We start from the raw sequence: 56,783 nt of genomic DNA on the forward strand, positions 1-56,783 counted from the left end.
ACCACCCACACCGCCGGGCGCCCGCCCCAGGGTGACGACGGCGCCCGAAGGGTGGGCGCCGTCGACAGTTCTGGACGCTGTGTGCGGGAGCTGTGTGCCCGCTCACGCGGCCCGCCGGCCGAGCCGGCCGCCGCGGCGGCGCGCTGGGAGCTGATGGACGCCCGGGTCCGGGAGGCCCCGGCCCGACCCGGCAGGCAGCACCTGGGCACGCCGGCGAATGGCTCGTCGCCGCCGCAGCCGAGCGCATCGGTGCACCGGTTCGGCGACCGCTGACACGACCAGGTCATCCAGTCCTCGGGCGGGCCCGAGTGGTCAGGCCGCCACCGCAGGCCGTGCTCCTCGGCCGGGGCGGGGCCGGCCGGCGTCCGGCAGGGCAACAGTCGGCACCCTCCTCCCGGCCCGTACGCAAGACGGCAGCGCAATGTCAGCTTCCAGGGGAGCTACCGCAACCCACCCGGTCCCTTCGTATGCCGGCCGGGCAGGCCGCCTCGTGCCGAAGCCTCAAGACACTGGAAGGCCGAAGCCAAGGGCCGGCTGCTCTGCAGGGCATCCCTCTCCCCGCTCCGCACGACCCACGTCACTTGGTGCGCAGCCCGGGGCGCAGCACGATGCGTAGCCGGTGAGGTCGTCGGGTGCCAGGCCGGGGCCGGAGGTGAGGATGTCCAGCGGAGCGATTGTGGAAACGTCGGCGATCCCGGCCGTCCACCGGAGCAGGACCCGCCCGGGCCCTGGCCGCCTTCCGTCTGTCCTGGCCGGCCGGGGCCGGCACGCCTATGCCGGTCACCGCTGCGCCGCAAGCGGGCTGGGGGGCGTGCACGAGGGTGCGCTCTGGTCACTTGGGGCAGCCTGACGCATCTCGCCCGAGCCTGTTGTCAGTGGCCTATGCAACAGTATGACGATCGTTCGGATATGTAATCGAAAGGACCCTTCGTGCACGCTCATCCTCGCCGGGTTGCGCTCGCAGCGCTGGCCGCCTCGTCGCTGCTGCTCCTGTCCGCCTGCAACAGCGACGCCAGTTCCGGCTCCGGCTCTGAGGCCAAGAAGGGCAAGGCCACCGCTGGCCCGCCGGTCCCCGCCTATATCACCGCCGCGCAGGCCGAGCAGGCCCTCGTCGCCGTCGAGGATCTGCCTGCCGGCTGGAAGGTCGAGGCCAACGTGAGCATGGACAAGTCGCAGGGCGCGGAAGAGGACGCCGTCACCGGCGCCAAGCCCGAGTGCGCTCCGATCACCAGCGTCCTCAACAGCGGGCGCCTGGAAGAGGATTACAAGGCTAACCACGAGCGGATCTTCACCAAGCAAGGGAGCGATCAGAACCTGCTCGCCCAGGACGTCAGCGGCTACCCACGTGCTCAGGCGGAGAAAGCCATGGCCGGGCTGCGCAACGCCGTCGAGAAGTGCGCGGCCTTCACCGGCAAGCAGAACGGCAAGAAGGCGACGGTCACCGTGAAGAAGACCGCGGAACAGCAGAAGCACGGCGATGAATCCATCACCTACACCGTGAGGATCGTCGCCGGCGACACGCAGATGGACTTCGATATGGGCACCATCCGCAGTCACGGAGCCGTCACCACGGTCCTGAACAACTACGGTGCCCATGGCGACCGAGGCAAAGAAGCCTTCTCCAAGGCCCTGGCCAAGGCCGCTGAGAAGCTGACCGCGGCCGCCGCGCACACCGCCTGATCCCATCATCACGATCACCAGGCACTCCTGCCGGGCGCCCGGCGCGGTGCAGCGCGGGGCCCAGGAGGACTGCCTGGCGACCGCTCTCGCCGGCCGAGGCGGCCTCCCCCGGGATCAGGCCGCCGCTCGCCGGGCCCCGCCCAGTTCGACAGCGGTTTCGAGGCGTACCGCGCCCGTTGTGCCCCTCACTGGCGGCATGGTGCAGGGTGGACCCCATGCTGAGCGATCATCAGGAGTGCGATGTGGTCGTCACGGCGGTGGCGGCCCGGCCCGTCGCGGAATGGTGCCCCAGGCCGTCTCGTGACGCAGCGACCTGGACAACGGCACCGGGGGCACACGGTGTGGATCCTTTGGAGGGACGAGCGTACCCAGATGCGTTCCGCTGGTGGCGGGCTCCGCCCTGGGCCCGGCGGTCAGCGATAGTAGGGCTCGACCGCCGCCCGTACCTCGTCGAGCAGCGCGGGGCCGTCCTGCGGCACGGGCGGTCGGCTGCTGCCCGGCCTGATGGCCAGGAGCTGTTCGTTGGACAGGGCGAACACCACTCGCCGCAACCCTGCCCATTGGATGACGGCCTCGCACATCCCGCACGGCTGGCAGCTGGTGTACATCGTGGTGCCTGCCGCCGTCTGCGCGTCGAGTTCTCTTGCGGCCCACCTCGCCAATTTGAGTTCCGGGTGCGCGGTGATGTCGTTGTCGGTGACGGTGGTGTTGTGCTCCTCGGCCAGGATCGTCCCGTCCGGTCCCGCCAGCAGAGATCCAAAGGGCGGGTTGCCGCTCGCGCGCGCCTCGGCCGCGAGAGAGATGGCCTGTCGGAGGAGGGTGTGGTCGTCGGATGTGGTCATGACTGCTCCATCACGGTGCGGGGTGGGGTGGGGTGCCGGGCGGGAGAAGGTGCGCGGCCACGGTGGCGAGGGCCTGCCAGGCCGCCTGCGGGTGACATGTCGCGCGGGGGTCGCCCGGGTAGGTGTCGAGGACGACGGACTTGGCGCCCAGCTGCCGCAGTTGGTCGAGGTCGTCCATGATCTGGTCGATGGTGCCCTCACCGGCGAGCCGTCCCGCTCCGTCGACCGGTTCCTTGGTGAGTCGCAGGGCGATGCGGGGAGCCAGGGCGGGCACGGGCAAGTGTTGCTCCTCCGCGTACGTCTCCAGCCTGCCTGCGGCTTCGCGCAGCCACGGCACGGTGGGGCGCAGCGGATGCCATGCGTCTCCGAACCGTACGGCCCGGCGCAGCCCCGCGTCGCTGTTGCCGCCGACCCACACCGGGATCCGGCGGATTCCGTACGAGGCGGTGTCCTTCCAGGCGGCTCGGATGTCCCGCAGATGGCCGTCGGTCAGCTGTCCGCGCTGTGAGAACGGGATGCCGAGGGCAGTGAACTCCTGCCGCGCCCAGCCCACTCCCACGCCGAGGACCAGCCGGCCGCCGCTCAGCTCATTCAGATTGGCCGCCATTCGGGCGGTGAGCAGCGGGTGCCGGTAGGGAGCGATGAGGACCGTCGTGCCGAGCTGGATACGGGTGGTGAGGCCGGCCAGCCAGGACAAGGTGGTGAAGGGCTCGTAGAAGGGTGCCGGATAGCGCTCGGCGACATCCGGTGTCATGGCTATGTGGTCCGAGAGCATCAGTAGGTCGAAGCCCAGGCCCTCCACGGTCCGAGCCCAGCTTCGCAGCACTCCGGGGTCAGTGCCCGGGCCGAAATTGGGGACGTTCACTCCGATCTTCATAGGGCCCAACCCTAGGCAGGACGTATGGGTCGTCAGAAGGGATTCCCGCCTGTTCAGAGGCGGTTCAGCCGTGGATCCGCCCGTAGAATGGGCGTATGACCGAGAGTCTCGACGTGACGGACTGGGCGATCCTGACGGAAGTCCAACGGGAGGGCCGGATCCCGTTCACCGAGCTGGCGCGGCGGGTGAACCTGAGCGCGTCGGCGACCAAGGAGCGGGTGCGCCGGCTCGAGGAGGCCGAGGTGATCACGGGGTACCGCGCGGAGGTGAATCCGGAGCGGACCGGTTACCCCGTCATGGCGGTGGTCCGGCTCAAGTACCCGGGACCGGGAACCCGGCACGAGCCGCTGCGTCGGCTGCTGGAGGAGCGCCCGGAGATCCTGGAGTGCCTGCGCACCACCGGAGACGACTGCTACGTCATGAAGGTGGCAGCCACGTCGACGGCCCACTTGGAGGAGATCGTCGACGAGCTGGCCGAGTTCGGGAGCACCACCACCAACCTCGTTCTCAGCCGGACGCTCCCGTTGCGCGGCCCGGGGGTACCTCGGGTGAACACCGTCAGGTAGGCGCTGACGTGGCGCGGACGCCACTCCATCGGCGGGACCCGGCCCGGCGCCCAGCAGCGGCGATCGCCCCAAGTACCCGGGAGGATCGGGGCGGCGACGAAGAACAGGAACGGGTCAGCCGGTTCCCGAGGCGGTTCGACTGAGACCAACCCATTACGCCAGGAGGGCTCGCCAGCGGTCGGTCGACTCCACCATGTCCAGGGTGACCCGCTCCAGGAACGTCCCCACCTTGGCCAGCCGCTGTCCCACGGGAGTGTCCAGCCCGGATGTCCGCGCCGCCGCCATCGCGACCTGCGCCGCCTCCAGCGTCTGCCGTGAGCTGATCACGATCGATCGGTACCAGGCGTCGTCGTCGACCACGTAGATGTCGCGACGCCGTTGCGGATCGTGCTCGCGCCGGACATACCCGTGCTGGACCAGGTAGTTCACGGCCACGGAGACGGAGGCCGGGCTGACCTTCAGTCTGCGGGTCAGCTCGGCTGCGGTGCGCTTGCCGTCTTCGGACAGCAACAGGTCGAGGTGCACGCGCGCCATCATCCTCGGCAGCCCCGACCTGACCGCCATCTCGACGATCTCCTCTTCCCTCGCTCCGCCCGGCACTCCGGTCGCGCGTGGGGGTGACGGCGTGCCACGCCGCGCCCGCTGGGCTGTCGCCCGGTGGGCGTGCTGGGGCCGGTAGCCGCTGGGGCCGCCGTTGCGTCCGACCTCCCGGCTGATCGTCGAGGTCGGCCGTTCGAGCCGTCTGGCGATCTCGGCGTAGGGGAGCCCGTCGGCGAGTCCGGCCGCTATGCGCTGGCGTTCCTGCTGGGTCAAACGTCCTCCTGGCATGCCGTCAGTATTGCCTTCGCCGCCATCCATTGCAACGCACCATTGCGTTCGACCTCAGCGTCATTGCATCAAATTCCCGCCATTGACCTGCAGATACGCCCTCACATCGATTGACGCTTCCATGAATGCAACGTAGCTTTCGAGTTGAGCCAAACACGCACTATCGCGATATCGCGTACCGTCACGGAAATGAGGAATGGTCATGGGTGAGTCCCTGCACACCGTTACGACGATGCCGACGGCTCGTCAGCCCGGCTGTCCCTTCGACCCGCCGGCAGAGCTGATAGACGCCCGCCGGCACGGCCCCATCAGCAGCTACACCTTCCCCGGCGGAAAGCCCGGCTGGCTGATCACCGGATATGACTTGGTCCGCTCGGTCCTGGCCGACTCGCGGTTCAGCTCACGCAGGGAACTCATGCTCCACCCGACCATCGACTACGGCGACATGGAGGCCCCTCCGGCACCGCCCGGCGAGTTCCTCCTCATGGACGAGCCCCAGCACAGCCGCTACCGGAAGCCGCTGGTGGGCAAGTTCACCGCACGGCGGATGCGACTGCTCACCGAGCGCGTCGAGCAGATCACCACCGAGCACCTGGACGCCATGGAGAAGGCCGGCCCGCCGGCCGACCTGGTGACCGCGTTCGCCAAGCCCATCCCCGCCATCATGATCTGCGAGCTGCTGGGGGTGCCGTACGAGGACCGCGGCTCCTTCCAGGAACAGGTCGAGTCGTTCATGAACGGCGAGACGAACGACGAGGACCTGATGGCGGCCTACACCGCGACCCAGGACTACCTCGCGGAGCTGGTGGCCGCCAAGCGCGCGCATCCCACCGACGACGTGCTCAGCGACCTCACCGACACCGATCTGACCGATGAGGAGCTGAAGGGGATCAGCCTGATTCTGCTCGCGGCCGGGTTCGACACCACCGCGAACACGCTGGCTCTCGGCACCTTCGCACTGCTGCAGCACCCCGAACAACTCGCCGCGCTGCGCGCCGATCCCGCGCTCACCGATCAGGCCGTGGAGGAACTGCTGCGGTATCTGAGTGTCGCCAAGACGTTCATGAGGACGGCGCTGGAGGACGTCGAGCTGGGTGGCCGGATCATCAAGGCCGGCTCGCCGGTGATCCTGTCGTACAACACCGCCAACCGCGATCCCGAGCGCTTCACCGATCCTCACGTGCTCGACCTCCGCAGGCAGGACGGCGGGCACCTGGCCTTCGGTCACGGCATCCACCAGTGCCTGGGGCAGCAACTGGCCCGCGTCGAGATGCGGGTCGCCTTCCCCGCGCTGCTCAACCGCTTCCCCACGCTGCGCCTGGCGGTACCGGCCGAGCAGATTGCCCTGCGCCCGGAGACCGCGGACATCTACGGGGTGAAGAGCCTTCCGGTCACCTGGGACGTGTGACCGCGAGCCGGTATCGGGTCCGGGCCGGCTGCGGTTCCAGGCCGGCTACGGTCGCCCGCCACCACTGTGGTTACGCACCTGCGGTTGCTCACCTGTGGTTGCTCACCTGCGGCGATCGCACCCGCCTCGCGCCCTCCGCCGACGGTCCGCCCCCAAGCCGGCGTCGGGCGCAGGGCTCCCGGGCTCGCGCCACGGCCACCGCAACCGTCGGCGGACCGCGGCCCCGGCTAAACGCGGGGGCCGGATACGGCCGGTTCCCGGGTGAAGGCAAGGGCAACCTTCCGCAGCGCCGCCTCCAGATCCCGGCCCAGCCGCCGCATCCGCGCCCGGCCGTGCACAGCGGTGTCGTACTCGACCTGTACGGTCAGCCTCCCGTCGTAGGTGAACGCGGTCAGCTTCGGCGGCATCCCCTCCGCCATCGCGTACACCTCGTCGCGGACGACGCTCAGCCCTGCGGGCGTCGGGTGACGGGGTATCCGGCCGACGTTGGAGACGGCGATCGTCGGCTGAGCGCGAAGGGCGGCCGCCTCCTGCGCGCTGCGGACCCGCTGCGCAGCGAGAAGGAAGCGCGCGGGGTCGCGCCGGGCGAGGGCACCACGGACATCGGCGCAGACCTCGCGGCCGAGGGCGACGGGATCCGCGCCGGCGTCCACCGCCAGCATCGTGCCGAGTCCGGAGGCGCAGTTGAGCACGGTGCTCGCAGGCAGCTCGGGCCGGAGCGAGGAGCGCAGGTCCGCGGCGTTGCCGCAGATCATCGGCAGCGCGCCCGCCTCGGGTGCCAGCCGTGCCCGGACCGCGGCGAGCACGGCCCCGCAGAGCAGGCCGTTGACGGTCAGCCCGTGCGCGCGAGCGGTGGCGACGAGCGCCTCGGTGGTCGCGGTGTCGAGCTCGATGCGGTCCAGCGCGAAGCGGCCCAGCGAGTCGTCGGCCGTCCCGTCGCCGTCCGGTCTCAGCGTGGCGGGCTCCGGTCCGCCGGCGGCGGCCCGGGCCAGCAGGTCGAGGAACTCGGTGACCTCGGCGTCGGTCACGACGGAGGCGAGCCGGGTGTCCACCGCGTCCGGCAGCCGGCACTCGACCGGGGCAGGCAGAGCGGTGCCGGAAGCCAGCGCGGTGTAGCGCCGCCACATCTCGTCGAGCAGCGCGAAGGCGGACCGGCCGTCGGCGATCCCGTGGTGGACCACGAGCACCACCCGGCTCGACCATCCGTCGCGCAGCAGATGTCCCCGGAACAGCCCGGATGCCCAGTCCTGCGGGGAGTTGATCAGCCGGAAGTACGCCTCCTCGCCGCCCTCGGTGACGCCAGTGACGTCGGTGACGTCGAGCTCCGGGCGGAAGTCCTCCTGCAGCCGGAACGCCAGAGCCCCTCCGCCCATGCTGCCTCCCTCCGCGACCACCCGGCAGCGCAGTAGCGGATGCACGGCCGCGAGTCCGGCCAGGGCGCGCCGCAGCAAGCCGGCGTCCACGGTGCCGCGCACGGCCGACCCGATGAACAGGGGCATGCCGGCAACCGGAACGCTCCCGAACCGCGCCGACGCGCTGAAGTAGCTGGTCTCGAAGGGGGAAAGGGCACGCTGCGCGGTCATCTCGGACTCCGTGGCTGAGGTCTCGCCGCCCGGCTGCGGCGACGCCCACCACCCTTCCGGCCCGTGCCGGGCGGGAGAATGGGGCCAGGTACCGCTCCAGGGTGGACCTGGCACCCCTGGGGTGAGGGGGGCAACGGGTGCACGCCCGAGGACCACCTCGGCGAGAGTGACGACGTGCTCATGGGCACTGCCCGCGCCTGGATGCTGATCAAACCCGTACTACGGTCCGCACCCACGTCACGCCCACGGACCGTCGCCGAACACCTCGCCCTCGACGCGGGCGACACACACGATCAGCCTTCGTGGTCACCGCCTCGTGACCGACCAGCCGCCCGGCGACGTCAGGTGCGACGAAAGCCCCACGCCGACCGAACTGTTCGCCGCCTTCCTGGCGTCCTGCACGGCTCACACCTCCTGCACGGCGTTGCCGATGCCGACCCCGGGCGCAGGTGCGGTACCTGCCGCGGAACGACGCCGGGCCGGCGCCTTCCGTCCGGCGTCGCAACGGCGACCGGTCTCATGGGCTACCCGACCCGAGCATCGTGCGCATCTGCGCGATCTCGGCGGTCTGGGAGGTGATGATGCTGTCGGCCAGCCGTTCGGCCGGACCGTACTGCCCTTCTTTCTTCTCGGTGCCGGCCATGTCGATCGCGCCCTGGTGGTGAGCGATCATCATGGTCAGGAACATCCGGTCGAAGGCCGAGCCGGTGGTTCCGCGCAGGTCGTCCATCTGCCGGTCGGTCATCATGCCGGGCATGCCGGCAGGGCTGCCGTGACCCGTGCCGCTCATGCCCCGAGGCACCGGCTCGCCCCAGGCGTTCAGCCAGGCCGTCATGGTGTCGATCTCAGGAGCCTGCGCCTTCTTGATCTTCTCGGCCAGGGCTTTCACATCGCCGGAGGAAGCGTGGGCCTCGGCCATCTCCGACATCACGATCGCCTGCCGGTGATGCGGGATCATGCCCTGGGCGAAGGCGACGTCGGCCTGGTTGTGCTGCCCGGCCGGAACGGACGGCGAGGCCGAGGTTGCGGCCGGGCCGGTCACCGAAGCCTGCGCGGTGGACGGCGGACGGCCGGAGCCGCTTTTGCCTCCGCAGCCGACCAGCACGAGTGCCATGACCGGTACGGCCGCCGTCATCAGGACGCGCCGCCGCAGGCCCCGAGCCATGCTCATCCGGCCGTCCTCCTGGAGGGAATACCGCGTACGTTCAGGACATACCTAACGGATGTGGCAGCGGAAAGCCGGGCACCGCGCCGCTCCGGGACCGGACATCCGCCTTCGGAGGCCGCGGCTGCACCGCCGGCACGGGCGGACACCGCCACACGCGCATCGAGGCCACAGCGCGGCCTCGCCCACGGTGGCCTGCTGGTCACCGCGAGGCGCGGCGCGGTGACCAGCTGCGGCCCAAAGGGCCGGTCGGCCCCGGAGCAGGGGTGTCCGGCCCTGCAGGGCGCCCGAGTACGTGGTGTGATGGAGATGGCGGATGGGACCCCGTGGGGGCCGGGGGAACTGTTGACGGCGGGAACTGCTGACGGCCGTGCACCGCGTGATCAGGATCCGCGGGAATCGGATGGAGCCTCTCCGGACCATGCAGCCGCCCGCCCGGGGCCGCCCGGCGCACCAGGCCCATCGGATCCCTCCGGCGCACAGCAGGGAGGCAGCGGTGTCCCCGATCCGACGCGTCATTCCGTTCGCCGAGCTGGGCCGGGCCGACGTGGGTCTGGTGGGCGGCAAGAACGCCTCGCTCGGCGAGCTGATCGCCCATCTGGCTCCGGCCGGCGTCAAGGTGCCCGACGGGTTCGCCACCACCGCCGACGCCTTCCGCGAACTGCTGGGCACGGAGGGACTGGGCGACCGGATCGCCCGCCACGTGTCCGCATTGCACGACGGTGCCCCACTCGCTCAGGTGGGGGCCGCGATCCGTGCCGACGTCATCGCGACACCTCTGCCGGCCGCGCTGGAGAACGAGATCACCAAGGCGTACGCCCGGCTCGCTCACGAGGCCGGGCGTACCCGTCCCGACGTGGCCGTGCGCAGCAGTGCGACGGCCGAGGACCTTCCGGAGGCGAGTTTCGCCGGCCAGCAGGAAACGTTCCTCAACGTACGCGGGCCAAAGGCGCTGCTGGACGCCTGCCATCGCTGTTACGCGTCGCTGTTCACCGACCGGGCGATCGACTACCGGGAACGGATGCGCTTCGACCAGCTCTCGGTGGCCTTGTCGGTCGGCGTGCAGCTGATGGTCCGCTCCGATCTCGGCGGAGCCGGGGTGGTGTTCACCCTCGACACCGAGACGGGCTTCCCGGACGCCGTCGTCATCAGCGCCGCCTGGGGTCTGGGCGAGAGCGTGGTGAGCGGGCAGGTGGACCCCGACGAGTACGTGGTCTTCAAACCGCTGCTCGGCGATCCGGCGCTCAACCCGGTGATCCGGGTGGCCGTCGGTGCCAAGCGGGGCAAGGTCGTCTACGCGGAGGGCGGGCTCACGCACACCGTCGGGACCACCGAGGCCGAGCGGGCGTCACGCGTGCTCGCAGACGGCGAGGTGCGAGCCCTCGCCGGGTGGGCCGTAGCCGTCGAGGAGCACTACGGGACACCGATGGACCTGGAGTGGGCCAAGGACGGCCGCACCGGGGAGATCTTCGTGGTCCAGGCCCGGCCGGAGACCGTACGCTCCCGCAGCAGCAACACCGTCCTGCGACGGTACCGTCTCACCGGATCCGGCGAACGGCTCGCCACCGGCATCGCGGTCGGGGACGCGGTGGGTGCCGGTCCCGTGTGCGCACTGGGGAGCCCGGTGGAGCTGGAGCGTTTCCCCGCCGGGTCGGTGCTCGTCACGACGGTCACCGACCCGGACTGGGAGCCGCTGATGAAACGGGCCGCCGCGATCGTCACCGACCACGGCGGGCGCACCTCTCACGCCGCCATCGTCAGCCGCGAGCTGGGCGTGCCGGCGGTGGTCGGCACCGGCGACGCCACGACCGTGCTGACCGACGGCCGGTCCGTCACGGTCTCGTGCGCCGAAGGGTCGCAAGGGCACGTCTACGCCGGCCGGGTCGGCTTCGAGGAGTCGGAAGTCGATCTGGCGGGACTGCCACGGACCAGGACCAAGGTCATGCTGAACCTCGCCGACCCCGATGCCGCCTTCCGCTGGTGGCAACTGCCCGCGGACGGCGTGGGCCTGGCCCGTATGGAGTTCATGGTGGCCCACCAGGTCAAGGTGCACCCGATGGCGCTGGTCCACCCCGAGCGGCTGACGCACGAGGACCGCCGCGCCGTCGACCGGCTCACCGAGGGGTATCCCGATCCCGCCGAGTACTTCGTCGACCGGCTGGCCCGGGGAGTGGCCACGATCGCCGCCTCGCGCCGGCCGGCGCCGGTGATCCTGCGCACCAGCGACTTCAAGACCAACGAGTACGCCAAGCTCGTCGGCGGCACACCGTTCGAGCCGGCCGAAGCCAACCCGATGATCGGATGGCGCGGCGCCAGCCGTTACTACAGCGACGGTTACCGCGACGGCTTCGCCCTCGAGTGCCGCGCCGTCCGGCGCGTGCGCGAGGAGTTCGGGCTCACGAACACCGTGGTGATGATCCCGTTCTGCCGCAGCACGAACGAGGCCGACCGGGTCCTGGAGGTCATGGCGCAGGAGGGCCTCGAACGAGACCGGTACGGCCTGCGGGTCTACGTGATGGCGGAGATCCCGGCCAACGTCATCCTGGCCCGGGAGTTCGCCGAACGCTTCGACGGCTTCTCCATCGGCAGCAATGACCTCACACAGCTCACGCTCGGAATCGACCGCGACTCGACGGAACTGGCCGCCCTGTTCGACGAGACGAACCCGGCGGTGACCCGCAGCATCGAGAACCTCGTCACCGCCGCCCACGACGCGGGCCGGCCGGTCGGGCTGTGCGGCCAGCGCCCGAGTGACGACCCCTCGTTCGCCGCGTTCCTCGTCGGCGCCGGCATCGATTCCATCTCTGTGGCTCCGGACAGCTTCGTCACCGTCAAGCAGCACGTGGCAGCGGCCGAACAGCAGTGATGCCGGTCGTCGCCGACAACCCGCCGGGGAAGCGTCGCGGCTGCCACCGAGGCACTGGGAGGTACGGATCGACGACGTGACGAAGGAGGTCGACCGCCTCACGCCCGTCTGACACGCCGGAGACGCAGCCCGCCGGCCGGCGGGCATCGAATCCGCCCGCCGGAACGACCCGGGTGATCAAGAGGATGGAGTCGTCATGGGTACCCCGCAAGAGGGAGCCTCCAGCACCGGTCCCGCACACCCTGGTGACATCGGGCGGCGTGTGGCTCAACGCCGCCGGGAGCTGGGGCTCACACGGGAGGAGGCGGCCGCCCGGGGCGGGCTGGCACCCGGATACTTCGAGTACGTGGAAACGCGTCCTGCCGTCCTTCAGGCGGACGCGCTCACCCGGCTGGCCGACACGCTCCGGACCTCCGTTGCCTACCTGCTGGGTGCCGATGCCGGTCTGCCGCCCGGAAATGCCGGGGCGAACGCCGCTCCTCCCACTCTGGAAGAGCTTCCGGCCGGGGAGTGCTGGGAGCGGCTCTCCGCCGCCGGCGTCGGACGCGTGGTGTTCTCCACCCCCGTGGGACCCGAGGCGGTTCCCGTCAATTTCCAGACCGTCGAGAACGAGGTCGTCTACCGCACGGCCGCCGGCAGCGTCCTCGCCAAAGTCGGTGGTGAGCCGGTGGCACTGGAAGTGGACAGCATCGACTACGCCCTCGGAGAAGGATGGAGTGTCCTTCTCAGCGGCACCGCCGAGCTGATCGACGATCCCGGGACCGTGCGGCGCCTGGAGGAAGAGGCGAACCCTCTCCCATGGGCGGGCGGTTCCCGGAACGTGTGGGTGCGCATTCACATCACCCGGATCTCGGGGCGGGCCACCCACGCTCGCGGGGCTCCACCGTCCCGGTGACCGCGCGTCGGGCACGTGCCGGACGGACCTCGGCAGGTCGGAGCGCGGGAACTCCGGGCGGCGTGTGCCCGCCCGCGCACCGCCGGATGGCGGACTGCAGGATCGTCCTGCGCCGAAGCCGCCTGCGAGTCCGGGCCGCCCGATACGTCCACGACGTGGATCCCGGAGCAACCGGCGGCCGCCCGTGTGTGCCGCCCCGTGCGGCCGCAGGCTCACCGGCAGTGACCCGCCCGCCGGCCCCGCCATGTCGCAGCGGCGGACCGTCCCGGTACCCGGGCGGGCAGCGATCCCGGGCGACGGCCCAGGATCCTGTCCTGCCCCTTCCCGGACGTCTCAGGCAATCGGATCAGGCAGCAATCGGATCAGGCGCCGCCATCCGTTCCCGGGAGAGACATCCGGACATCCCGAGTGGCATGTCGAGCCGTGTTCTCCCAAGGTGGTAGGCGTCTGCAAGCGGACGTCCCGCGCGCCCCGCGGTGGGCTCCGGTTGTTTCCGCAGGAAGACGAGGATCGGGCATGGAGATCAAGTACGCCATGAGCTCGCCGCCCGCCTGTGTGCCCCCGGACGCCTCTTTGGCGGAGACGGCCCGGCACATGGCCGATGCCGGGGTCGGAGCGCTGCCTGTGGTGCAGGACGACGGCGTCATCGGGGTGATCACCGATCGGGACCTGGTCGTACGGGCGATGGCCCACGGGCTGTCGCCCGCGCTGAGAGTCGAGGACGTCATGTCGGGCGACCCGGTCACCGTGGAACTCGACACTCCTGTCGCGGCCGCGCTGCACGCCATGCGGTCGATCAAGGCCCGCCATCTGCCCGTGGTGGACAAGGGAAGGCTCGTGGGCATGGTCTCCTTCGACGATCTGTTCTCGTACCTGTCCGTCGAGCTGGGGGCACTGGCCGAGGTGGTCAACGCGGTCCGCAAGACGCCGAACCCCTTCGGCACCCGGTGATCGCCCCCAGGACTTCTCCTTGAGCGGTGCGCCGAAACTGAGAGGCCGGCCACCAGGAGCAGCGCCGCAGGATGCGGGAAGGCCCGGCCGTCACGGTGGCTCTCCGCTGCCGGACGGGCTGTAGAGGTCGAGCAGGCAGGTGCGGGCGGACCTCAGCCTGCGGCCGATGACCTCGACGACATAGACGAGCAGCGCGTGGTCGAGCGCCGGGTCCTTCGCCGCAGAGTTCGATGACGGCCTCGGCGCCGAACTCCCGGGCACGCACGGGGCTGGTGGCCTCGGCACCCAGGTGCCACGTGTGGGGCGGCACAGCCACGACCAGCCCAGGAGTTCTCCGGGACCCACCACGTCCACGACAGCGGGCCGACGGCCGGGGACATGAAGGTCGAGGTCGACCGAGCCGGCGCGGACGACCACGGACGACCCAGAAGCGGCCGGCGCCTGTGCCCTCCTCGAAGAGGCGCGCGCCCAGGGGGAACGACACCTCGCGGGCGAGGGACATCATTTCGGTCGGGGCGGAACGGCCCGTCGGAGAAGACCCCACGCCATGGGCCCGCGGCCCGTCGGCGGACGAAAAGTCCAGGTGGGACTGTTCGGCCTATGCCTGTCGCGAGCGATGGAGTCACTCTGGAGGTGAGTAGGTGGTCACCGCCTGAGGAGGTCGCATGGCCACTCCGGACCGGCCGCCCGGCGCACAGCCCGGTCCACCGGGCCCGAGCCCCGGCCGCTTCACCCGACGACGGCTGCCCCTGCCGTTCGGCGGGACGCACGCCTGGCTCGACGCCGTGCTGACACTCATGGTGATCATCGGCCTTGCGACGGTCCCGCTCGTGGTGGGCACCGCCGTCTACTCCTCCCAGACGCGTATCGCACACGCTCAGTCCGCGGAACGGCACCAGGTGACCGCCCGGCTCGTCACGGACGCCCGGGAAATCCCGCAACGCGCCAGGAACGGTGGACCCGACCTTCAGGACGCACGGGTGAGCTGGACGAACGAAAGGGGCGATACCGCCACGGGCACCGCCCGTGTGCCGACGGGCACACGCGAGGGCTCCGAGGTGCGCATCTGGGTGAACCGGTCGGGCTCCGTCACCGATCCTCCCCTGAGTCGGCCGTCGGCCATGGCCACGGCCTGGCTCACCGGTGGTCTCATGGCCTCACTGGTGATCGGAGCGGCTCTGGGCACACGGCGGGTGCTCGTCGTCCTGCTCGACCGCAGGCGGTACAGGCACTGGGAGGCGGAGTGGGAACAAGTCGAGCCCGAGTGGTCCGGACGGGCCCGCGGATGAGGCACCTCGGCGTGCCGCCCTCGCCCGGCCGCATGCCGGCGGGGGACTGAGACACCACCCCGGAGACCGGGCCGAGGTCCCGGAAAGGAACCCGTTGAACGACAGGAAGCTCCCCCTGGTCGCCGGCGTCTCCCGCGCGGAGACCATGGTCCGGACCGTCGCCTGGGCAGCCGGGGAAGCGGCCCTGCGGGGTCTCCCGCTGCATCTGGTGCACGCGGTGCAGTGGCCGCCGGCGCCGCGTCACGGGGCCGTCCGGCCCCAAGGCCGGACCCGGGGTCCCCGTGCACGCGCAACGGATCGGAGGCACGGTGGAAGGGCGGGCGGGACGGCGCTCCGGGGCCGCTCCCCTGGCACCCCGGAGGTGAGGATGACCGGCGCTTCGCCAGCGGCAATGAGGCTCCGCCCGGGACTGCTGTCCTTCCTCGGCGGCGTCGGCACCGTGACCGGCAGCAAGTTCATGATCGAGACCGATCACGTACGGATCCTGGTGGACTGCGGTCTCTTCCAAGGCCTGGCCGACCTCCGCCGCCTGAACTGGCGGCGCTTCCCGGTCGACGCCTCGGCCGTCCACGCCGTCGTCCTCACCCACGCTCACCTCGACCACTGCGGATACCTGCCCAGACTGGTCAGGCAGGGCTTTCACGGGGACGTGTTCTGCAGCGCGAACACGGCCCGGCTCGCCGAGATCGTGTTGCGCGACAGCGCCCGGCTGCAGGTGGAGCAGGCCGACCACTGCAATCGCTACGGCCACTCGAAGCACCACCCCGCGGAGCCCCTCTACGACGAAATGGACGTCGATCGCACGATGCGGCTGTTCCGGACCGTCGAGCACGGCGTGCGGACGGAGGTCGCCCGGGACACCTCTCTGGTCCTCCACAACGCCGGGCACATCCTGGGCTCCACCTGGGCGCTGCTCACCCTGGAGGACGGGCACACCCTGGCCTCCAGCGGTGACCTCGGCAGGCCGGTGCACCCCCTGTTGCGCCCGCCGGAGCCCTTCACCGGCGCCGACGTACTGCTGCTGGAGTCCACGTACGGCAACCGGCGTCACGACACCGACAGCAGCCGGGCGGTGTTCAGAGAGGCGCTGAGCAGGACGTTCGCGCGGGGCGGGACCGTAGTGATCCCCGCCTTCGCCGTCGACCGCACCGAGGTCGTGCTGCACGAGCTGGCCGGTCTCAGGCGGGCCGGCGAGCTCCCGCCGGCGGTGCCCGTGTACGTGGACAGCCCCATGGCGCTGGCCGCACTGCACGTCTACGAGGACGCCCTGGCCGCACGAGCACCGGAGATACGGCCGGAGGTGGTGGAAGCCGGAGCGCCCGTCCTGGACCCGGCGCCCTTCTCCGCCGCCCGTTCGGTGGAGGAGTCGACGGCCGTCCAGGAGGTGGCAGGGCCGGCCGTGATCGTCTCCGCGTCGGGGATGGCGACCGGCGGCCGCGTCCTGCGCCACCTGGCTCGGTGCCTACCCGATGCGCGGAACACGGTCGTCGTCGTCGGATTCGCCGCCCGGGGCACCCGGGCCCGTGACCTGGTCGACGGCGCGCGCACGCTCAAGATGCTCGGCGGCTACGTGCCCGTACGCGCGGAAGTCGTGAGCGTGCCGGGGCTGTCGGCCCACGCGGACGCGGCCGAGCTCCTGGGCTGGCTCCGCGGCGCCCCCGCGCCGAGCGCGACGTATCTCGTGCACGGCGAGCCGGAGTCGGCCGCGGTGTTGCGGACCCGCATCGAGCGGAGCCTGCGGTGGACCGCGGTGGTGCCCCGGTCCGGCGAGCGGGTCCTGGTCCGCTGAGTCTCTCCTGCCAAGGCATCGAGAAGGAGGCATCACGTGGTCGATACGGCGCACCGAGGCCCCTGCTGCCGCCCGGGCGGTCTGTGATGCCGGCCGGCACCGGTCTTCTGCGACCGGGTGACGCCCCGGGCCCCGGCGCCCCTTCCCCGGCGGACCGGTCCGAAGTGCAGACGCTGCCGCCGCCGGCCGTCTTCGCCGCCCTGGACAGCAGCCCCAGCGGTCTGCCGGACGCGGAGGCGGCGTCGCGCACCGTACGCTTCGGGGCGAACGAGCTGCCGCGTACGGCCCGCAGGGCACCTTGGCGGCAGCTGGCCGCCCAGTTCACCGACCTCTTCGCCGTCGTGCTGATCGTCGCCTCGGCGATCACCTTCCTCGCCTGGGGACTCCAGCACCCGAGGGACATGGGGACGCTGCAACTGGCCATCGCCATCCTCGGCGTGGTGCTGCTCAACGCGGTCATCGGCTTCGTACAGGAGTACTCGGCGGAGCGTACGGCGGAGACGCTGCAGGCGATGGTCCCGCACGCCTGCCGTGTGCTGCGTGCCGGGGAGCGGCGGGAAGTGCCGGTGCGTGACCTGGTCCCCGGGGACGTGCTGCTGCTGGAGGCGGGGGACGCGGTCCCCGCGGACTGCCGTCTGGTGGAGGCGTACGACCTGTCGGTGAACAACGCGGCGCTGACCGGGGAGAGCGACGCCGTGGGGCGCACGGCCGAAGCCGTGGCGCCCGGGCCCGTGCTGCAAGCGCGCAATTTCGTGTTCATGGGCACCGACGTGGTCGTCGGCTCGGCGAAGGCGGTCGTCTCCGCGACGGGCGGCGCGACGGAGTTCGGGCGCATCTTCCGTCTCGCCGCCGCTGCCCCGCGCCAGCGCACTCCGCTGCAACGACAGGTGGCCGTCATGGCGCGCCGGGTGGCGGTGGCGGCTCTGGCGACCGGTGCCGTGCTGTTCGCCGTGCGGCTTCCCACCGGGCAGTCGCTGGTGTCGTCGTTCGTGTTCGCGCTCGGGGTGATGGTGGCCCTGGTCCCCGAGGGGTTGCCGGCGACCTTGTCGGTGTCGCTCGCCGTCGGGGTGCGGCGCATGGCCCGCCGGCACGCCCTCGTGAAGAAGCTGCTGGCCGTGGAAGCCCTCGGCTCCACCACGGTCGTGTGCACGGACAAGACCGGCACGCTCACTCAGGCCGAGATGACCGTGGTGCAGGCCTGGGCGGGTGGCGTCACGCACACCGTGTCCGGTGTCGGATACGTGCCCGAGGGCGAGGTGTCGGGCGACGGGGAGGTGCGCGGCCTGCTCCGGGCGGCGGCGCTCTGCTGCGACGCCCGGCTGGTGCCGCCGTCCGGCCGTCGCGGGTGGCACGTGCTGGGCGACACGACCGAGGGCGCCCTTCTGGTGGCGGCGGCCAAGGCGGGTCTCGACGTGTCCTCGGACAACGCCGCCGCACCCCGTACGGCCACGTACCCGTTCGACCCGGTGCGCAAGATGATGAGCGTGGTGTGCGCAGAGCCCGGTGGTGACGGCCACCGGTCGTACGTCAAAGGGGCTCCGCAGGAACTGCTGGGGCGCTGTGCCGACATCGACTGGCAGGGATCGCGCAGGCCCCTGACGGGTGAAATGCGGGCCGCAGTCACCACAGCCGTCGACGGACTCGCCGCGCAGGGGCTGCGAACGCTCGGCGTGGCGGCCCGTGCGGTCTCCGGTGCCCGGCCGGCTCAGGACGAGGCCGAGAACGGGCTGACGCTGCTGGGGTTCGTGGGCATGCTCGACCCTCCCCGCCCGGAGGTCAGTGCCGCGGTGGCCGCCTGCCGCTCCGCCGGCATCCGCATCGCCATGGTGACGGGCGACCATCCGCTGACGGCCGAGGCCGTGGCCCGGAGGGTCGGCATCGTCCGTGGGGCACGCCCCACCGTGGTGACGGGCAGCCGCCTGGACGCCATGGACGACGAGGAGTTGGGCCGGCTGCTCGCCTCGTCCGGCGAGCTCTTGCTGTGCCGGGTCAGTCCCGAGCACAAGATGCGGGTGGTCACCGCCTTCCAGCGGCGCGGCGAAGTGGTCGCGGTGACCGGCGACGGGGCCAACGACGCGCCGGCCCTCAAGCACGCGGACATCGGGGTAGCCATGGGCGCCTCCGGTACGGACGTGGCCCGGGAAGCGGCCGTCATGGTCCTGCTGGACGACTCGTTCGCCTCGATCGCGGTGGCGGTGCGGCTGGGGCGCTCGGTCTACCAGAACATCCGCAAGTTCCTGGTCTACCTCTTCAGTCACAACGTCGCCGAGCTCGTGCCCATCCTCGCCGCGACTTTCGTGGGCTTCCCGCTGGTGCCCATCAGCGCCGTGCAGATCCTGGCGATCGACCTGGGCTCCGACGTCCTGCCGGCACTCGCCCTGGGCACCGAGCCGCCGGAGCCCGACGTCATGGAGCGCCCGCCGCGCTCGCGGGACGAGCGGCTCTTCTCCACCGACGTCGTCCGGCGCTTCCTCTTTCTGGGCACCATCCAGGCGCTCGGCGTGTGTGCCGTGTTCTTCTGGCGGGTGAACTCCGCCGGCATCCCCTATTCCGCGTTCACCGCGGACAACCCCGTCTACCGGGAGGCCGTCACCATGACCCAGGCCGGCATCGTGGTCAGCCAGTTCTTCAACGCCCTGGCGGTACGCACGGAGCGGCAGAGCGTCCTGCGCGCCGGCCTGTTCTCGAACCCCGCGCTGCTGGCCGCCGGGCTCCTGGGCATCGGTTTCATGGCCGCCATCAGCTACGCACCTGCACTGCAGGCCGTCTTCCACACCGCGCCGCTGAGCGCGGCCGACTGGGCGCTGCTGGTGTGCCTCGGGCTCCTCCTGCTGGCCGCCGAGGAAACACGGAAGTGGTGGCTACGGCGCGGGGAACCGGCCGCCGGAGAGGAGGCACACCGATGAGGCTGATCATCGTCGGCTGCGGCAGAGTGGGTTCCGCCTTGGCGGCCCGGCTCGTCGCCGAGGGACACGACGTCGACGTCATCGACCGGGTCGCCCGGGCCCGCCGGCTGCTTCCGGAGAACTTCGGCGGCCGGTTCCGTACGGGCAACGGCTACAGCCGGACGGCCCTGGAGTCGGCCGGTATCGAACACGCCGACGCCTTCGTCGCCGTCACCTCCCGCGACGACAGCAACATCGTCTGCGCCCGTACGGCGAAGGAGACCTACCGGGTGCCGATGGTCTTCGCCCGGGTCTACGATCCGCGGCGCGCCGGCCTCTACCGCGAGCTGGGCATCCCGACGATCGCCGGCGTGAGCTGGACCGTCGACCGCATCCACCGGATGCTGCTGCACCGCCATCTGGAGCCGGAGCTCACCTTCGGCAACGGCGAGACGCTCCTGGTGCGTTCGGTCCTCCCCCGCTACTTGACGGGCCGGCCGGTCACCGACTTCGACGTGGACGGGGAGATCCGCGTCGTGGAAGTCACCCGCGCCGGGCACTCCCTCATCCCGGTCCACGGCACCCCGGCCGAGCCGCACGACGTCGTGACCTTCGCCGTCGCCGCCAAGTCCCTCGGCCGGCTGCGCGCCTTTCTCGACAAGGAGCTGGGAACATGAAGGTCGTGGTCGCCGGGGCCGGCCGGCTCGGGACGAAGATCGCCCAGGTCCTGGCCGCCACCGGCCATCAGGTGACGCTCGTCGACACCGACGAGGAGCGTGTCGACGAGCTGAGGGGACAGGCGGCCGCCGACCTGGTCGGCGGGAACGCCTGCGAGCCCGCAGTCCTCGAACACGCCGGCGCGCGGACGGCCGACCTGGTGGTCGCAGCGACGGGACAGGACGACACCAACCTCGTCATCGCCCTGCTGGCCAAGCGGCACTTCTCGGTCCCTCGCGTGGCCGCACGCATCAACGACGACGAGAACGCCTGGTTGTTCGACCGGCACTGGGGCGTCGACATCGCGCTTCCGGTCGCCTCGCCCCTGGTCTCGCTGATCGAGGAGGCCACGGCGGCGACCGACACCGTGGCCCTGCTGCGCCTGAGCAAAGCCGGGGTCGACGTGATCGAGACGGCCATCACCGAACAGTCCCGGGCGTCGGGCCGAGCGCTGGACGACGTCCCGCTCCCCGCCGGTACGGTCGTCGCGACCGTCATCCGCGACGGCCAACCGACCGCTCCCGCTCCCGGCTTGCTGCTCCGGCCGGGCGACGAGGTCCTGCTCGTCTCGCACGAGGCGTCGGAACGAGAAATCCACGCCGCCTTCCAATGACGACGGAGAGCGAAGCAGCGGTTCGTGCCCGTCCTGGTCTCCACCCGGTGCCCGTTCCCCGTGCACACCGCGGCTGTGTGTCACCGTGTCCGCGCCCACCGGCCCCCGTCGCCCTCCGGCACGAGCCGCGCCTGCAGGCGCATCGCCGCGTACCCGAGCACGAATCCGGCGCAGGCAACGCCCGTGTCGGACAGGGCCGGAGGCTGCGTGCCGAGCAGTTCGCGAAGGAGCGGCACGTACGCCCCTGCGATCTGCAAGGTCAGAGCGGCCGCCAGCGCCAGGAGGAGGAAGGGGTTGGCCAGGGTCCCGGGCCGGGCCCGCGAGCCCAGGCCGACACCGAGCTGGGTCGCGCCGAGCACCAGGAAGAGCAGCGTCTGCCAGGGGCGGCCGGTGCTGTGCGCCCAGGACCCGACGGCCAAGGTGACCGTCGCGATGAGGGCGCCCAGGACGAGGATGCGTGCCCACAGGCCGGCCCCCAGCACGCTTTCCTCCGGCGGTCTGGGCAGCCGGTGCATGGAGTCGCCGGCCGTGGGTTCGGCTCCGAGTGCCACGCCCGGCAGGCCGTGGGTGAGGAGGTTGATCCACAGGATCTGGGCCGGGAGCAGCGGCAGGGGCATGTCCAGGGCGGGGCCGGTGAGCATGACCAGGATCTCCGCGCTGCCGCCCGCCAAGGCGTAGAGCAGGAAGCGCCGTACGTTGGCGTAGACCCGGCGCCCCTCTTCGACGGCCGCCACGACCGTGCCGATGTCGTCGTCGGCCAGGACCAGATCGGCGGCCTGCCGGGCGACCTCCGTCCCACGCCGCCCCATCGCCACGCCGATGTCGGCCCGGCGCAGCGCCGGCCCGTCATTGACTCCGTCACCCGTCATCGCCACCACGTGCCCGGCCGCACGCCACGACTCGACGATGCCGACCTTCTGCTCCGGCGTCGTACGGGCGAACACCCGGACGGCCGTGGGGTCCCCCGCCCTGCCGCTGCTGATCTCCTCCCCGGTGAGGGCTTCCTCCTCTGCGGAGGCGATGCCCAGCCGCCGGGCGAGGGCTTCGGCGGTCAGCGGGTGGTCCCCCGTGACGAGCACGGGGGTGATGCCCGCCGCCCGGCACGCCGCGACCGTGCCGGCAGCGGCTTCCCTCGGCGGGTCGAAGATCGCGACGAGCCCGAGCAGGGTCAGGCCGCTCTCCCAGCCGTCCGGGGCGGAATCCGGCCTGTCGGCCGCGGCCACGGCCAGCACCCGGTACCCCTCGCGCGCCCACTCGCCCGCCCGCGCCAGCGCCCGGCTCCGGACCTGCTGGTCGCCGTGGGCGAGGACGTCACCGCGCAGGACGGTTTCGGGCGCGCCCTTGCAGACGACGCGCAGTCGCCCTTCGGGGCGGCGGTGCACCGTGGTCATGCGCTTGCGCTCGCTGCTGAACGGGATCTCGTCCACCCGGGGCATGGTCTCGCGCAACTCGGCGGCTCGCAGGCCGAGCCGGTCCGCAGCGGTCAGCAGGGCGGCTTCCGTGGGATCGCCGAGCGCGGTCCAGGCACCATCACCGGCGCCGGGAGGCTGGAGCTCGGCGTCGTTGCACAACAGTGCGGCGGTCAGCAACCCGGCCAGGTCCGGGGCCTGCTCGGCGCGGAGCGCCTGTCCGTTCCGCTCGACGTGCCCGTGCGGCGCGTAGCCGGCTCCGGAGACGGTGGCCTCGCCGCCCGCCGGTGTCCACAGCCGCTGGGCGGCCATCCGTCCCTCGGTGAGAGTGCCGGTCTTGTCCGTCGCCAATACGGTGATCGATCCCAGGGTCTCGACGGCGGGCAGCCTGCGGACGATGGCGTGCCGGCCGGCCATCCGGTGAGCGCCCAGGGCCAGGGCGAGCGTCACCACCGCCGGCAGCGACTCGGGGACGGCCGCGACGACCAGGCTGATCGCCGCCACCACCATGAGTTCCACCGGTTGCCCGCGCCCGATGCCGACGAGCAGCATGACGGCGGACAACCCGACGGCGACCAGAGCCAGGAGACGACCGAAGCGCGCGAGACGGTGCTGAAGCGGGGTGAGGCCGGGCGGTGCGGCCATCAGGACGGCGATCCGGCCCATGGCACTGGCCGTGCCGGTCGCCGTCACCTCGACGCGGCCTCGGCCCCGTAGGACCACCGTCCCCGCCGACACCACCCCGGCGGAGGAATCGTTCGAAGGTTCCTTGGCCACCGGCAAGGACTCACCGGTCAGCGAGGACTCGTCCACCAGCAGCAGGGCCGCCTCGGCGACACGGCCGTCGGCGGGCACGATGTCGCCCTCACCCAGCAGGACCACATCGCCGGGTACGACATCCGCGGCGTTCACTTCCCGCTCGGCACCGTCGCGCACCACGCGCACCACCGGGGCGCTGAGGGCCCGGAGAGCCGCCACGGCCTTCTCGGCACGAACCTCCTGCGCCACGCCGACCGCGCTGTTGGCCACGATGACGATCCCGATGATGGCCGTGTCGACGAGGTCGCCGGTGGCGGTGGTGAGCACCACAGCGGCCAGCAGCACCAGAATCAACGGGTCGCGCAGCTGGGCGAGGACCCGCCGCCACACCGGCGTGGGACGCACGGAGACGATCACGTTGGGGCCGTGACGGGCCAGACGGCACCTGGCCTCGGCCTCGGTCAGCCCCGGGGGGTTCTGCGGTGCCGTCGTCACCGGTGCACCACCTCCCCGGGCCGGCGGGGGCTGCAGGCCGCTGCGGGTGCGGCGTCCCGTCACCGTGCCGCGGGGGCTGCACACCCCGTCCTTGTGGCAGCACCGCCTTCCGCCCCATCTTCCCCAGCCGGACCGCTGTCCGCATTCCGGAGCCCGGGCGCGCCCTGAGCCACTCGACGTGCCGCACCGGTGCGCATGCCGCACTGTGGGAGGGCGAGCCCGTGCGCCGCGACGGCTCGGGCAGTACGTCGGCCGTGCGCAGAGAAGGGAACGGCATGCTCGAGAGAGCCACGGACACGCCCGCGGGCATCGACGCCGTCAAGGCGGTCGGAACCGTGTCGAAGGACGACTACCAGAAGGTGGTCGAGCCGCTCATCGACGACGCGCGGCGGAACGGCCGCCGTATTCGGATCCTGTGCGAGATCGGCCCTGACTTCAAATCCTTCACTCCCGGGGCCGCCTGGGAGGATCTCAAGGTCGGTATGGGTTCCCTGAGCCTGTTCGAGGGCTGCGCGGTCGTCACCGACGTGGGCTGGATCCGTGAGTCCACTCGCTTGACGAGCTTTCTGATGCCCTGCCCGGTGCGCACGTTCGACGGCCGGGAGCGCGACGAGGCCCTGCGCTGGCTGGCGTCGCTTCCCGAGGGCCCTGGCATTTCCCACCGGCTGACCGATTCCGGCGTACTCGTGGTGGAGGTCGGGCGCCCCCTGCGTGTCCAGGACTTCGACGCCCTCGCACTGACCGTGGACAACTGGCTCGCAACACACGCCGAACTGGCCGGTGTCGTGATCCATGTTCGCGAGTTCCCCGGCTGGGAGAACATCGGTGGTCTGATCCGCCACGTGCGGTTCGTTCGCGACCACCACCGGAAGGTCAGGAAGATCGCGCTGGCAGCCGACAGCAAGGCCGCGGTCTTCATTCCCCAGGTTGCGCATCACTTCGTCCAAGCCGAGGTGCGGCGGTTCGAATACGACGAACTCGACGACGCCCTGGCGTGGGCAGCCGCCCCTCCGGCTCGCTGCTGAGCGCATGCCCGGATCGACGTCGGACGGAAGAGCAACGAGCGGCACGACGAGCGGAGCGGCGCCCGGCGCCTCCGGCGGCTGGCAGTTCTGGGTCGACCGGGGCGGCACCTTCACCGACATCGTCGCCCGGAGCCCGGACGGCCGCCTGCTGACCCGCAAGCTCCTTTCGGAGGACCCGGCCCGCTACGGCGATGCGGCGGTGGAGGGAATCCGCAGGCTGCTCGGGCTGCGTCACGACCAGGAATTCCCGTCCGGCGCCGTCGAAGCGGTACGCATGGGCACCACGGTGGCGACGAACGCCCTGCTGGAGCGCACGGGTGAGCGGACGGCTCTGGTGATCACCCGTGGGTTCCGGGACGCGCTGCGCATCGGGTACCAGAACCGCCCCCGGCTCTTCGACCGGCACATCATCCTGCCGGAGGCGTTGTACGAACGGGTCATCGAGGTGTCCGAACGCGTCACGGCACAAGGTGAGGTGCTGGTCCGGCCAGACCTGCGCGGTCTCGCCATCGACCTGCAGCGGGCCCACGACGACGGCATTCGCGCGGTCGCGGTCGTGTGCCTGCACAGCCACCTGCACCCCCGGCACGAGGAGATGACCGGGGAGCTGGCCGAGCGGACCGGCTTCCCGCAGGTCTCGCTGTCCAGCGAGGTCAGCCGCCTGATGAAGCTGGTGCCCCGGGGCGACACGGCCGTGGTCGACGCGTATCTCTCCCCCGTCCTGCGCCGTTACGTGAAGCAGGTGGCGGACCGGCTGCCGGGCGTCCGTCTGATGTTCATGCAGTCCAACGGCGGCCTGGCCGAGGCGGGGCACTTCCGTGGCAAGGACGCCATTCTGTCCGGACCGGCGGGCGGCATCGTGGGCATGGCGCGCATGACGCAGCTGGCCGGGTTCGAGAAGGCCATCGGTTTCGACATGGGCGGCACCTCCACGGACGTGTCGCACTTCGCCGGCTCCTACGAGCGGGTGGTCACCTCCCAGGTGGCGGGCGTCCGGTTGCAGGCACCGATGCTGGACATCCACACGGTCGCGGCCGGCGGAGGCTCCGTGCTGCACTTCGACGGCAGCCGCTACCGTGTCGGCCCCGACTCGGCCGGGGCGAGCCCGGGCCCCGCCTGCTACCGCGCCGGCGGCCCCCTGACCGTCACGGACGCCAACGTGATGCTCGGCCGCATCCAGCCCGCGTACTTCCCGCACGTGTTCGGCCCGGAAGGCGACCAGCCCCTGGACCTCGACATCGTGCGCCGCCGTTTCACCGAGCTCTCGGAGGAGATCCACGCCCGCACCGGCGACCGGCGCACCCCGGAGCAGGTCGCCGAGGGCTTCCTGCAGGTCGCCGTGGCGAACGTGGCGGCCGCCGTCAAACGGATCTCCGTGCAGAAGGGCCGCGACGTCACCGAGTACGTGCTGACCACGTTCGGGGGCGCGGGTGGCCAGCACGCCTGTGCGGTCGCCGACGCCCTCGGCATCCGCACCGTCCTCGTCCCGCCCATGGCCGGTGTCCTCTCCGCACTGGGCATCGGGCTCGCCGACACCACCACCCTGCGGGAGCGGTCGGTGGAGCTCGCCCTCGAAGAAGCGAACATGGAGCGGGTCCGCACCGTGGCCGGCGAGCTGGAGGCCGCGGCACGCACCGAGCTCCACGACGAGGACGTCCCCGCCGACCGCATCCGGGTGACCCGGCAGGCACGGCTGCGCTACGACGGCACCGACACCGCCGTGACGGTCGGGTTCGGCGAACTCCCGGAGATGCTGGAGGAGTTCGAAGCAAGCCACCGGGCGATGTACTCGTTCCTCCTGGACCGGCCCGTCATCGTCGAAGCCCTCTCGGCCGAAGCCGCCGGGCTCACCCCGCAACCCGGCCTCGGCGACCTCGCACCGGCCGAGGAGGAGGGCGATGACGGTACGGACACGGTCACCTTCCCGCTCCACGCCCGGGGCGCATGGCACGAGGTTCCGCTCCGGGAGCGGGAACGCCTGCGCCCCGGCATCACCGTGCCCGGCCCCGCCGTCATCACCGAGGCCAACGCCACCACGGTCGTGGAGCCCGGCTGGCAGGCCCGCGTGACGGCGGCCGGCCACCTGCTCGCCGAGCGCGTGGCCCCGCCCCCCGAAGCCGATGTGGCGACCAGGGCCGACCCCGTCATGCTGGAGATCTTCAACAACCTCTTCGTGTCGATCGCCGAGCAGATGGGCGCGCGCCTGGAGGCGACCGCGCAGTCCGTCAACATCAAGGAGCGGCTCGACTTCTCGTGCGCGCTGTTCGACCCCCGGGGCCGTCTCGTGGCCAACGCCCCGCACATCCCCGTGCACCTCGGTTCGATGGGCACCGCCGTCAGGGAAGTGATCGGCCGCCGGTCCACAACGATGCGCCCCGGTGACGCCTACGCCGTCAACGACCCCTATCACGGGGGTACGCACCTTCCCGACATCACGGTGGTGACGCCCGTCTTCGACGAACGGCCCGCGCACGAGGACACGATCCTCTTCTTCGTCGCGTCCCGCGGCCACCACGCCGAGATCGGTGGCCTGACGCCCGGCTCGATGCCGGCCGGCAGCCGCGAGATCGACGACGAGGGCGTTCTCTTCGACAACTGGCTGCTGGTGGAGAACGGCAGGTTCCGGGAGGCCGAGACGCTCGGGCTCCTCGCTTCGGCACCCTGTCCTTCCCGCGCCCCCGCCACCAACCTCGCCGACCTGCGCGCCCAGATCGCCGCCAACCACAAGGGCGTCGAGGAAGTCGGCAAGATGATCGGCCACTTCGGCCTGGACGTGGTGCAGGCGTACATGCGCCACGTCCAGGACAATGCCGAAGAGGCCGTCCGCCGGGCGCTCGCCGGCCTCTCCAGTGGTGAATACCGCTACGAGACGGACTCCGGCGCTGTCATCGCCGTACGCGTCGAGGTGGACCGGCAGGGCCGGTCGGCGACCATCGACTTCACCGGCACCTCGGCACAGCTGGCGACGAATTTCAACGCCCCCACCGCGGTGGTGAACGCGGCCGTGCTCTACGTCTTCCGGACGCTCATCGCCGAGGACATCCCCCTCAACGACGGCTGCCTGCGACCCTTGCGCATCATCATCCCGCCGGGGTCGATGCTCTCCCCCGAACACCCCGCCGCCATCGTCGCCGGCAACGTCGAGACCTCCCAGGCCATCGTCGGCGCTCTGTACGCCGCTCTCGGGGCCCAGGCGGAGGGCAGCGGCACCATGAACAACGTCACCTTCGGCAACGATCGCCACCAGTACTACGAGACCGTCGCATCGGGCTCGGGCGCCGGGCCGGGGTTCGACGGCGCACCGGCGGTCCAGACCCACATGACCAACTCCCGCCTCACCGACCCCGAGGTGCTCGAGTGGCGCCTGCCCGTCCTGCTGGAGGAGTTCGCCGTGCGCACGGGCAGCGGGGGCGAGGGCCGCTGGCGCGGCGGCGACGGCACGGTGCGCCGGCTGCTCTTCCGCGAGCCGATGACGGTGAGCACGCTCTCCGGGCACCGGCGGATCCCGCCCTACGGCATGGCAGGCGGCCGCCCGGGCTCACCGGGCTCGAACCGTGTGGAGCGGGCTGACGGCCGTACGACACCGATGGCGGGGTGCGACTCGGTCGACGTGCGGCCCGGAGACGTCCTCGTCGTGGAAACTCCGGGCGGAGGCGGGTACGGCCCGCCCGGGAACGCGCCGACCGCCCCGGCCGGCGTGGACAAGGACCGGATCCGGTGATCCACACGGCTCACTCCCCGGGGTCAGCTGTGTCGCCGGCATCGAACCCCAGGTGTTCGCGTCGACCTGGACTGCGCCACGCGGGGCGGCCCCACGGGACGGCTGTGCAGTGCTCTCCCGGAGCAAGTGCGCGAGACTGGAAGAGGGAGTGTGACCGCTGTATGCGGTGGGGTTCACCGTGGGCGATCGAGAGCACTCGCCGCCGGTGCGGAGGGAGACAACGTGGCGGACGTAACGGGCCGCCTCCCACCCGCCCGAAGCCGACAAGGAGGAACCCGCCATGGCAGGAGCGCTGTCGCCGCGGCACCGTTCGCTCTTCCCGGACCTGAGGGAGTGGATGGAGGGAGGGTTCCCCGGGTTCCCCGCCGCGTGGACGACTTCCGGTGCGCACCCGATCCCCGTCGAGATCACCAGGGAGAACGGGCAGTACGTACTGAAGGCGGAGATGCCCGGGCTGGACCCGGAGGACATCGAGATCACGGTCGAGGGCGAGACGCTCACCGTGAAGGCCGAGCACACCGAACGCCAGGAGGACAAGCAGCACTCGGAGTTCCGTTACGGCTCCTTCGAGCGGTCCGTACGGCTTCCCGCACCGATACCGGAGGAAGGCGTCACGGCCGAGTACCGGGACGGCATCCTCACTGTGCGCGTACCGCAGCCCGAGAAGCCGGCGCCCGGCGCACGCACCGTCGCGGTCCGGCGAGCGGACTGAGGGCCGTCACGAGCGCTGCGCACGGCGGGCCGCCGCCGGCGCGGCCCGCACGCCCCGGTGCCGTCGGGCGGCACGGCGTGCGGCCCGGCTCGCCGACTGTGAGCATCCGGGGCTGGGGAGCTACGCAGCACGAGCAGGAAAGAGCAGGAGGTGGACCCGTGGCGCAACCGGTGTCCGTCGGTGTCGACGGATCCCCGGAGAGTCTGGCCGCCGCCGTGTGGGCGGGCCGGGAGGCGACGCTGCGCGACGGGTCGCTGCGCATCGTGCACGCCCTGGAGTGGCGCACCGGCGACCAGCGGTTCTCCCCGGGCCTCTCGGCCCAGCGTGAGTGGGCCGAGAGCCGGATCGAAGCCCTGGCCGAGGAGCTCCTGGAGGCCCACCCCCGGCTGAGGATCAGTGTGGACCGGGCGTCCGTCCTCCCGGCGAAGGCCCTCCTCGACGCCACGGAGGACTCCGCGGTCCTGGCCCTGGGATCACGCGGCCTCGGCACCTTGCCGGGTTTCCTGCTGGGCTCGGTGAGCCTGCCGGTGATCGCCCACGCGTCCGCGCCCGTGGTCGTCGTCCACCCGCCGGAAGACCCCGTACCGGCCGGCAGCGGCCCCGTCGTGGCCGGCCTCGGCCACCACGACCCGCACGGCCCGCTGCTCGACTTCGCGTTCGAGGCCGCCGCCCTCCGCGGTACGGTCCTCCGCCTCGTCCGCACCGCGGGCCGGACACCCGCCGGGGACCGGGAACCTCACGACGCCAGTGCGCTGGCCGCGTCCCTGCGCCCCTGGCGGGCCCGGTGGCCGGCCGTCGAGGTGGCGGAGTGGTTCTCCACGGGTCCGGCCGCACCCCATCTGGTGGAGGCCTCCGACGACGCCCAGCTGCTCGTCGTCGGACGACGGGAGAACAGGCCCTCCCCCGTCACGCGCATCGGTCCCGTGACCCACGGCGTACTGCACCACGCGCGGTGCCCCGTCGCAGTGATCCCGAGCGGCTGAAAGCCGCCTGCCGGCTCTGCGGGGTCTACAGGCCGCTGCGGATGCGGCGGCCCGTGGTCCTGCCGATCGGGACGCGCACCCAGGTGTCCCGCTCGCCGCCCGCCCAGGCGAGCGGGCCCGCGGTTTCGCGAAGGCGCTGCTGCTCTTCCGGCTCGGTGACGGGCTCGGCCACGCCTCTGACGAGAACGCTCCATCCTTCGCTGCGTGCCTCGTCGACCCGGTCGACCTCGAAGGCGACATCGCTGCCGACCGCCCCGGCGAGCACGCCGCCGGCGGCCGTGCGGAAGACGATCGCGTCGCCGACGAGACAGAAGTTGACGGGAACGGCCTCAGGCCCCTCCGAGGTGGAGAAGACCACTCGCCCGATGCCGCCCGAAGAGAGCTTCTCCCGGCATTCGGGCGGCGGCAGCTCTTCCAGGACCGGACTGCGCGCCAGGGGCCCCTTCCCTTGAGGCTGCTCGGTGCCCGCACCCAGGAGCGCGGACACGGTGGTCTCCAGTGCGTCCGCCACGGCCGTGAGCGCTTCCATCGAGACGACCCCGGCCCGCGACTCGACGTACTCGAGGTAGCCGGAATTCAGCCTCGCACGGGTGGCGACGTCTTCCCGGGTCAGGCCCAGCTCCTCCCGGCGCCGGGCCACGCGCCGGCCGAGATCGCTGCCGGGGTGTGCCTGACGGGAGCCAGCCTCGTCCCCGCGTTCCGTGCCCATGGCCGTGTCCCGCTTCCTTCCGCAAGCGCCGTCCCGTCCATCTTCCCCAGCGAGACGGGGGTCCGCACTCCGGCGGCGTGCGGGGCATGACATGCCGCGACGGCGCCGGCGAGAGATGGTGGAGGAGGCGGACGACACAGGCCGGCACCCGGCCCGAGACGCCGGTGAGGCGGTGAGCACGATGGAACGTCCCGTGGTCGTGGGCGTCGACGGGTCGGACGGCAGCCTCGCTGCCCTGGACTGGGCCGTGGAGGAAGCGACCCGCTTCCGGCTTCCCTTGCGCTTGGCCTACGCGTCGCTGTGGGAGCGCTACGAGGGGGCGGTCCCCTCGTTCACCAGTGGGCGACCGGCCGAGGAAGTGGCGGCTCAGCACATCGTCGCCTCTTCCGAGCAGCGGGCCCGGCAGCTCTCCCCGGAGCTGCAGGTGAGCGCTGTGACCCTGCCGGACGATGCGGCGGCGGCGCTGGTGGAGGAGTCGCGCAGTGCCGCGGTCCTGGTGACCGGCTCCTCAGGGCGAGGAGCCGTCAAGGGACTTCTGCTGGGCTCCGTGAGTCTCGCCGTGGCGGGGCGTGCCGGCTGCCCGGTCGTCGTCGTTCGCGGCGAGGAGCGCAATGTCAAGGGCATGAGCAACCGGGTCGTCGTGGGCGTGGGCGAGGCGGACGAGGCCGCCACCGCCGTACGGTTCGCCCTGCGCGAGGCCGGGGCGCGCGGGTGCGAGCTGCAGGCCGTCCGGGCCTGGCGCAGTCCGACGCCGGCGGCGGACCCGTTGGTCGTGCTCGATTCCGCCGCCCGCGCCTACGGAGAACAGGCTGCCGCCGTGCTGGACGAAGTGCTCGAGGAGGCCACGGCCGAACATCCGGAGGTGCCCGTCCGGCGCACGGTGCTGGAAGGGCCCGCGCACCGGGTACTGCTGGGCCCGGCTGCCGACGCCGATCTGCTCGTCCTGGGCGCCACCCGGCGGCAGGGCCAGTTCGGCCTGCAGCTCGGCCGGGTCAGCCACACCGCCTTGCACCGGGCTGCCTGCCCCGTCGCGGTGGTGCCGCACGGGTGAGGCACGCGGCGGTTCACCTCGTACCGGCGGCCAGGATCTCCGTCTCGATGCGGTGACGCACGCGGGCGGCGAGCTCGGTGAGCGGCTGCGAGAGAACGGCCTCGGGGGCGACGGGCGAGGTGATCCGCCGCGCGCCGGCCGGCAGTGCGGTGAGATCGTGGGCGAACCTGCCCCGCGCGTCGTCCAGACGGGAACGCCGGCTGCCGGGCCGGGTCCGGCGACCGTGCCGCATGACCGTCTCCAGCAGTGGTTCGCCGTCCGGCGGCGGAGCCTCGTCGATCAAACCGATGACGTCGGCGTACCCGGGCAGCCGGAAGACCTGCTTGCGGCCCGGTGCCGTCACCTTGGCGGAGGACAGCTTCATGACGGGCCGTCCGTCGTACTCGACCAGCTTGTACGCGGAGTCCAGGTAAGGGGCGTCGGCGGAGACGCCGACCTTGGTGCCGACCGCGTACGTGTCGATGGGCGCGCCGGAGCGGACGAGGCGGTCCACGGCGTACTCGTCGAGACCGCCGCTGGCGACGATGCGCACCTCGTGCAGTCCGGCGGCGTCGAGGATCCGGCGGGAACTCACCGCCAGCGCACCCAGGTCACCGCTGTCCAGGCGGATTGCGCACCCGGGCCCGAGCCCCAGGTCCTTCAGGACGCGGGCCGCGGTCACCACCCCGCGCTCGGTGTCGTAGGTGTCCACCAGGTACGTCACCGGGCCCGGGTGGGCGCGGGCGAAGGCGCGGAAGGCAGCCTGCTCGGTCGCGAACGCCTCGACGTAGGAGTGGGCCATCGTCCCGACCGCGGGCAGGCCCTCGGCGTGGGCGGCAGCCACGTTGCTGGTTCCGGCGAAGCCGACCATGGCGCCCAGCCGGGCCGCCTGGTGGGCGGCTTCCGTGCCGTGTGTGCGGCGCAGCGAGAAGTCCACCACCGCGTGCCCGGCGGCGGCCAGCACACAGCGGGCGCACTTGGAGGCGACGGTGGTCTGGTGATTGACCTGGTTGAGGACGTAGCTCTCCACCAGCTGCGCCTGCGGCAGCGGTGCGGTGACCTCCAGCAGCGGTTCGCCGGCCAGGACCACGCGCCCTTCGGGTACGGCCCGTACGTCGCCGGTGAACGCGAGGCCGAGCAGTGGTGCCGCCTCCTCCGGGGGCCGGTCCAGCGCGTCGGCGACCACCTCCACGTCGCCGGCGTCCACCCGGAACCGGGAGAGGTAGTCGAGGACCGGCTCCAGGCCGGCGGCCACGAGGAAGCCGCGGCCGGCCGGGACGTCCCGTACGAACAGGCTGAACGTCGCGGGCCGGGTCAGCCCCTCGCGCAGGTACGACAGAGCCATGGTGACCTCGTAGAGGTCGGTCGTCGTGGCGTCCGACATCGCCGGCGCCTCCTCCCTCAGTGGAGGCGTCCTGCCTTCGGGTCGTGCTCCGGGTGGTGCACGTGGGCGTCCGGGCCGGGGTAGACGAGGGTCACTCTGCCCGTGTCCGACCAGCGCACGTCATACGGCGGTGTGCCGTCGGCGTGGTGGAGGCCGACGACCTCGCCGTCGCGCTTGGTCGCGCCCGTCGCCGGGCTTTCGACGATCAGGTGGTCACCGAGCTGCGCGTGCATGGCGTCACCGCTTCCGTGCCGTAGCCCCAACACCAGACTCCACCTTTCCGGCCCGCAACGCACGCTGCTCGGACGGTCCGGGGCAGCCCCGTTCGGCGGAGGCGCCCCGATGGCGCGCAGGCGGCGGAAACCGTGCCCACGCGGCTCCTTGCTCCGCGTGGACGGCGTCCGCCCCCGAGCGTGCGCGGGGCATTTCGGCGAGGGTGGACACACCACGGACGAGAGGCCTGAGCGCAGGGAGCGGACCATGGCGGTCTCCAGCCGCATCACGGTCATCGGGGTCGGCAACGAGTTCCGGCGGGACGACGGCGTGGGGCCCGTGGTCGTGACCGGGCTGCGGGAACGCGCGGCCCGCGGCGGCCTGCCGGCCGGAATCCGGCTGGTGTGCAGTGACGGGGAACCGGGCCGTCTGATCGGGCTGTGGGAGGGTGCCGAACTGGCCGTGGTCGTGGATGCCGCCCACGCTCACCCGGGACGTCCGGGCAGGATCCACCGGCTGGAGCTGGACGGGTACAGGGCGTGGCAGGCAGGTCCGGCGAGCAGCCACGGGCTCGGCCTGGGGGAGGCGGTCGAGCTGGCTCGCGCCCTCGACAGGATGCCCGCGCGCCTGATCGTCTACGCCGTCGAAGGAGCTGACGGTTCCCTGGGCACGGGGCTGACCCCCGCGGTCGCCGCGGTACTCGAAACCCTCGTGGAACAGGTCGGGCAGGAGATCACCGGCCACCTCGCCGGACCGAGCGGCGGGGCGACGCCCCGGGGCGCACGGCTGTGAGGGTGACGTCCGGAAGCTCTGCGCCCGCCCCGGAGGCCCCGGGCCGGGTCGCCCGGGCGATCACGGTCTCCGGCAGGGTGCAAGGCGTGGGCTTCCGCCCCTTCGTCCACCGCCTGGCGACGCGGCTGGGGCTCGACGGATGGGTGCTCAACGCCGGCGGTCGCGTCGAGCTGATCGTGGCCGGGCCGCCCCCAGCGGTGCAGGCCCTTGCCGAGCGGCTGCGCACAGAGGCTCCGCCGCTGGCGGACATCCGCTGTCTGGCCGTGGCGGAGTTGTCCGTTCCGCCCCCGCCGCCGGGCTCGGGCTTCACCGTCCGGGCCAGTTCCCGGACCCGCGGCGGCCGGCCCGGCACCGGCGAGGTCCCGTCGGACGTCGCCACCTGCGAAGCGTGCCTGCGCGAGTTGTTCGACCCCGCCGACAGGCGTTACCGCTACCCGTTCGTCAACTGCACGGACTGCGGACCGCGCGCCACCGTCATCGCAGACCTTCCGTACGACCGCGAGCGCACCGTCATGCGGTGCTTTCCGCTGTGCGCCGCGTGCGCCGCCGAGTACGCCGACCCGGGTGACCGGCGCTTCCATGCCGAGCCGGTGGCGTGCCCCGACTGCGGCCCCCGGCTGGAGTGGGCGGGCCTCACCGGCGAGCCGGCCCTGCGCGCCGCGGAGTCGGTCGTCGCCGGCGGCGGCATCGTGGCGGTCAAGGGACTGGGCGGTTTCCAGCTGGTGTGCGACGCCACCGACGGGCGGGCGGTGGACCGGCTGCGCGCCCGTAAGCAGCGGCCGGCCAAGCCGTTCGCCGTCATGACCACCGATCTCGCAGCCGCCCGGCACCTGGCACGGCTGTCACCCGCCGGGCAGGCGGCGCTTGCGTCCCCGTCCGCGCCCGTGGTGCTGGCGCCGGCCCTCCGGGGAGCCGGCATCGCACGCGCCGTCCACCCGGGGACCGACCTGATCGGCGTGTTCCTGCCCACCACGCCGCTGCACCACCTGCTCCTGCGTGACCTCGGCAGGCCGCTGGTCGTGACCAGCGGCAATCGCTCGGGGGAACCCCTCGCCACCGACGAGCCGTCGGCCCGGGAAGCTCTGGCGGGCGTCGCCGACGGCTTCCTCTGCCACGACCGGCCCATCCGGGCCCGCTACGACGACTCGGTGGTGCGCCCGGTGGGCCGTACGGTCCTGACCGTGCGCCGGGCGCGGGGACTGGCCCCCGCCCCGCTCGCCATCCCCGTCGCGGCCTCCCGGCCGGTCGTGGCAGCCGGTGCGCAGCTGAAGCACACCTTCGCGCTCGCGGAGGGGGCCGGCGCCGTGCTCGGACCGCACACCGGCGACCTGGAGGACGCGCTGACGCTGGACGCCTTCGAGGCCGCCTACGCCGATTTCGTCCGGCTGACCGGGATCGAGCCCCGGGTCGTCGCCCACGACCTGCACCCCGGATACCTGTCCACCCGGTGGGCACGGTCCCGGCCCGCCGAACGGCGGATCGCCGTGCAGCACCACCACGCGCACGTCGCCGCCTGCGCCGCCGAACACGGGCTGGACGGCCCGTTCCTCGGGGTGGCCTACGACGGGCTGGGCCTCGGTGACGACGGCACGCTGTGGGGCGGGGAGATCCTGGTCGCCGACCTCGTCCGCTACCGCCGGGCAGGGCGTTTCGCCACCGCTCCCCTGCCCGGCGGAGCGGCGGCGGTGCGCAGGCCCGCTCGTATGGCGCTGGGGTACCTGTACGGGGCCGAGGCGCTCGGAGGGCCGGGTGTCCCGCCCTCCCTCACCGCATCGTTCGTCCGGCGGCTCCCGCAGGAGGAGACCCGGGTGGTCCGGACCATGGTCGAACGGGGCGTCAACTGCCCGCGTGCGTCCAGCGCCGGGCGTCTCTTCGACGCGGCGGCCGCCCTGCTCCGCCTGTGCGACGACGCCACCTACGAGGGACAGGCGGCCGTCGCCCTGGAGACGGCGGCGGGACACGAGCGCGCCGAAGCCCTCCCTTGGCGTCTCGCACGGGCCGGCGGGCTGTGGGTGTACGACCCCGTGCCCACCCTGACGGCCCTTCTCGACCGCGCGGTGACCGGCGAGCGGACGGGCGCGCTCGCCGCCGCTTTCCATCGCACACTGGCCGAGGTGACCTCCGGCCTGGTCGATCGGGCCGTCGCGGCCGGGGCACCGTCGACCGTGTGCCTGTCGGGCGGCTGCTTCCAGAACGCGCGCCTGCTCGCGGAGACGCGGTCCCTGCTCGAGAACCAGGGGTTGCGGGTGCTGGTGGGCAGCGCCGTGCCGGTCAACGACGGTGGAATCAGCTACGGGCAGGCGGCCGTGGCCGCGGCGCGTCTGAAGGAAGGGTGACGGCGATGTGTCTGGGCATTCCGGGCCGGGTGGTGGAGATCCACGACCGTGCGGGGCTCCGTATGGCCACGGTCGACTTCGGCGGGGTCCGCCGCGAGGCGTGCCTGGCCTACACGCCCGGAGCCGGCGTGGGCACGTACGTCGTGATCCACGTCGGGTTCGCCATCACCACGGTCGACGAGGCCGAGGCGGAACGCACCCTGCAGGTGCTGCGAGCCATGGCCGACGCCGTGGAGGGGGAGATCGGGGAGCCGCTGCCCCGCTCCCGCTGACGCGACGCAGGGCCGTCCGGGTCACTCCTGTGCCGTCGTGCCCATGCGGCTTCCGCCCACCGCGGGCCATGCTGGACGGTGAGGAGGCGACCGTGCCATGACCCGTACCCCGGAGCCGGCGGCCGGCGCGGTGTACGCGCTGCTGGCCGACGGGACGACCGTACGCGTCAGGCCCGTCGTGCCCGGGGACCGCGCCGCGGTCCTCCGGCTGTACGAACGGCTGTCCCCCGAGAACCTGCGGTTGCGCTTCTTCTCCGCCGGCCCCCGCGTCGCGCAGCAGGCGGCCGACGCTCTGTGCCGGGACGCCGGGCCGGGAGACCGGGCCCTGGCGGCCGAGGCGGGCGGTGACGTGGTGGGGCTGGCCGAGTATCACGCGGCACCCGTCGATCCGGCCGGAGGCGGACCGGCCGCCGCCGAGGTCGCCCTCGCGGTGGCGGACGAGTGGCACCACCGTGGCGTCGGAACGCTCCTGCTGGAACACCTCACCGACCTCGCCCGCGCCGAGGGGATCCAGGAGCTGACGGCCGACGCGCTGAGCGAGAATCTGCCGGTCATCCGGGTCTTCGCCGACCTCGGACTGCCCGTGCGAAGGCGTTTCGAGGGCCCGGAGATCCACATCCGGGTGGCGCTGACGCCCGACGAGCACTACCTGACGGCCCTGGACACGAGGGGACGCACCGCCGACGTCGCCAGCCTCCGGCCGTTGCTGCGGCCCGGCTCGGTCGCCGTGGTGGGCGCCGGTCACCGCCCCGGGTCCGTGGGACGGGCGATCCTGCGCAACCTGCGCGCGAACGGCTTCACCGGCCCGGTCCACGTCGTCAACCCGCACGGGCCCGCCCTCGACGGCCTGCCCTGTCACCCCTCCGTAACCGGCCTGCCGCAGACCCCCGACCTGGTCGTCCTGGCGATTCCCGCGCACGCGGTCCCCGCCGTCGCCGAGGAGTGCGGTGCACGCGGGGTACGGGCGCTGGCGGTGGTGACGTCCGGGCTCGACGCGTCCCGGGCGGCCGGGCTGCGGGCGGCCTGCCGCCGGCACGGCATGCGCGTGGTCGGCCCCAACTGCCTGGGTCTGGCCAACACCGAGAAGGACGTCCGGCTGGACGCGACCTTCGCCGCCCGCTTCCCGCTGCCGGGCACGGCCGGGGTCGCCACCCAGTCGGGCGGCGTCGGCATCGCCCTGCTGGACGGGCTGTCCCGGCTGGGCATCGGCGTGTCCACCTTCGTCTCCCTCGGCGACAAGTACGACGTGAGCGGCAACGACCTGCTCCAGTGGTGGGAGGAGGACGGGCGCACCGATCTGGCGGTGCTGCACCTGGAGTCGTTCGGCAACCCCCGTGCGTTCTCCCGCACCGCGCGGCGGGTGAGCAGACGCATGCCCGTGCTCACGGTGGACGCCGGCCGCTCGGAGGCCGGACGGAGGGCGGCGGCCTCGCACACCGCGGCCGCCGCCACGCCGACGATGACCCGGCAGGCGCTCTTCCACCAAGCGGGCATCATCGCCACCCGGACCATCGGGGAGCTGCTGGACACGGTGGCGCTGCTGCACTCCCAGCCGCTGCCCGCCGGCGACCGCGTGGTGGTGGTCACCAACGCCGGCGGCGTGGGGGTGCTGGCCGCCGACGCCTGCAGCGAGGCCGGGCTGAGCGTACGGCCCCTGGAGCCCGGCCTGGCGGCGGAGGTCGCGGCCGCCCTGCCGGACGGCGCCGCCGTCGGCAATCCGGTCGACGCGACCGCCGCCGTCCCGGAGGACCGGCTGCGCGCCTGCGTGGACCTGCTGGCGGCGCACCGGGACGTGGACGCCGTGCTGGGCGTCCTGGTCCCGACGGCCCTGACCTCGGCCACCGGCGACGACCTGGTGCGGGCGTTCACCCACGCCCCGTCGCGGGCGCCGTGCACGACGGCACTCGTCCTGGTGGACCGGTCCGCGCGCGTGGAGTTGCTGCCGGCCGAGCGCGGCGGAGCCGTGCCCGCGTACTCCGACCCGCAGGACGCCGCCCACGCCCTGTCCTGCGCGGCGGCCCACGCCCGTCGCCGGAACCGTCCGCAGAACCTGCCCGCGGAGCCGTCCGGCGTCGATGCGGACGGCGCCCGGGCGGAGGTGGCCGAACGTCTGGCCGAGCGGCCGGAAGGCGGCTGGCTCGACCCGGTCCGGTGCGCACGGCTCCTCACTCACTACGGCATCCCGCAGATCCCCTGGGAGTGGGTGTGCGACGAGGGGACCGCCGCGGCGGCGGCCGGGCGCCTGGCCGGCCCGGACGGCCGGGTCGTCCTCAAGGCCCACTGGCCGGGTCTGGTGCACAAGACCGACGAGGGTGCCGTCCGCCTCGACCTCCAGGGCGACGAACAGGTGCGAGCCGCCTACCGCGACTTCGCGGACCGCTTCGGTGACCGGCTCGCCGGCGTGGTGGTGCAGCCGCAGGCGCCGCACGTCCTGGAGCTGGTGGCGGGCGTCGTCCAGGACCCGGTCTTCGGTCCGCTCGTGCTCTTCGGCCAGGGCGGTACGGCCACCGACGTGCTGGCCGACCACGCCGCCCGCCTCGCCCCGCTGACCACCTACGATCTCGACGACCTCATCACCTCACCGCGCTGCTCCGCCCTCCTGTCGGGCCGCCACGGCGGCACCCCCGTCGACCTCGGCGCCCTTGAACGACTGCTGTTGTGCCTCTCCCGGATGGCGTGCGACCTGCCCGAGCTCGCCGAGGCCGACCTGAATCCCGTGGTGGCCTGCCCGGACGGCGTCATGGCGCTGGACGCCCGCGTGCGGCTGGAACCCCGCAAGGCCTACGACCCGTACCTGCGGCGCCTGCGCTGAGACCGGTGCCCGAACGGCCCGCACTCCTCCTGGCGCGCTCGGCGTGCGCCCCGCCGGGGGCGTGGTCAGGCTGAGGAGAGCACCTCCACCGAGCGAGCAGGAGACGCCATGCCCTCCGCGACGGCACCGCCGGACGCCGGCAGCACCGCCTGTGTGCTGGACCTGGGAGGCATCGGGGCTCTCGTGAGAGAGCTGCGCGCCCGGGGACGGACAGTGATCGGTCCGGCCGAGCGGGACGGTGCCATCGTGCTGGCCGAAATCGAGTCCGCCGACGAGCTGCCCTACGGCTGGGGCGTGGAGCTGGAAGCCGGCCGTTACCGGACCAGGCGGCGGGCCGACGCCGCGGCCTTCGCCCATAGTGCCGGCCCTCAATCGTGGAAGAACTTCCTGCATCCCGAGCGGGTGAGGCAGTGGAGCGCGGACCGCGGACCGGACGGCGGGATGACGGTCCGTGCCGAACGCCCCGAGCCCGGCTCGTTCGCCTTCCTGGGCGTACGGCCCTGTGACTTGAGGGCGATCCGGATCCAGGACCGCGTCATGACCGGCGGCCGGCACCGGGACGATGCCTACGAGGCACGCCGCACCGGGGCGTTCCTGATCGTGGTCGAGTGCACGGAGCCGGGCGCCACCTGCTTCTGCGTCTCCATGGGCACCGGACCGGCCGCGCAACCCGGCTACGACCTGGCGCTGACCGAGGTGCTGGACGACACCGGGCACCGCTTCCTGGCCCGCGCCGGATCCGGGGAAGGCGCGGAGATCCTGGCGGCCCTTCCGCACCGGCCCGCCGACGAGCCGACACGAACGCGGGCCCGCGAGGACGTCGAGGCCGCGGCCGGGCGGATGGGCCGCACCATGCCGGAGGTCGACCTGCGCGCCCTGCTCGCCGGCACGCTGGACGCCGAGCGCTGGAACGACGTCGCCGCGCGCTGTCTGACCTGCGGCAACTGCACCATGGCCTGCCCCACGTGCTTCTGCACCACCACCGAGGACGTCACCGACCTGACCGGCGACCACGCCGAGCGCTGGCGCCGCTGGGAGTCCTGCTACGACCTGGACTTCACGCACCTGCCCGGCGGCTCCGTCCGGAGCAGCGGGCGCAGCCGCTACCGCCAGTGGCTCACCCACAAACTGGGCACCTGGTGGGACCAGTTCGGCAGCTCCGGCTGCGTGGGCTGCGGCCGCTGCATCGTGTGGTGCCCGGTCGGCATCGACATCACCGAGGAAGCCCACGCCCTGCACCAGGAGTCCCTCGGCCGGCGGGACGGGCGGAAGGACGCGGAGTCGTGAAGGGCACGGGCGTGTTCGAAGCCATCCCGGAGGGCCCCCGGGCACGGCTCATGGAGCTGGGCCGCGCGGTGTCGTTCCCCGCAGGGACACGGCTCTTCGAGGAAGGCCAGCGGGCGGACCGCTTCTGGGTCGTCCGCACCGGCACCGTCAGCCTCGACGTTCACGTGCCCGGCCGCCGGGCGGCGGTCGTCGAAACCGTCGGGGCGGGCGGGCTGGTCGGGTGGTCGTGGCTGTGCCCACCGCGCCAGTGGCACCTGGGAGCCGAGGCGACCCGCCCGGTGGACGCCTGGGAGTTCGACGCGGCCGAGGTGCTGGCCCTGTGCGAGCGCGACCCGGCACTCGACCACGCGCTCCTCACCTACGTCGTAGAGGTCATCGGTCACCGTCTGCGATCCTCCCGGACCCGGCTCCTGGACCTCTACGGGCCCTACAGAAGCGGTGCGGCGGAGTGACCGCCGTCCCCCTCCCCTACCGGGTGACGAGCAACCGGCCCGAGACCGGCGACACCCGCACGATCGAGCTGCGACCGGTCGGTGGCGAACTGCCCGCGTTCGCACCGGGTCAGTTCGCGATGCTCTACGTCTTCGGGGTCGGCGAGATCCCGGTGTCCGTCGCCGGTCTGCGAAACGGCACGCTGACCCACACCGTCCGCGGGGTGGGTGCGGTGTCGCGCGCCCTGTGTGCCGTCCGCCCGGGTACGCAGGTGGGTGTCCGGGGCCCCTTCGGCACGGGCTGGGACCTGCCGAGCGCCGCCGGGCGCGACCTGCTCGTGGTGGCGGGCGGTATCGGTCTGGCCCCGCTGCGGCCCCTCCTCCAGGCCGCGTCGTCCTCGCCCGGCGACCACGGCCGGCTCAACGTCCTCATCGGCGCCCGGACGCCCGGGGACCTGCTGTACCGGGAGGAACTGGACGGCTGGGGGCGACCGTACTGCGGAGTGACCGTGGACCGCGCGGGCCCGGAGTGGACCGGCCGCGTCGGCGTGGTGACCACCTTGCTGGACCAGGCGGCGTTCACCCCCCAGGAGACCACGGCCTTCGTCTGCGGCCCCGAGGTCATGATCCGCGCCACCGCCCGCGAACTGCTGCACCGAGGCGTACCGGCGCAGCACATCCGCGTCTCCCTCGAACGCAACATGCACTGCGCGACCGGCCACTGCGGGCACTGCCAGCTCGGCCCCCTGCTCCTGTGCCGGGACGGGCCCGTAGTCGGCTACGACCTCGCCGGATCCCTGCTCGCCGTACGGGAACTGTGAGATGACCGCCCCCGTACCCTCCCGCCCCCGGCTCGGCGTGTTCAAGTTCGCCTCCTGCGACGGCTGCCAGCTGACCCTGCTGGACTGCGAGGACGAACTGCTGCCACTGGCCGCCGAAATCGAGATCGCCCACTTCGCCGAGGCCTCCAGCGACATCCGGCCCGGCCCGTACGACCTCTCCCTCGTCGAAGGTTCGGTCTCCACCCCCGAGCACCTCGAACGCGTCCGGCGCATCCGCGCCGAGTCCCGTCACCTGGTGACCATCGGCGCCTGTGCCACGGCGGGCGGCGTCCAGGCCCTGCGCAACTTCGCCGACGTCGCCGAATTCCGGGCGACCGTCTACGCGAAACCCGAGTACATCGAGACCCTCGCCACCTCCACGCCCATCTCCGCCCACGTCCCCGTCGACTTCGAACTGCGCGGCTGCCCCATCGACCGCGGGCAGCTGATCGAGGTCATCACCGCCTTCCTCGCCGACCGCCGCCCCGACATCCCCGACCACAGCGTCTGCTTCGCCTGCAAACGACGCGGCACCACCTGCCTCCCCGTCGCGCACGGCATCCCCTGTCTGGGACCGGTGACGCACGCGGGATGCGGAGCCCTGTGCCCGGCGTACGGGCGGGGCTGTTACGGCTGCTTCGGGCCGTCCGGCTCGACCAACATGCCCGCGATGATCCCGCTGCTCCGCAGTGACGGCATGAGCGACGAGGACATCCTCCGCTTCCTGCACACGTTCAACGTCCACGACTTCGCCGCGATCGAACCGCCCGGGGCGCTCGGCGCAGGGGAGTCGCCATGACGCACCGCGGCTCGCGCGTCCTGCACGTCGGCGCTCTCGCCCGCGTCGAGGGAGAAGGAGCACTGCGGCTGCTGATCAGCGACGGCACCGTCACCCGGGCCGAGCTGGACATCTACGAGCCGCCGCGCTTCTTCGAGGCGTTCCTGCGGGGCCGCCGGCACACCGAACCACCGGACATCACGTCGCGCGTGTGCGGCATCTGCCCCGTCGCCTACCAAATGAGCGCCTGCCACGCGATCGAGGACGTCTGCGGCGTCACCGTCGACGGGCAACTGGCCGCGCTGAGACGCCTGCTGTACTGCGGTGAGTGGATCGAGAGCCAGACCCTGCACATCTATCTGCTCCACGCCCCCGACTTCCTCGGCTGCGACAACGCGATCGAGCTCTCCCGGACCCACCGCGCGGACGTCGAGCGGGGGTTGCGGCTCAAGCAGGCGGGCAACAGCATCATGGAATTCCTCGGCGGCCGTGCCATCCATCCCGTCAACGTCCGCGTCGGCGGCTTCCACCGCACCCCCGCGCGCACCGAGTTCCGCCCCTTGGCCGAGCGCCTGCGGCACGCGCGCGACGACGCGCTGGCGACCCTCGCCTGGGTGGCCGGCTTCGACTTCCCCGAGGCCGAGTGCGACGCCGACTTCTTCGCCCTCTCCGCACCGGACACGTACGCCATCGAGACGGGCACCCCCACCGTGCTGCCCCACGGCGGCGGGCACGGCACGAGGACGTTCCCCGTCGCGGACTTCACCTCCCACGTGGTCGAGGAACAGGTCCCCCACTCCACCGCGCTCCAGGCCCGGCTGGACGGCCGGCGCCACCTCACCGGTGCCCTGGCCCGGTACGCCATCAGCGGCCACCGGCTCCCGCCCGCCGTCCGGGAGGCGGCACGGGCGGCCGGGCTGGGCGACCCGGACGCCGGGGAGATCTGCCGCAACCCCTTTCGCAGCGTCGTCGTCCGCGCCGTCGAAGTCCTCTACGCCGTGGACGAAGCACTGCGCCTGATCGACGTCTACGAGCGCCCGCCGCGCGCCGCCGTGGACGTCCCCCCGCGGGCCGGGACGGGCCACGGCGCCACCGAGGCGCCCCGCGGCACCCTCTACCACCGCTACATCCTCGACGCCCAAGGGCTCGTCACCGACGCCCGCCTCATCCCGCCCACCTCCCAGAACCAGGGCGCCATCGAGGAGGACCTGCGCCGAGTCGTCCAGGACCGGCTGCGGCACGGTGACGCCACCGACAGCGAGCTCACCCACCTGTGCGAACGGGCCATCCGCAACCACGACCCCTGCATCTCCTGCTCGGCCCACTTCCTCGACCTGACCGTCGAACGAGCGTGAGGAAAGCCGCGTGAAGTATCTCGACGAATACCGGGACCCGGAGCTCGCCCGCCGGCTGCTGGACGAACTCCACCGCACCGCCACCCGCCCCTGGCAGATCATGGAGGTCTGCGGCGGCCAGACCCACACCCTCGTCCGCCAGGGCATCGACGAACTCCTGCCCGCCGGCATGCGCATGATCCACGGCCCCGGCTGCCCTGTCTGCGTCACCCCGCTGGAGACCCTCGACCGGGCGATGGCCGTCGCAGCCCGCCCAGGGGTGATCCTCACGAGCTTCGGCGACATGCTCCGCGTCCCCGGCTCCCGGACCGACCTGCTCGCCCTGCGGGCCCGCGGCGCGGACGTACGCGTCGTCTACACCCCCATGGACGCGGTCGACCTCGCCGAGCACCACCCGGACCGGGACGTCGTCTTCCTCGCCGTCGGCTTCGAGACCACGGCCCCCGCCAACGCCATGGCCGTCCTGCACGCTTCCCGCCTGGGGCTGCGCAACTTCAGCATGCTGGTCAGCCACGTCCTCGTACCACCGGCCATGACGGCGCTGCTGGAATCGCCCGAATGCCGGGTCCAGGCCTTCCTGGCGGCCGGGCACGTGTGCGCGGTCATGGGATGGACCGAGTACGAGCCCATCGTCGCCCGCCACCGGGTTCCCGTCGTCGTCACCGGCTTCGAACCGCTCGACCTGCTCGAAGGCATCCTGATGGCCGCACGGCAGCTCGAGGAGGGCAGGGCCGAGATCGAGAACCAGTACGTGCGGGCCGTGCGCCGTCAGGGCAACGGCGAGGCGCAGTCCGCCGTAGCCCGTGTCTTCCGGGTCACCGACCGCGCCTGGCGCGGCATCGGCGACCTCCCCCGAAGCGGCCTGGAACTCCGCCCGGAATTCGCCGCGTTCGACGCCGCGCGACGCTACGACGTCGACGGCCTGCACTCGGCGGAGCACCCCGAATGCATCGCCGGCGGCATCCTCACCGGCGCACGACTGCCCACCGACTGCACCGCCTACGGAATCCGCTGCACGCCCCGCCACCCGCTCGGCGCGCCCATGGTGTCGGCCGAGGGCACCTGCGCGGCGTTCCACGCGGCGGGGCGCGTCGCCGCCACCGCTGCCACCGCCACGGAAGGGCCGGCCTCGTGATCACGGAATGCCCTGTCCCCCGTCCGGAGAGCGAACGCGTCCTGCTCGGTCACGGCGCCGGCGGCCGGCTCACCGCCGAACTCCTGGAGCGCACGATCCTTCCCGCCTTCGGCGGGCGGGAAGGCCCGCTGGAGGACGCTTCACCCTTGCCCGGGCTCGGCGAGCTCGTGATGACGACGGACGGCTTCGTCGTCAGCCCGCTGTTCTTCCCCGGCGGGGACATCGGCTCCCTCGCCGTCCACGGCACCGTCAACGACCTGGCGATGCGCGGCGCCCAACCCCTCGCCCTCTCCGTCGCCCTGATCGTCGAGGAAGGGCTCGAACTGGGCCGGCTGGAGGCCGTGCTGCGTTCGCTGGGCAAGGCGGCCCGGGAGGCGGGCGTGCCCGTGATCACCGGCGACACCAAGGTCGTGGGCCGGGGCGCGGCCGACCAGGTGTTCATCACGACGACCGGCATCGGCAGACGCCTCCCCGGCCTCGCTCCTTCCGCCGCCGGTGCCCGCCCGGGCGACGCCGTGCTGCTGTCGGGTCCGATCGGCCTGCACGGCACCGCCGTGCTCAGCACCCGGGAGGGGCTGGGCTTCGAAGCCGACATCGCCTCCGACACCCGCCCCCTCCACCGTCTCGTGGCGGCCCTCGCCCCGCTCGGCGACCGGCTGCACGTCCTGCGCGACCCCACCCGCGGCGGGCTGGCCGCCGCGCTCAACGAGATCGCACGCGACTCGGGAGTGGCGGTCGACATCGACGAGAGCGCCGTACCGGTGCCCGGGCCGGTCGCCGCGGCGTGCGACATCCTCGGCCTCGACCCCCTGCACGTGGCCAACGAAGGCTGCATGGCCGTCCTCGTCGCGCCCGACGCTGCCGACGCGGCCCTGGCCGCCTTGCGCTCCCTGCCGGAAGGCGGCGGCGCCGTCCGCATCGGAGACGTCCTGCCGGCCGGCGGGCACCCCGGCCGTGTCGTCATGCGGACGGTCGTAGGTGCCCGTCGCGTGGTGGACATGCCGCTCGGCGAGCAGTTGCCCCGTATCTGCTGATCCGCCGCATCGAGGGACCATGGAGGTGAGGCTCCCGGGCATTCACGCCCCGAACCCCGGATGACCTGGGGAAGTGAATCGATGATGTTCTGGTACGACCACGGCGGCGGCTGGGGCCTGTTCGCCATGACGGTGAGCATGGTCCTGTTCTGGGCGCTGATCATCACCGTCGCGGTCCTGCTCTTCCGTTCACTCGCTCGTCCGCCGCAGGGCGGTCAGCACACCGGCCGGCACCCGGGCCCGCCGCCCGGCCCCGCCGAGCACATCCTCGCCGAGCGGTACGCCCGCGGCGAGATCGACGAGGAGGAGTACGCGCGGCGCCTGGCCACCCTGAGAAACCCGCCGCCAGGCCCTGCGGGACGATGACGACAGGGCGGGCACGCCCGCCGGCGCACCGCGCACTCCGCGGCGGGGTCGGCCCTCGTTCCCGGGCCCGCTCCGCCTTCAGACGCCCGGACGCGGGTACGGCCCTCGGTCCGCCTGCTCGCGCAGAGCGCTCCAGGAGACGGGCCCGAGGAGGTCCGCCAAGCGCTGGAGGGCATCGGCGAAGAGGTCGTCGACGGTGAGGACGCCGACGAGCCTCCCGGCGTCGAGCACAGGAAGACGCCGGATGTCCTCACGCCGGTACAGCCGGTAGGCCACGTCCACCTCGTCCGACGCACTCACCGTCACCACGGCTGTGCTCATCAGGCTGGTGACAGGCTCGTCCGGACCGGCGCCGTCGGCCAGACCGCGCACCACGAGGTCGCGGTCGGTGAGGATGCCGCACAGAGCGTCGCCATCGGTGACCATGACGCAGCCCACCGCCTCTTCCGCCATGCGTGCGGCCGCCTCCGCTGCGGTGGCCCGGTGGCTCACCGTGACCGGCGGCGTGGTCATGAACGCCGACACCTTCATGGCCCGGCCTTCTGTCCGCAGCCCGTGTCCGCAATGCGGTCTCGCACCGGTCCCCCGTGGCTCAGTCGTGCGGTACCACGGCGACCGGGCAGCGAGCATGGTGCACGCACGCCTGTGCGACGTTCCCCAGACGCGGCGCCACTGCGGGGTGATGCCTGCGCCTGCCGATCACCAGGAGCTCGGCTCCCTCGGAAGCCGCCAGCGTCGCCCGTGCAGCGTTCCCCAGCCGGACCGTGCTCGTCACCGTGACGCCCGGGTTGCGCTCGCGCCACGGTTGCACGGCCCGGGACAGCTTTTCCCCGGCATCCTTGCTGATCTCTCCCGCCACGTCCGGGTCGACGCCCCAGGGCGCGTAGGCCTGCACCGGCAGCGGGCACCCGTGCACCACATGCAGGGGCGCGCCGCGTGCCGCGGCCGTCTCGAAGGCGAACTCCAGCAAGCTGTCGCAAGGTCCGTGCAGACTGACGCCGACAGCCACACCGCCCACGCCGGAATCGGCGGGCGGCCGAGCCCCGCCCTCTGCGGACCGTACGAGCACCACCGGACGTTCCGCCCTGCCGGCCACCTGGAGGCTGATGTCCCCCAGGAAGAAGCTCTCCACGCGTTCCAGGCCACGCGAGCCCAGCACGACCATCGTCGACCCCTCAGCGGCTCTCAGCAATGCGGTCTCGGGGTCCTCCGCCACGAGGTCCTCGGTGACGGAGAGGTCATGGTGGCGCTCGCGCACGGACGTCGCGGCCGCCCGCACGATGCGCCGAGCCCAGTAGTTCTGATCCTTGTCGGCCGGAAGGCCGGTGGAAGGTTCGCCGGCCAGCAGGATCCACGCGTGCACAAGACGCAGTCCCAGCCCGCGCCGGTCCGCCTCGTCCGCCGCCCACAGGGCGGCTGCCAGGCTCTCCGGGGAACCGTCGAGCCCGACGGTGATGGGTGCCGGCTCCATGACGGTCACCTCCGTGCAATCGACGAGCGCCCTTGGGGCCCGCTGCGTAACGCGTCTCCTCCAGCCTGAGTCCGGCCCGGCGGAACGGCCACCGGAGCCGGGCTCGTCCCCGGAGCCGGACTCGTCCCCGCATCAGTCCTCGACGACGAGAACGTCTCGCACCGGGCGACGCGCCGTGACCGGGCCCTGCGGTCCGTAACCCAGGCGCAGGATCTTTTGCATCTGGCCACTGAGCAGCGGCCCGGTTTTGTCAAGGATCCACAAGGCGCCCCGGTCACTGAGGACGGTGGCGAGGGCGCCGCCCAGGAGACTGCCGACCGGGAGCGTTCCGTACACGACGCAGCGGATGCTGGAACTGATCCGGCCGGGCATCCCGGGCGGGCAGCACGCCTGCCGGAAGCTGATGGTGATCCCGTTTCCCGCCGCGATGCTGAGGCGTACCCGAAGCACGGCAGCTGCCGTCAAGGCGGGGTTGTTGTCACCAGGACCGTCGGAAAGAATGGGCACGACCGGCTGCCGGACCAGGCAACCTCAGATGCCGACGCATCACGTGCGCACGAGCCGATCACGCTCCAGAGAGCTTTGGAAGGCCGTTTCATCCCCGCTCATCGCCGATCCTGTGTGCACACCAGAGTCGACCTTGACCTGCCTCCCCCTCACCACCAGCACTCCCTATGACCACCTGCACCTGCACCTGCACAGACCTGATGTCCGGGAGTTCGAATGAGCGGGCACGCTCGGCCGGAGCCGGGGTTCTCACCCGAGAGGCTGGCCTTTTTCACGGACGCGATCTTCGCGATCGCGATGACGCTGCTGGCCGTCGAACTGGAGCGCCCGCACGAGCAGGAGCTGGCGTCGGCTCGTGCGCTGGGGAGCTTCCTGGCAGACCAGCGGGACTCCTACCTGGCGTTCGCGCTGGCGTTCGTCCTTCTCTGGTCAGTGTGGCGCCGCCACCACAGGCTGATGGACCAGATCGGCGAGCTGTCGAAGGCCTTCACCGCCTGGCACGCGCCGCTCCTGCTGCTGGTCGCGTTCCTTCCGTTCCCGACAGCGGTCATCGGCGCATCGATCAACAACCCGCTGGCGCAGACCCTGTTCGCCGGCACGATGGCGGCCCTGGACTTCTGCGAGGCCGCCATCAAGCACATCGCCGGCAGCACCGGCCTGGTCACCGGCGACCCCGCAGAAACCCACCAACACGCCGACAGCTCCTGGGGCGTCGGCCTCTGGTTCCTCCTCAGTGCCGGCGCCGCCTGGCTGTTCTCATACGCCTTCGTCCTATGGTTCTTCGCCCCGCTTGCCGCCACGTACGGCGGAGCACTGATATCCCGCCTGCGCACCTCCCCCGCAGGCCACCCGGACCCGCCCGACGGGCCCGCGCCGCGGGCCTGAGGCCGTCATGGGAACGGAACGCCGATCGACTGTGCCCCTGCGACCACTGCCCGGCCGGGGGCCTCAGTCCTGCCGTACGAGTACGGGGTGCTCGTGGTCGTGCTCGCAGGCGCCGTCGATTCCGTAGGTGTCCCACGCGGGGAACGGATCACCGGCTGGAAGGCTTTCGCCGTCCCGCATGAGACAGCCGGTCAGTGCTGTCCGGAGTTCCTCACTGCGCAGGCCGGTGCCGATGAAGACCAGTTCCTGGCCCTGAGCGTTGTCCGCGTCCTGGGCTCCCGAGGGTTCGAAGCGGGCGACGGAGCCGGCCTGCGACCACAGGCCGGTCACCCGGGGACGGGTAGCCAGCCGGAAGAAGCCCTTGGAACGCAGGATCCGGCCGTAGGCCCCGCTGTCGAGGCCTACGGTGGCGAACTCCCACAGACGGCCCGGATGGAACGGCGCGTCGGAGCGGAAGACCGTGCCGGAGATGCCGTACTCCTCGGTCTCCGGGACGTGGTCCCCGTTGAGCTCCAAGACCCAGCCCGGGGCCTGCTGCGCACGCTCCAGGTCGAACAGCCCCGTCGGCGAGCCCGCCCCCTCCTTCCAGTTCCGGCAGGAAGCCGGCGGCGTCGACGACCGTCACCATGGTGTCGAGGCGCGCCAGATCGCCGAAGGTGGCGCCGTCGTCGCGGGGAAAGGCGAAGGTCACCGCCACGGGCATCCCACCCCGGTCCACGCCGCCTGGACGGGAGTCCTCCTGCTCCAGCACCCCCAGTGGCTTCCCGTGCTGCGCGCGGAACAGGAAGCCGCCTTCACGGACCACCCGTCGGCCGCGCTCTCCTCACTCCTCAAACTCGAGCGCCTGGACCACTGTCTCCTGGAGGCCGAACGCCTGCACCCGGCCGTCTGGCTGCTCGCCCGCACCGCCGCACGCGACCTGTGCATCCACGGCTACCGGGTACCACGCGGCCATATGGTGTGCGTCTCGCCGGGAGCATCGCACCGCCTGCCGGGCGTGTTCCGCGATCCCGGGACGTTCGATCCCGACCGCTGCCTTCCGGGGCGGAAGGAACACAGCAACACGCCTTATGCCTTGATCGGCTTCAGCGGAGGCCGGCACCCCTGCCTGGGCATGACCTTCGCCCAGCAAATGATGAAGGTCATCTGGAGCGTCCTCCTGCACGCCTTCGACCTCGAACTCGCCGACCCCGACGTCCGCGAGGCCCGCGAGGCCCGCGAGGCCATGAGGCATCCGCCCCGTCGGCGGTGCACCGTGCGCAAACCGTGGCGGCACTCATCGCCACCTGCGCGCCGACCGCGATGTCCCTGCCCGTACGGCACGTCGCCCTCGGCCCGTCCGGCGTGGACGACCTCCCGCAGCACAGCAAGACCCGTACGGCCGGAGTCGTGATCCGCCAGGACTTCGCCTCGGCGCCGGAACGAGCGCTGATCGTCGGACTCCCGGAAGGGACGGCGCGCGAGGACGTCGACGGCTACACCCGCACCGTCTCGGCGCTGCCCCGGACGGCAGCCGTCCGCACCTTCACCGGTCAGTACCGCGGCGGCACGAGGGCCGAGGCGCCGGGCCCGTCGGACGCGCACGAGGATTCACCGGGCGGCCCCTGCTCATCGTCACGTCACGCGTTCCCCCGGCACGGAGGAATCGGCCGCCCTGGTGAGGCAGTTGCGTGCCCTTCCCGCCCACGGCCGTGTCCTCGTCGCCGGGCAGGCGGCGGAGGCGGTGGACGCCCAGTCGGCCATCCGGCGGGCCCTGCCCTGGTCCGGCGGTCTCATCGCGGCCGCGACCTTCGTGCTCATGGCGTTGTTCACCCGCAGCCTGCTGGTGCCGTTCAAGGCCGTGACGGTGGCGGCGGCAAGCCTGGCGGCCACACTGGGCTGCCTGGTGTACGTGTTCCAAGACGGGCACCTTCGGGGTCTCCTCGGTGACTTCCACGTCCCCGGGTACCTCTTCGACACGAGCACGGTCTTCCTGCCGGCAACCGCCTACGCCCTGTCCGTGGACTACGAGGTCTTCATCGTCGCCCGCATCAAAGAGGAGTACCTCGCGTCGGGCGACAACACCTCGGCCGTCGCCGCGGGAATGCAGAGAACGGGCTGATTGGTCACGGCGACGTCCCTCGTCTTCGCAACCACCATGGCCGGGCCCGCGACCTCTCAGCTCACCCCGCTCAAACCGACCGGGATCGGGCTGGCGCTGGCCGTCCTGGTGGACGCTGTGGTGGTGCGGGGGGGGAGCTCTCGTCCCCGGCCTGATGACTCTGGCGGGCCCGGCGAACCGGTGGCTGCCGGGGGCGCGGGGCCGGCGGAGCCGGGTTCGCCGCGAGACGTGACCTGCCACTGGCCGCACCGCCGAACGCCGGGAACCGCCGCGCACCACAATGGCTCTCGCATCACCCGATAGAGGTGTTTCACAGCGAAACTCCTTTCGAGTGGAGCGCGGTGCGAGAGCCTGAGCTCAAGGCCTCGGGGGCAGTCGGACAGGGGGAAACTCGTGAAACCACGCAAACGACTTGCCGTGCTCGCGGCGGCGCTGGCCGCCACCTTCGCGGCAGCAGCCCCGGGTGCCGGGGCGGCCGAACCACAGACACGCGCGGAGACGGCCGCGGCGGCGGTCGGCCCGTTCCAGGTCAGAAACCAGGGCACCGGCCGCTGCCTGGGCTTCCCGTACGGTGACGACCGCGTGCGGGTGTGGGACTGCACCACGGAGGCGCACCAGCTCTGGGACCTGGACGCCGACAGCCGGGGCCGTTACCACATGGTGAACCGCAGGAACGGCGAATGCCTCGCGGGCTACGCGCAGGGCCCGAGCGGCTGGGCGACCTGGCTGTCGACCTGCGACCGCAGCTTCACCAACGTCGACCAGCTCTGGTACGTCGACCCGGCGACCCAGTCCGGCCCGGCACGCATTGCGAACCTCTTCGGCCGCGTCCTCGAGCCCGACCGCGGCTGGAACGGCGCGAACGAATCGCCAGTCGTGACCAACGACAACCAGGGGCTTCCGAATCAGAAGTGGACCATCAAGTACATCCAGTGAAGTCCCCCCGGCCCGACTTACTCTCTGCAGTTCTCCGGAGGCGGGAGATGCGGGAGATGTAGGGGATGTCGGAAGTCTGTCGGCGGTGACCGTGATTCGTCAGCGGTACGTCGGTGGAGGTTGCGACCTTGGGCGGGGTCGGTGCTCCCCATGAGCACACTGCCCCGCACGCAAGGAGCCTGTCATCGTGTTTTCCGCATCCCAGAGCCGGCCGTGGGACGTTCACCGGCTGCCCTCTGCCGAGGGCCGGGTCTTCCTGGTCACCGGGGCAATGCCGGGATCGGCTACTTCGCAGCGGAGCAGCTCGCCGGCACCGGCGCCGTCGTCGTGCTCGGCAGCCGGGACGCCGCGAAGGCCGACGCCGCCTTGACCTCGATCCGCTCGCGCGTCTCCGGCGCGCACGTACGGACCCTTCGACTGGACCTCGCCGACCTGTCATCTCTGAGGACCGCCGTCGACAGGCTGGACGTCGATCGTCTCGACGCGGTGGTCTACAACGCAGGGGTCGCACTCGACGATCCGCCACGCCGAGAGACCGAGGACGGCCACGAGCTGATGTTCGGCACCAATCACCTCGGCCACTTCGCGCTCACCCAGTGGCTGGCTCCTCTGCTGTCCGCAGCGCCGGCAGGCCGCATCGTGACGGTGGGAAGCTTCGCCGCACGGTCCGAGCGACTGGATCTGGATGATCTGCAGTCGGCCCGGGACTACCGGCCCAAGCGCACCTACGGCCGGTCGAAGCTGGCGCAGATGTCCTTCGGCTTCGAACTCGATCGCCGTCTGCGCGCCGTCGGCAGCACGGTGCTCAGCGTGGTGGCCCACCCCGGCGGAGCACTCGACTCCCTCACTCCGTCCCGCCCGCCGGTACGCGTGACAACGCCCAGCGAGCGGCTGCGCGCTTTGCCCGCCGGACTCTTGGTACAGGGCAAGGACGCCGGAGCATGGCCCGTCGTCCGTGCCGTCCTCGACCCGGACGTGCGGGGAGGGCAACTGTGGGGGCCGAGGGTCTTCGGCCTGCGTGGCACACCACGGCGTGAGCCCATTCCCTCCCACACGGCCGACCGGGCCGTCGCCGCTCGCCTGTGGGCCGCCAGCGGTGAGCTGGCCGGCACCGATCCGTACCTCGGCTTCCGTTTCCGGTAGGCGCCAGGCAGCGGGCCGCGTCCCCGGGCACGGCCCGGCGGCCCGCTGAGCTGCAGAGCTGAGCTGAGCTGCAGAGCTGAGCTGCGGAAAGGTCAGGGCACGAACTGCACGCTGTTGAGCGAATCGCTGCCGACATCCAAGGCGCCGTGGGCCGGCACGTCCCGGACGACGCCGCTGCCGCAGACGGTGCTGTTGTAGACCTTCGCCCGGATATTGGTGTTGTTCTCGGCCCTGGACGCCGGGAACTCGAAGAAGAAGCAGGTGTTGTTGGGCGGGTCGACGAAGTTGCCCACCAATCCGCCCGTGCTCCGGTACGTGAACGAGCCGGTGGCGCCCTGGGCACTGGTGGAAAGGCCCGTGGCCAGCACGAGGGCCGTGCCGAGAGCCAAGGCCGCCCGGCCTGCCCGGGAGAGTACTGCGTTCATGGTGTACGCACCATCCTTGTGGTCAGCCGAACTTGATGCCCTGCGGCCGGTCGCCGCCGAATTCCAGCCTCGTCCCCTTGAACACGAACACCAGGAAGTCCGTGCAATCCCGGTCCCGGTACAGCACGGCATCCGTCCCGGTGCCGTTGCCGACCTTCACCGCCGGGGATTCGAAGAAGACGCAGACACCGTCCGACGGATTCTCCCGCCGGTGCTCCACGCCCTGTGAGTCCGTGTATGTCAGGACGCCGATGGCCGCAGGGGATGCGCCCGGGAATGCGAGGAGAAGAGCGAGTGACATGACCGGAGCCGTCGCCGCCCGCCCCGCTCGTCCCCATGTGACGCGCATGACCGCTCAGCCCCCCAACTTGGCGCTACGGGGCTTCGTCCCGCCGAAGACCAGGGACGATCCGGCGTGGATGGTGATGAGGAAGGTACTCTCCTCGCACAGACTGCCGGTGAAGAGCCTGCCGTCCGTGTCCGTGAAGTTGGCGACGCTGACCGCTTCCGCGGTGAAGCTGTAGCAGACGCCGTCGGTCGGATTGTCCTTCGCGTGGTCGATTCCGCTCGAATCCCGGTAGCTCAGCGTGCCGTTGGCCGCCTGGGCCTGGGCGGAGAGTCCGGTGACGAGGACGAGTGCGGCGCCGAAGGCCGCGACCGGTCTCGCGGTACGCCGCAAGGCCCGCCTCAGGGTGTCCATGGGTGCGTTCCCCCTTCCGGTTCTTCGCCGACGCGAAGGACCTTGATGTGAGAATCCGCCGATTTCAAGATTTTTTGAAGAGTCGGCCGCTGCCATCACCCGTTTGGGTCATACATTCCGTGCGCCATGCGGGGATACGAATGATTGCCGTCACGTCCGGCTCAAGGCTGTCCGTAACAGGTTGGAGATCTGACGGACGAGCAATGGGCGGTGCCGGAGTCGTTGTTGCCGAGAGGCAAGATGCCCGTGTCCCGGCAGTGGCCGGTCACCGAAGTTCGGCCCGGAGGACGACAAGGCCCGGCACGCGGTCAAGTACGGCATCGATCGCCTCAAGAGATACCGAGCCGTGGCCATCAGGTACGACAACCTCACGGTCCGCTACGAGGCTGCTGTCCTCGTAGCCGCCATCAACAAGTGGTTGTCACATATTGGTCCGACGACAACTCGAACACCCGCACTCGCCGACCGCAGGTGGGATTGACGGTCTCACGGACCGGACACATCCCCAGTTTGGTCATGATCCGTTCGGAGGCGTCGTTGCCCACTTGAGCGATGCTGACGATCCGCTCCAGCCCTCGCTCTTCGAACCCGAACCGTACGGCGGCCGCAGCGGCCTCGGTGGCCAAGCCCCGTCCCCAGTGGGAACGTCCCAGCCGCCAGCCGACCTCAACCGCCGGCAGCACCTCCGGCAAGAAGTGGGGCACCGAGAGGCCGGTGAACCCGGCCAGCTCGCCAGTGGACCGGACCTCCACGACGAACAGGCCGAAGCCCTGTGACTCCCACTCGCTCTCCCATGCCTGGATCCCGTCGCGAGTCTGCTGTTCGTCACGGACGCTGCCGTCACGGATCCACCGCATGACCTCGGGGTCGGCATTGATGGCAGCCATGGGCGCAACGTCTTCCTCGCGCCAGCGACGCAGGATCAGACGGGGAGTCTCAAGCGTGACCATCCAATCATTCTGGATCACAAATGGGCTCATGCCCAAACGAGCTCGTGCATGGCTGGCGGTGAAGTGCGATGAGCTCTTGATCGCTACCCGGCCCGGACGGACAGCTTCAACGCTCAGGCTCCGCTCGCCCTCACCCGCCGCGAACTCTCCGGCCGGGGCCAGGATTGGGCAGCCGGTATTCCGACGCCCGTTCCGCAACGGCACGGACCACCGGGAGCGGATGGCCTCAGTCGTTGCTTCCGACGCCGCGATCGGGTGCGCTCATGTCCCCCGTCGCGGGAGTGCCGCCGGCGAGCCCGTAGCGCAGGTACACGGTGCCCTTCGGGCCGGCTGCCGGGGGTGCGAGGAGCGTGACGTTGGTGGGCACCGCGCCGTTGTCGAACACCTTCTTCCCGACACCGAGCACGATGGGGTGCAGCCAGAGGTCGAGACGGTCGAAGAGCTTCTCGCGCAGGAGGGTCTGCACGAAGTTCAGGCTCCCGACGACCTTCACGTGCTCGTGCCGGTCACGGATCTCACGCACCGCGTCGGCGAGGTCCGGGCCGAGCTGCGTGGACCCTGCCCACGAGAGGTCGGGCCGGCCGCGAGAGGCCACGTACTTCGGGACGCGGTTGAAGAGTGTGGCGATCTCGTTGTCCTCGCCGCCCTTCTGGTGCGGCCAGTAGGCGGCGAAGATGTCGTACGTCCGCCGGCCGAGCAGGAGGGCGTCCGTGCCTTCGTACGCGGCAGCGATCTGCGCCCCGGCGACCTCGTCCAGCAGGGGCGCCTGCCAGCCGCCGAACGGGAATCCCACCGGGTCCTCGTCAGGACCGCCGGGAGCCTGCCCAACAAGGTCGAGGGTCGCGAACAACT

The 56,783-nt window shown here is 71.9% G+C and carries 50 protein-coding genes and 3 pseudogenes (1 of these 53 cut by a window edge); 34 read left to right on the forward strand and 19 right to left on the reverse strand.

Annotation, left to right across the window (positions count from 1 at the left end):
* A partial coding sequence (locus tag ACOTKD_RS01915) for a hypothetical protein (RefSeq protein WP_424887042.1) occupies positions 1-273 on the forward strand: 273 nt, incomplete at its 5' end.
* Between the two features lie 657 nt (positions 274-930).
* Positions 931-1,680, forward strand: coding sequence for a hypothetical protein (locus ACOTKD_RS01920; RefSeq protein WP_424887043.1), 750 nt, complete (start codon positions 931-933; stop codon positions 1,678-1,680).
* Between the two features lie 413 nt (positions 1,681-2,093).
* Here the strand turns inward: ACOTKD_RS01920 and ACOTKD_RS01925 are convergent, their stop codons facing one another.
* Together ACOTKD_RS01925 and ACOTKD_RS01930 are read right to left on the reverse strand one after the other, a co-directional pair.
* Positions 2,094-2,522, reverse strand: a complete 429-nt coding sequence (locus ACOTKD_RS01925) for a nucleoside deaminase (RefSeq protein WP_424887044.1) — start codon at positions 2,520-2,522, stop codon at positions 2,094-2,096.
* 10 nt (positions 2,523-2,532) lie between these two features.
* Positions 2,533-3,399: an LLM class flavin-dependent oxidoreductase gene (locus ACOTKD_RS01930; RefSeq protein ID WP_424887045.1), complete on the reverse strand. Its 867-nt coding sequence runs from the start codon at positions 3,397-3,399 to the stop codon at positions 2,533-2,535.
* Positions 3,400-3,494: 95 nt separating this feature from the next.
* Here ACOTKD_RS01930 and ACOTKD_RS01935 point away from each other — a divergent pair, with 95 nt between their 5' ends.
* Entirely contained in the window at positions 3,495-3,965 is a 471-nt protein-coding gene (locus ACOTKD_RS01935) for an Lrp/AsnC family transcriptional regulator (protein WP_424887046.1), read from the forward strand.
* Between the two features lie 153 nt (positions 3,966-4,118).
* On the opposite strand, the gene ACOTKD_RS01940 is transcribed toward ACOTKD_RS01935, so the two are convergent.
* A complete protein-coding gene (locus tag ACOTKD_RS01940) occupies positions 4,119-4,793 on the reverse strand; it encodes a helix-turn-helix domain-containing protein (protein WP_424887047.1) in 675 nt (224 codons plus the stop codon).
* 202 nt (positions 4,794-4,995) lie between these two features.
* Between ACOTKD_RS01940 and ACOTKD_RS01945 the strand changes: the two genes are divergently transcribed.
* Complete coding sequence (locus tag ACOTKD_RS01945; RefSeq protein WP_424887048.1) at positions 4,996-6,201, forward strand: cytochrome P450; 1,206 nt, start codon at positions 4,996-4,998, stop codon at positions 6,199-6,201.
* 227 nt (positions 6,202-6,428) lie between these two features.
* Here the strand turns inward: ACOTKD_RS01945 and ACOTKD_RS01950 are convergent, their stop codons facing one another.
* Both ACOTKD_RS01950 and ACOTKD_RS01955 read right to left on the reverse strand, forming a co-directional pair.
* Positions 6,429-7,784: a phthiocerol/phthiodiolone dimycocerosyl transferase family protein gene (locus tag ACOTKD_RS01950; protein ID WP_424887049.1), complete on the reverse strand. Its 1,356-nt coding sequence runs from the start codon at positions 7,782-7,784 to the stop codon at positions 6,429-6,431.
* Positions 7,785-8,301: 517 nt separating this feature from the next.
* Positions 8,302-8,898, reverse strand: a complete 597-nt coding sequence (locus tag ACOTKD_RS01955) for a DUF305 domain-containing protein (RefSeq protein ID WP_424887050.1) — start codon at positions 8,896-8,898, stop codon at positions 8,302-8,304.
* Between the two features lie 547 nt (positions 8,899-9,445).
* Here ACOTKD_RS01955 and ppsA point away from each other — a divergent pair.
* The 3 genes from ppsA (at position 9,446) to ACOTKD_RS01970 (ending at position 13,661) form a co-directional block, all read left to right on the forward strand.
* Positions 9,446-11,815, forward strand: coding sequence for a phosphoenolpyruvate synthase (gene ppsA / locus ACOTKD_RS01960; RefSeq protein ID WP_424887051.1), 2,370 nt, complete (start codon positions 9,446-9,448; stop codon positions 11,813-11,815).
* Between the two features lie 196 nt (positions 11,816-12,011).
* On the forward strand, positions 12,012-12,710 hold the full coding sequence (locus ACOTKD_RS01965; protein ID WP_424887052.1) for a pyridoxamine 5'-phosphate oxidase family protein: 699 nt from the start codon (positions 12,012-12,014) through the stop codon (positions 12,708-12,710).
* 516 nt (positions 12,711-13,226) lie between these two features.
* Positions 13,227-13,661 (forward strand): CBS domain-containing protein, encoded by a 435-nt coding sequence (locus tag ACOTKD_RS01970; protein ID WP_424887053.1) that lies wholly within the window; start codon positions 13,227-13,229, stop codon positions 13,659-13,661.
* 90 nt (positions 13,662-13,751) lie between these two features.
* Here ACOTKD_RS01970 and ACOTKD_RS01975 read toward each other — a convergent pair.
* A pseudogene (locus ACOTKD_RS01975) lies at positions 13,752-14,166 on the reverse strand (Crp/Fnr family transcriptional regulator).
* 160 nt (positions 14,167-14,326) lie between these two features.
* On the opposite strand from ACOTKD_RS01975, the gene ACOTKD_RS01980 reads away from it, so the two are divergent.
* The 5 genes from ACOTKD_RS01980 (at position 14,327) to ACOTKD_RS02000 (ending at position 20,954) form a co-directional block, all read left to right on the forward strand.
* The gene (locus ACOTKD_RS01980) at positions 14,327-14,950 is read left to right on the forward strand and encodes an Rv1733c family protein (RefSeq protein WP_424887054.1); all 624 of its coding nucleotides are present in this window, start codon (positions 14,327-14,329) and stop codon (positions 14,948-14,950) included.
* Between the two features lie 391 nt (positions 14,951-15,341).
* Entirely contained in the window at positions 15,342-16,739 is a 1,398-nt protein-coding gene (locus ACOTKD_RS01985; RefSeq protein WP_424887055.1) for an MBL fold metallo-hydrolase RNA specificity domain-containing protein, read from the forward strand.
* 164 nt (positions 16,740-16,903) lie between these two features.
* Entirely contained in the window at positions 16,904-19,645 is a 2,742-nt protein-coding gene (locus tag ACOTKD_RS01990) for a cation-translocating P-type ATPase (RefSeq protein ID WP_424887056.1), read from the forward strand.
* Positions 19,642-20,301: a potassium channel family protein gene (locus tag ACOTKD_RS01995; protein WP_424887057.1), complete on the forward strand. Its 660-nt coding sequence runs from the start codon at positions 19,642-19,644 to the stop codon at positions 20,299-20,301. The genes ACOTKD_RS01990 and ACOTKD_RS01995 overlap by 4 nt, the downstream gene beginning before the upstream one ends.
* Positions 20,298-20,954 (forward strand): potassium channel family protein, encoded by a 657-nt coding sequence (locus ACOTKD_RS02000; RefSeq protein WP_424887058.1) that lies wholly within the window; start codon positions 20,298-20,300, stop codon positions 20,952-20,954. Before ACOTKD_RS01995 ends, ACOTKD_RS02000 begins: the two co-directional genes overlap by 4 nt.
* Before the next feature lie 80 nt (positions 20,955-21,034).
* Here the strand turns inward: ACOTKD_RS02000 and ACOTKD_RS02005 are convergent, their stop codons facing one another.
* On the reverse strand, positions 21,035-23,617 hold the full coding sequence (locus tag ACOTKD_RS02005) for a cation-translocating P-type ATPase (RefSeq protein ID WP_424887059.1): 2,583 nt from the start codon (positions 23,615-23,617) through the stop codon (positions 21,035-21,037).
* 275 nt (positions 23,618-23,892) lie between these two features.
* On the opposite strand from ACOTKD_RS02005, the gene ACOTKD_RS02010 reads away from it, so the two are divergent.
* From ACOTKD_RS02010 to ACOTKD_RS02025, 4 genes are all read left to right on the forward strand, one after another.
* A complete protein-coding gene (locus tag ACOTKD_RS02010; RefSeq protein ID WP_424887060.1) occupies positions 23,893-24,642 on the forward strand; it encodes an STAS/SEC14 domain-containing protein in 750 nt (249 codons plus the stop codon).
* 4 nt (positions 24,643-24,646) lie between these two features.
* On the forward strand, positions 24,647-28,363 hold the full coding sequence (locus tag ACOTKD_RS02015; protein ID WP_424887061.1) for a hydantoinase B/oxoprolinase family protein: 3,717 nt from the start codon (positions 24,647-24,649) through the stop codon (positions 28,361-28,363).
* A 280-nt stretch (positions 28,364-28,643) separates the two neighbouring features.
* Positions 28,644-29,075: an Hsp20/alpha crystallin family protein gene (locus ACOTKD_RS02020; protein WP_424887062.1), complete on the forward strand. Its 432-nt coding sequence runs from the start codon at positions 28,644-28,646 to the stop codon at positions 29,073-29,075.
* 158 nt (positions 29,076-29,233) lie between these two features.
* Positions 29,234-30,058 (forward strand): universal stress protein, encoded by an 825-nt coding sequence (locus tag ACOTKD_RS02025; RefSeq protein WP_424887063.1) that lies wholly within the window; start codon positions 29,234-29,236, stop codon positions 30,056-30,058.
* A 25-nt stretch (positions 30,059-30,083) separates the two neighbouring features.
* On the opposite strand, the gene ACOTKD_RS02030 is transcribed toward ACOTKD_RS02025, so the two are convergent.
* Positions 30,084-30,767, reverse strand: a complete 684-nt coding sequence (locus tag ACOTKD_RS02030) for a helix-turn-helix domain-containing protein (RefSeq protein WP_424887064.1) — start codon at positions 30,765-30,767, stop codon at positions 30,084-30,086.
* 181 nt (positions 30,768-30,948) lie between these two features.
* On the opposite strand from ACOTKD_RS02030, the gene ACOTKD_RS02035 reads away from it, so the two are divergent.
* Positions 30,949-31,818 (forward strand): universal stress protein, encoded by an 870-nt coding sequence (locus tag ACOTKD_RS02035; protein WP_424887065.1) that lies wholly within the window; start codon positions 30,949-30,951, stop codon positions 31,816-31,818.
* Positions 31,819-31,831: 13 nt separating this feature from the next.
* Here ACOTKD_RS02035 and ACOTKD_RS02040 read toward each other — a convergent pair whose 3' ends face one another.
* Both ACOTKD_RS02040 and ACOTKD_RS02045 read right to left on the reverse strand, forming a co-directional pair.
* Entirely contained in the window at positions 31,832-33,181 is a 1,350-nt protein-coding gene (locus tag ACOTKD_RS02040) for a nicotinate phosphoribosyltransferase (protein ID WP_424887066.1), read from the reverse strand.
* 17 nt (positions 33,182-33,198) lie between these two features.
* Positions 33,199-33,414, reverse strand: coding sequence for a DUF1918 domain-containing protein (locus ACOTKD_RS02045; protein WP_424887067.1), 216 nt, complete (start codon positions 33,412-33,414; stop codon positions 33,199-33,201).
* Between the two features lie 247 nt (positions 33,415-33,661).
* On the opposite strand from ACOTKD_RS02045, the gene ACOTKD_RS02050 reads away from it, so the two are divergent.
* From ACOTKD_RS02050 to ACOTKD_RS02105, 12 genes are all read left to right on the forward strand, one after another.
* Positions 33,662-34,186: a hydrogenase maturation protease gene (locus ACOTKD_RS02050; protein ID WP_424887068.1), complete on the forward strand. Its 525-nt coding sequence runs from the start codon at positions 33,662-33,664 to the stop codon at positions 34,184-34,186.
* A gap of 2 nt (positions 34,187-34,188) precedes the next feature.
* A complete protein-coding gene (hypF, locus tag ACOTKD_RS02055; RefSeq protein ID WP_424887069.1) occupies positions 34,189-36,522 on the forward strand; it encodes a carbamoyltransferase HypF in 2,334 nt (777 codons plus the stop codon).
* A gap of 5 nt (positions 36,523-36,527) precedes the next feature.
* Positions 36,528-36,794 (forward strand): HypC/HybG/HupF family hydrogenase formation chaperone, encoded by a 267-nt coding sequence (locus tag ACOTKD_RS02060; RefSeq protein WP_424887363.1) that lies wholly within the window; start codon positions 36,528-36,530, stop codon positions 36,792-36,794.
* Positions 36,795-36,891: 97 nt separating this feature from the next.
* Positions 36,892-39,606: a GNAT family N-acetyltransferase gene (locus ACOTKD_RS02065; protein ID WP_424887070.1), complete on the forward strand. Its 2,715-nt coding sequence runs from the start codon at positions 36,892-36,894 to the stop codon at positions 39,604-39,606.
* 108 nt (positions 39,607-39,714) lie between these two features.
* Positions 39,715-40,893, forward strand: coding sequence for a 4Fe-4S dicluster domain-containing protein (locus ACOTKD_RS02070; RefSeq protein WP_424887071.1), 1,179 nt, complete (start codon positions 39,715-39,717; stop codon positions 40,891-40,893).
* 50 nt (positions 40,894-40,943) lie between these two features.
* Positions 40,944-41,345, forward strand: a complete 402-nt coding sequence (locus ACOTKD_RS02075) for a Crp/Fnr family transcriptional regulator (protein ID WP_424887364.1) — start codon at positions 40,944-40,946, stop codon at positions 41,343-41,345.
* On the forward strand, positions 41,342-42,145 hold the full coding sequence (locus tag ACOTKD_RS02080; protein WP_424887072.1) for an FAD/NAD(P)-binding protein: 804 nt from the start codon (positions 41,342-41,344) through the stop codon (positions 42,143-42,145). The genes ACOTKD_RS02075 and ACOTKD_RS02080 overlap by 4 nt, the downstream gene beginning before the upstream one ends.
* A 1-nt stretch (position 42,146) precedes the next feature.
* On the forward strand, positions 42,147-42,944 hold the full coding sequence (locus ACOTKD_RS02085) for an oxidoreductase (protein WP_424887073.1): 798 nt from the start codon (positions 42,147-42,149) through the stop codon (positions 42,942-42,944).
* Positions 42,941-44,278 (forward strand): Ni/Fe hydrogenase subunit alpha, encoded by a 1,338-nt coding sequence (locus ACOTKD_RS02090; protein ID WP_424887074.1) that lies wholly within the window; start codon positions 42,941-42,943, stop codon positions 44,276-44,278. Before ACOTKD_RS02085 ends, ACOTKD_RS02090 begins: the two co-directional genes overlap by 4 nt.
* Before the next feature lie 10 nt (positions 44,279-44,288).
* Positions 44,289-45,413: a hydrogenase formation protein HypD gene (gene hypD, locus ACOTKD_RS02095; protein ID WP_424887075.1), complete on the forward strand. Its 1,125-nt coding sequence runs from the start codon at positions 44,289-44,291 to the stop codon at positions 45,411-45,413.
* Entirely contained in the window at positions 45,410-46,447 is a 1,038-nt protein-coding gene (hypE, locus tag ACOTKD_RS02100) for a hydrogenase expression/formation protein HypE (RefSeq protein ID WP_424887076.1), read from the forward strand. Before hypD ends, hypE begins: the two co-directional genes overlap by 4 nt.
* An 81-nt stretch (positions 46,448-46,528) precedes the next feature.
* On the forward strand, positions 46,529-46,813 hold the full coding sequence (locus ACOTKD_RS02105) for an SHOCT domain-containing protein (protein WP_424887365.1): 285 nt from the start codon (positions 46,529-46,531) through the stop codon (positions 46,811-46,813).
* Positions 46,814-46,891: 78 nt separating this feature from the next.
* Here the strand turns inward: ACOTKD_RS02105 and ACOTKD_RS02110 are convergent, their stop codons facing one another.
* The 3 genes from ACOTKD_RS02110 to ACOTKD_RS02120 all read right to left on the reverse strand — a co-directional run bounded on the left by ACOTKD_RS02110 (position 46,892) and on the right by ACOTKD_RS02120 (position 48,749).
* Positions 46,892-47,326: a CBS domain-containing protein gene (locus ACOTKD_RS02110; RefSeq protein WP_424887078.1), complete on the reverse strand. Its 435-nt coding sequence runs from the start codon at positions 47,324-47,326 to the stop codon at positions 46,892-46,894.
* A gap of 79 nt (positions 47,327-47,405) precedes the next feature.
* The gene (locus ACOTKD_RS02115; protein ID WP_424887079.1) at positions 47,406-48,284 is read right to left on the reverse strand and encodes a universal stress protein; all 879 of its coding nucleotides are present in this window, start codon (positions 48,282-48,284) and stop codon (positions 47,406-47,408) included.
* A gap of 132 nt (positions 48,285-48,416) precedes the next feature.
* Entirely contained in the window at positions 48,417-48,749 is a 333-nt protein-coding gene (locus ACOTKD_RS02120) for a hypothetical protein (RefSeq protein ID WP_424887080.1), read from the reverse strand.
* A gap of 258 nt (positions 48,750-49,007) precedes the next feature.
* Between ACOTKD_RS02120 and ACOTKD_RS02125 the strand changes: the two genes are divergently transcribed.
* Complete coding sequence (locus tag ACOTKD_RS02125) at positions 49,008-49,676, forward strand: TMEM175 family protein (RefSeq protein ID WP_424887081.1); 669 nt, start codon at positions 49,008-49,010, stop codon at positions 49,674-49,676.
* 63 nt (positions 49,677-49,739) lie between these two features.
* On the opposite strand, the pseudogene ACOTKD_RS02130 reads toward ACOTKD_RS02125, so the two are convergent.
* Positions 49,740-50,379: pseudogene (locus tag ACOTKD_RS02130) on the reverse strand (GTP-binding protein); the annotation flags it as partial.
* Here ACOTKD_RS02130 and ACOTKD_RS02135 point away from each other — a divergent pair.
* The 4 genes and pseudogenes from ACOTKD_RS02135 (at position 50,323) to ACOTKD_RS02150 (ending at position 53,856) form a co-directional block, all read left to right on the forward strand.
* On the forward strand, positions 50,323-51,069 hold the full coding sequence (locus ACOTKD_RS02135) for a cytochrome P450 (protein WP_424887366.1): 747 nt from the start codon (positions 50,323-50,325) through the stop codon (positions 51,067-51,069). The pseudogene ACOTKD_RS02130 and the gene ACOTKD_RS02135 overlap by 57 nt on opposite strands.
* Positions 51,070-51,333: 264 nt before the next feature.
* Complete coding sequence (locus ACOTKD_RS02140; protein WP_424887082.1) at positions 51,334-51,777, forward strand: MMPL family transporter; 444 nt, start codon at positions 51,334-51,336, stop codon at positions 51,775-51,777.
* A gap of 393 nt (positions 51,778-52,170) precedes the next feature.
* Positions 52,171-52,713, forward strand: a complete 543-nt coding sequence (locus ACOTKD_RS02145; RefSeq protein ID WP_424887084.1) for an RICIN domain-containing protein — start codon at positions 52,171-52,173, stop codon at positions 52,711-52,713.
* Positions 52,714-52,900: 187 nt separating this feature from the next.
* A pseudogene (locus ACOTKD_RS02150) lies at positions 52,901-53,856 on the forward strand (SDR family NAD(P)-dependent oxidoreductase).
* A gap of 92 nt (positions 53,857-53,948) precedes the next feature.
* Here the strand turns inward: ACOTKD_RS02150 and ACOTKD_RS02155 are convergent.
* From ACOTKD_RS02155 to ACOTKD_RS02175, 5 genes are all read right to left on the reverse strand, one after another.
* A complete protein-coding gene (locus ACOTKD_RS02155) occupies positions 53,949-54,281 on the reverse strand; it encodes a hypothetical protein (protein ID WP_424887085.1) in 333 nt (110 codons plus the stop codon).
* Between the two features lie 22 nt (positions 54,282-54,303).
* Positions 54,304-54,582, reverse strand: a complete 279-nt coding sequence (locus ACOTKD_RS02160; protein ID WP_424887086.1) for a hypothetical protein — start codon at positions 54,580-54,582, stop codon at positions 54,304-54,306.
* A 54-nt stretch (positions 54,583-54,636) separates the two neighbouring features.
* The gene (locus ACOTKD_RS02165; RefSeq protein WP_424887087.1) at positions 54,637-54,981 is read right to left on the reverse strand and encodes a hypothetical protein; all 345 of its coding nucleotides are present in this window, start codon (positions 54,979-54,981) and stop codon (positions 54,637-54,639) included.
* Positions 54,982-55,388: 407 nt separating this feature from the next.
* On the reverse strand, positions 55,389-55,931 hold the full coding sequence (locus tag ACOTKD_RS02170; protein ID WP_424887088.1) for a GNAT family N-acetyltransferase: 543 nt from the start codon (positions 55,929-55,931) through the stop codon (positions 55,389-55,391).
* A gap of 226 nt (positions 55,932-56,157) precedes the next feature.
* Positions 56,158-56,783, reverse strand: the 3' portion of a protein-coding gene (locus ACOTKD_RS02175; RefSeq protein ID WP_424887089.1) for a dihydrofolate reductase family protein. 19 nt of this gene lie beyond the right edge of the window; 626 of the gene's 645 nt are visible here — the last part of the coding sequence; its start codon lies off the right edge, out of view; its stop codon occupies positions 56,158-56,160.

The sequence above is a fragment of the Streptomyces sp. XH2 genome, from assembly GCF_049725035.1.
Classification (GTDB): domain Bacteria; phylum Actinomycetota; class Actinomycetes; order Streptomycetales; family Streptomycetaceae; genus Streptomyces; species Streptomyces roseoverticillatus.

Bases quoted from the DNA above. Each gene is read 5' to 3' on its own strand.
- ACOTKD_RS01925 (WP_424887044.1), bottom strand. From the start codon at position 2,522: ATGACCACATCCGACGACCACACCCTCCTCCGACAGGCCATCTCTCTC.
- ACOTKD_RS01930 (WP_424887045.1), bottom strand. From the start codon at position 3,399: ATGAAGATCGGAGTGAACGTCCCCAATTTCGGCCCGGGCACTGACCCC.
- ACOTKD_RS01935 (WP_424887046.1), top strand. From the start codon at position 3,495: ATGACCGAGAGTCTCGACGTGACGGACTGGGCGATCCTGACGGAAGTC.
- ACOTKD_RS01940 (WP_424887047.1), bottom strand. From the start codon at position 4,793: ATGCCAGGAGGACGTTTGACCCAGCAGGAACGCCAGCGCATAGCGGCC.
- ACOTKD_RS01945 (WP_424887048.1), top strand. From the start codon at position 4,996: ATGGGTGAGTCCCTGCACACCGTTACGACGATGCCGACGGCTCGTCAG.
- ACOTKD_RS01950 (WP_424887049.1), bottom strand. From the start codon at position 7,784: ATGACCGCGCAGCGTGCCCTTTCCCCCTTCGAGACCAGCTACTTCAGC.
- ACOTKD_RS01955 (WP_424887050.1), bottom strand. From the start codon at position 8,898: ATGGCACTCGTGCTGGTCGGCTGCGGAGGCAAAAGCGGCTCCGGCCGT.
- ACOTKD_RS01965 (WP_424887052.1), top strand. From the start codon at position 12,012: ATGGGTACCCCGCAAGAGGGAGCCTCCAGCACCGGTCCCGCACACCCT.
- ACOTKD_RS01970 (WP_424887053.1), top strand. From the start codon at position 13,227: ATGGAGATCAAGTACGCCATGAGCTCGCCGCCCGCCTGTGTGCCCCCG.
- ACOTKD_RS01980 (WP_424887054.1), top strand. From the start codon at position 14,327: ATGGCCACTCCGGACCGGCCGCCCGGCGCACAGCCCGGTCCACCGGGC.
- ACOTKD_RS01985 (WP_424887055.1), top strand. From the start codon at position 15,342: ATGAGGCTCCGCCCGGGACTGCTGTCCTTCCTCGGCGGCGTCGGCACC.
- ACOTKD_RS01995 (WP_424887057.1), top strand. From the start codon at position 19,642: ATGAGGCTGATCATCGTCGGCTGCGGCAGAGTGGGTTCCGCCTTGGCG.
- ACOTKD_RS02000 (WP_424887058.1), top strand. From the start codon at position 20,298: ATGAAGGTCGTGGTCGCCGGGGCCGGCCGGCTCGGGACGAAGATCGCC.
- ACOTKD_RS02010 (WP_424887060.1), top strand. From the start codon at position 23,893: ATGCTCGAGAGAGCCACGGACACGCCCGCGGGCATCGACGCCGTCAAG.
- ACOTKD_RS02015 (WP_424887061.1), top strand. From the start codon at position 24,647: ATGCCCGGATCGACGTCGGACGGAAGAGCAACGAGCGGCACGACGAGC.
- ACOTKD_RS02020 (WP_424887062.1), top strand. From the start codon at position 28,644: ATGGCAGGAGCGCTGTCGCCGCGGCACCGTTCGCTCTTCCCGGACCTG.
- ACOTKD_RS02030 (WP_424887064.1), bottom strand. From the start codon at position 30,767: ATGGGCACGGAACGCGGGGACGAGGCTGGCTCCCGTCAGGCACACCCC.
- ACOTKD_RS02035 (WP_424887065.1), top strand. From the start codon at position 30,949: ATGGAACGTCCCGTGGTCGTGGGCGTCGACGGGTCGGACGGCAGCCTC.
- ACOTKD_RS02040 (WP_424887066.1), bottom strand. From the start codon at position 33,181: ATGTCGGACGCCACGACGACCGACCTCTACGAGGTCACCATGGCTCTG.
- ACOTKD_RS02045 (WP_424887067.1), bottom strand. From the start codon at position 33,414: ATGCACGCGCAGCTCGGTGACCACCTGATCGTCGAAAGCCCGGCGACG.
- ACOTKD_RS02050 (WP_424887068.1), top strand. From the start codon at position 33,662: ATGGCGGTCTCCAGCCGCATCACGGTCATCGGGGTCGGCAACGAGTTC.
- ACOTKD_RS02060 (WP_424887363.1), top strand. From the start codon at position 36,528: ATGTGTCTGGGCATTCCGGGCCGGGTGGTGGAGATCCACGACCGTGCG.
- ACOTKD_RS02065 (WP_424887070.1), top strand. From the start codon at position 36,892: ATGACCCGTACCCCGGAGCCGGCGGCCGGCGCGGTGTACGCGCTGCTG.
- ACOTKD_RS02070 (WP_424887071.1), top strand. From the start codon at position 39,715: ATGCCCTCCGCGACGGCACCGCCGGACGCCGGCAGCACCGCCTGTGTG.
- ACOTKD_RS02075 (WP_424887364.1), top strand. From the start codon at position 40,944: ATGGAGCTGGGCCGCGCGGTGTCGTTCCCCGCAGGGACACGGCTCTTC.
- ACOTKD_RS02085 (WP_424887073.1), top strand. From the start codon at position 42,147: ATGACCGCCCCCGTACCCTCCCGCCCCCGGCTCGGCGTGTTCAAGTTC.
- ACOTKD_RS02090 (WP_424887074.1), top strand. From the start codon at position 42,941: ATGACGCACCGCGGCTCGCGCGTCCTGCACGTCGGCGCTCTCGCCCGC.
- ACOTKD_RS02105 (WP_424887365.1), top strand. From the start codon at position 46,529: ATGATGTTCTGGTACGACCACGGCGGCGGCTGGGGCCTGTTCGCCATG.
- ACOTKD_RS02110 (WP_424887078.1), bottom strand. From the start codon at position 47,326: ATGACCACGCCGCCGGTCACGGTGAGCCACCGGGCCACCGCAGCGGAG.
- ACOTKD_RS02115 (WP_424887079.1), bottom strand. From the start codon at position 48,284: ATGGAGCCGGCACCCATCACCGTCGGGCTCGACGGTTCCCCGGAGAGC.
- ACOTKD_RS02125 (WP_424887081.1), top strand. From the start codon at position 49,008: ATGAGCGGGCACGCTCGGCCGGAGCCGGGGTTCTCACCCGAGAGGCTG.
- ACOTKD_RS02155 (WP_424887085.1), bottom strand. From the start codon at position 54,281: ATGAACGCAGTACTCTCCCGGGCAGGCCGGGCGGCCTTGGCTCTCGGC.
- ACOTKD_RS02160 (WP_424887086.1), bottom strand. From the start codon at position 54,582: ATGTCACTCGCTCTTCTCCTCGCATTCCCGGGCGCATCCCCTGCGGCC.
- ACOTKD_RS02165 (WP_424887087.1), bottom strand. From the start codon at position 54,981: ATGGACACCCTGAGGCGGGCCTTGCGGCGTACCGCGAGACCGGTCGCG.
- ACOTKD_RS02170 (WP_424887088.1), bottom strand. From the start codon at position 55,931: ATGGTCACGCTTGAGACTCCCCGTCTGATCCTGCGTCGCTGGCGCGAG.